The 54,548-nt window shown below is 65.3% G+C and carries 57 protein-coding genes, 1 tRNA gene and 1 riboswitch (2 of these 59 only partly in view); of the genes, 31 read left to right on the plus strand and 27 right to left on the minus strand.

From position 1 onward, the window contains the following. The 9 genes in view from OOZ63_RS20495 to OOZ63_RS20535 are tightly spaced (at most 27 nt apart) and all read left to right on the plus strand, a layout consistent with a single transcriptional unit that may run on beyond the window. A protein-coding gene (locus OOZ63_RS20495; protein WP_266007464.1) for a heavy metal translocating P-type ATPase crosses the window boundary here: on the plus strand, nt 1-2,119 show its 3' portion. 149 nt of this gene lie to the left of the window's left edge; the window shows 2,119 of its 2,268 coding nt (coding positions 150-2,268); the start codon falls outside the window, past its left edge; the stop codon is at nt 2,117-2,119. A gap of 16 nt (nt 2,120-2,135) precedes the next feature. Then, on the plus strand, nt 2,136-2,369 hold the full coding sequence (gene ccoS, locus OOZ63_RS20500) for a cbb3-type cytochrome oxidase assembly protein CcoS (RefSeq protein WP_266007465.1): 234 nt from the start codon (nt 2,136-2,138) through the stop codon (nt 2,367-2,369). Beyond that, the gene (ccoN, locus tag OOZ63_RS20505) at nt 2,362-3,828 is read left to right on the plus strand and encodes a cytochrome-c oxidase, cbb3-type subunit I (protein ID WP_266007466.1); all 1,467 of its coding nucleotides are present in this window, start codon (nt 2,362-2,364) and stop codon (nt 3,826-3,828) included. Before ccoS ends, ccoN begins: the two co-directional genes overlap by 8 nt. 13 nt (nt 3,829-3,841) lie before the next feature. Further along, entirely contained in the window at nt 3,842-4,465 is a 624-nt protein-coding gene (gene ccoO / locus OOZ63_RS20510; RefSeq protein ID WP_266007467.1) for a cytochrome-c oxidase, cbb3-type subunit II, read from the plus strand. 12 nt (nt 4,466-4,477) lie between these two features. Then, entirely contained in the window at nt 4,478-4,639 is a 162-nt protein-coding gene (locus tag OOZ63_RS20515; RefSeq protein ID WP_266007468.1) for a cbb3-type cytochrome oxidase subunit 3, read from the plus strand. After that, a complete protein-coding gene (ccoP, locus tag OOZ63_RS20520; protein WP_266007469.1) occupies nt 4,629-5,549 on the plus strand; it encodes a cytochrome-c oxidase, cbb3-type subunit III in 921 nt (306 codons plus the stop codon). Before OOZ63_RS20515 ends, ccoP begins: the two co-directional genes overlap by 11 nt. 15 nt (nt 5,550-5,564) lie before the next feature. Continuing rightward, the gene (gene ccoG, locus OOZ63_RS20525) at nt 5,565-7,019 is read left to right on the plus strand and encodes a cytochrome c oxidase accessory protein CcoG (protein ID WP_266007470.1); all 1,455 of its coding nucleotides are present in this window, start codon (nt 5,565-5,567) and stop codon (nt 7,017-7,019) included. 27 nt (nt 7,020-7,046) lie between these two features. Further along, complete coding sequence (locus OOZ63_RS20530; RefSeq protein WP_266007471.1) at nt 7,047-7,298, plus strand: hypothetical protein; 252 nt, start codon at nt 7,047-7,049, stop codon at nt 7,296-7,298. After that, nucleotides 7,298-7,546, plus strand: a complete 249-nt coding sequence (locus OOZ63_RS20535; protein ID WP_266007472.1) for a hypothetical protein — start codon at nt 7,298-7,300, stop codon at nt 7,544-7,546. The genes OOZ63_RS20530 and OOZ63_RS20535 overlap by 1 nt, the downstream gene beginning before the upstream one ends. Nucleotide 7,547: 1 nt before the next feature. Here the strand turns inward: OOZ63_RS20535 and fnr are convergent, their stop codons facing one another. After that, nucleotides 7,548-8,282 (minus strand): fumarate/nitrate reduction transcriptional regulator Fnr, encoded by a 735-nt coding sequence (fnr, locus tag OOZ63_RS20540; RefSeq protein WP_266007473.1) that lies wholly within the window; start codon nt 8,280-8,282, stop codon nt 7,548-7,550. 179 nt (nt 8,283-8,461) lie between these two features. Between fnr and hemN the strand changes: the two genes are divergently transcribed. The 3 genes from hemN to icd all read left to right on the plus strand — a co-directional run bounded on the left by hemN (nt 8,462) and on the right by icd (nt 11,935). Continuing rightward, complete coding sequence (gene hemN, locus OOZ63_RS20545) at nt 8,462-9,871, plus strand: oxygen-independent coproporphyrinogen III oxidase (RefSeq protein ID WP_266007474.1); 1,410 nt, start codon at nt 8,462-8,464, stop codon at nt 9,869-9,871. 2 nt (nt 9,872-9,873) lie between these two features. Continuing rightward, complete coding sequence (locus OOZ63_RS20550) at nt 9,874-10,578, plus strand: sulfite exporter TauE/SafE family protein (protein WP_266007475.1); 705 nt, start codon at nt 9,874-9,876, stop codon at nt 10,576-10,578. A gap of 103 nt (nt 10,579-10,681) precedes the next feature. Continuing rightward, nucleotides 10,682-11,935 (plus strand): NADP-dependent isocitrate dehydrogenase, encoded by a 1,254-nt coding sequence (gene icd / locus OOZ63_RS20555; protein ID WP_266007476.1) that lies wholly within the window; start codon nt 10,682-10,684, stop codon nt 11,933-11,935. Between the two features lie 75 nt (nt 11,936-12,010). On the opposite strand, the gene OOZ63_RS20560 is transcribed toward icd, so the two are convergent. Continuing rightward, nucleotides 12,011-12,259 (minus strand): cold-shock protein, encoded by a 249-nt coding sequence (locus tag OOZ63_RS20560; protein ID WP_266007477.1) that lies wholly within the window; start codon nt 12,257-12,259, stop codon nt 12,011-12,013. 222 nt (nt 12,260-12,481) lie between these two features. Here OOZ63_RS20560 and clpS point away from each other — a divergent pair, with 222 nt between their 5' ends. Beyond that, nucleotides 12,482-12,850 carry an ATP-dependent Clp protease adapter ClpS gene (gene clpS, locus OOZ63_RS20565; protein WP_266007478.1) on the plus strand — a complete coding sequence of 123 codons (369 nt, stop codon included), beginning with the start codon at nt 12,482-12,484 and terminating at the stop codon, nt 12,848-12,850. Further along, nucleotides 12,847-15,171, plus strand: coding sequence for an ATP-dependent Clp protease ATP-binding subunit ClpA (gene clpA, locus OOZ63_RS20570; RefSeq protein WP_266007479.1), 2,325 nt, complete (start codon nt 12,847-12,849; stop codon nt 15,169-15,171). Before clpS ends, clpA begins: the two co-directional genes overlap by 4 nt. A 26-nt stretch (nt 15,172-15,197) precedes the next feature. Here clpA and OOZ63_RS20575 read toward each other — a convergent pair whose 3' ends face one another. The 5 genes from OOZ63_RS20575 to OOZ63_RS20595 are packed head-to-tail and all read right to left on the minus strand — an operon-like array spanning nt 15,198 to nt 18,400. Then, nucleotides 15,198-15,983 carry a zinc-dependent peptidase gene (locus tag OOZ63_RS20575; protein ID WP_266007480.1) on the minus strand — a complete coding sequence of 262 codons (786 nt, stop codon included), beginning with the start codon at nt 15,981-15,983 and terminating at the stop codon, nt 15,198-15,200. After that, on the minus strand, nt 15,983-16,756 hold the full coding sequence (locus tag OOZ63_RS20580; RefSeq protein ID WP_266007481.1) for a UDP-2,3-diacylglucosamine diphosphatase: 774 nt from the start codon (nt 16,754-16,756) through the stop codon (nt 15,983-15,985). Before OOZ63_RS20580 ends, OOZ63_RS20575 begins: the two co-directional genes overlap by 1 nt. Continuing rightward, on the minus strand, nt 16,743-17,237 hold the full coding sequence (locus OOZ63_RS20585) for a peptidylprolyl isomerase (protein ID WP_137942447.1): 495 nt from the start codon (nt 17,235-17,237) through the stop codon (nt 16,743-16,745). Before OOZ63_RS20585 ends, OOZ63_RS20580 begins: the two co-directional genes overlap by 14 nt. 5 nt (nt 17,238-17,242) lie before the next feature. Beyond that, the gene (locus OOZ63_RS20590) at nt 17,243-17,818 is read right to left on the minus strand and encodes a peptidylprolyl isomerase (RefSeq protein WP_266007482.1); all 576 of its coding nucleotides are present in this window, start codon (nt 17,816-17,818) and stop codon (nt 17,243-17,245) included. 45 nt (nt 17,819-17,863) lie between these two features. After that, nucleotides 17,864-18,400 (minus strand): tetratricopeptide repeat protein, encoded by a 537-nt coding sequence (locus tag OOZ63_RS20595; RefSeq protein ID WP_266007483.1) that lies wholly within the window; start codon nt 18,398-18,400, stop codon nt 17,864-17,866. 222 nt (nt 18,401-18,622) lie between these two features. On the opposite strand from OOZ63_RS20595, the gene cysS reads away from it, so the two are divergent. The 9 genes from cysS to OOZ63_RS20640 all read left to right on the plus strand — a co-directional run bounded on the left by cysS (nt 18,623) and on the right by OOZ63_RS20640 (nt 27,264). Then, nucleotides 18,623-19,999, plus strand: coding sequence for a cysteine--tRNA ligase (cysS, locus tag OOZ63_RS20600; protein ID WP_266007484.1), 1,377 nt, complete (start codon nt 18,623-18,625; stop codon nt 19,997-19,999). A 1-nt stretch (nt 20,000) separates the two neighbouring features. Then, complete coding sequence (locus OOZ63_RS20605) at nt 20,001-20,654, plus strand: DNA-3-methyladenine glycosylase family protein (protein WP_266007485.1); 654 nt, start codon at nt 20,001-20,003, stop codon at nt 20,652-20,654. 62 nt (nt 20,655-20,716) lie between these two features. Next, the gene (locus tag OOZ63_RS20610) at nt 20,717-21,688 is read left to right on the plus strand and encodes an acetyl-CoA carboxylase carboxyltransferase subunit alpha (protein WP_266007486.1); all 972 of its coding nucleotides are present in this window, start codon (nt 20,717-20,719) and stop codon (nt 21,686-21,688) included. Then, nucleotides 21,639-22,982, plus strand: coding sequence for a tRNA lysidine(34) synthetase TilS (gene tilS, locus OOZ63_RS20615; protein ID WP_266007487.1), 1,344 nt, complete (start codon nt 21,639-21,641; stop codon nt 22,980-22,982). The genes OOZ63_RS20610 and tilS overlap by 50 nt, the downstream gene beginning before the upstream one ends. A 106-nt stretch (nt 22,983-23,088) precedes the next feature. Continuing rightward, nucleotides 23,089-24,360 (plus strand): aspartate kinase, encoded by a 1,272-nt coding sequence (locus OOZ63_RS20620; protein ID WP_266007488.1) that lies wholly within the window; start codon nt 23,089-23,091, stop codon nt 24,358-24,360. 47 nt (nt 24,361-24,407) lie between these two features. After that, nucleotides 24,408-24,500, plus strand: a tRNA-Ser gene (locus OOZ63_RS20625). A gap of 461 nt (nt 24,501-24,961) precedes the next feature. Continuing rightward, nucleotides 24,962-25,525: a phage integrase central domain-containing protein gene (locus OOZ63_RS20630; protein ID WP_266007489.1), complete on the plus strand. Its 564-nt coding sequence runs from the start codon at nt 24,962-24,964 to the stop codon at nt 25,523-25,525. A gap of 396 nt (nt 25,526-25,921) precedes the next feature. Then, complete coding sequence (locus OOZ63_RS20635) at nt 25,922-26,956, plus strand: Fic family protein (protein ID WP_266007490.1); 1,035 nt, start codon at nt 25,922-25,924, stop codon at nt 26,954-26,956. A gap of 65 nt (nt 26,957-27,021) precedes the next feature. Continuing rightward, nucleotides 27,022-27,264: a hypothetical protein gene (locus tag OOZ63_RS20640; RefSeq protein WP_266007491.1), complete on the plus strand. Its 243-nt coding sequence runs from the start codon at nt 27,022-27,024 to the stop codon at nt 27,262-27,264. 191 nt (nt 27,265-27,455) lie between these two features. Then, nucleotides 27,456-27,552, plus strand: a riboswitch (cyclic di-GMP riboswitch). A gap of 14 nt (nt 27,553-27,566) precedes the next feature. Here OOZ63_RS20640 and OOZ63_RS20645 read toward each other — a convergent pair. Then, a complete protein-coding gene (locus OOZ63_RS20645; RefSeq protein WP_266007492.1) occupies nt 27,567-27,827 on the minus strand; it encodes a hypothetical protein in 261 nt (86 codons plus the stop codon). On the opposite strand from OOZ63_RS20645, the gene OOZ63_RS20650 reads away from it, so the two are divergent. Next, on the plus strand, nt 27,814-28,026 hold the full coding sequence (locus tag OOZ63_RS20650) for a hypothetical protein (RefSeq protein WP_266007493.1): 213 nt from the start codon (nt 27,814-27,816) through the stop codon (nt 28,024-28,026). The two genes, OOZ63_RS20645 and OOZ63_RS20650, sit on opposite strands and share 14 nt — an antisense overlap. A 32-nt stretch (nt 28,027-28,058) precedes the next feature. Here the strand turns inward: OOZ63_RS20650 and OOZ63_RS20655 are convergent, their stop codons facing one another. Beyond that, nucleotides 28,059-28,838, minus strand: a complete 780-nt coding sequence (locus OOZ63_RS20655; protein WP_266007494.1) for a PEP-CTERM sorting domain-containing protein — start codon at nt 28,836-28,838, stop codon at nt 28,059-28,061. A 47-nt stretch (nt 28,839-28,885) separates the two neighbouring features. Continuing rightward, nucleotides 28,886-30,949: a LamG-like jellyroll fold domain-containing protein gene (locus OOZ63_RS20660; protein WP_266007495.1), complete on the minus strand. Its 2,064-nt coding sequence runs from the start codon at nt 30,947-30,949 to the stop codon at nt 28,886-28,888. A gap of 302 nt (nt 30,950-31,251) precedes the next feature. Here OOZ63_RS20660 and OOZ63_RS20665 point away from each other — a divergent pair, with 302 nt between their 5' ends. Continuing rightward, complete coding sequence (locus OOZ63_RS20665; protein WP_266007496.1) at nt 31,252-31,533, plus strand: hypothetical protein; 282 nt, start codon at nt 31,252-31,254, stop codon at nt 31,531-31,533. A gap of 263 nt (nt 31,534-31,796) precedes the next feature. Here the strand turns inward: OOZ63_RS20665 and OOZ63_RS20670 are convergent, their stop codons facing one another. After that, nucleotides 31,797-31,991, minus strand: coding sequence for a hypothetical protein (locus tag OOZ63_RS20670; protein WP_266007497.1), 195 nt, complete (start codon nt 31,989-31,991; stop codon nt 31,797-31,799). 1,169 nt (nt 31,992-33,160) lie between these two features. On the opposite strand from OOZ63_RS20670, the gene OOZ63_RS20675 reads away from it, so the two are divergent. Genes OOZ63_RS20675 through OOZ63_RS20690 form a run of 4 tightly spaced genes read left to right on the plus strand, consistent with a single transcriptional unit; the run spans nt 33,161 to nt 37,602 of the window. Then, on the plus strand, nt 33,161-35,293 hold the full coding sequence (locus tag OOZ63_RS20675; protein ID WP_266007498.1) for a TonB-dependent siderophore receptor: 2,133 nt from the start codon (nt 33,161-33,163) through the stop codon (nt 35,291-35,293). Between the two features lie 22 nt (nt 35,294-35,315). Beyond that, entirely contained in the window at nt 35,316-36,458 is a 1,143-nt protein-coding gene (locus OOZ63_RS20680) for a PepSY-associated TM helix domain-containing protein (RefSeq protein WP_266007499.1), read from the plus strand. Continuing rightward, the gene (locus tag OOZ63_RS20685; RefSeq protein WP_266007500.1) at nt 36,455-37,246 is read left to right on the plus strand and encodes a hypothetical protein; all 792 of its coding nucleotides are present in this window, start codon (nt 36,455-36,457) and stop codon (nt 37,244-37,246) included. The genes OOZ63_RS20680 and OOZ63_RS20685 overlap by 4 nt, the downstream gene beginning before the upstream one ends. Further along, nucleotides 37,243-37,602 (plus strand): hypothetical protein, encoded by a 360-nt coding sequence (locus OOZ63_RS20690; protein ID WP_266007501.1) that lies wholly within the window; start codon nt 37,243-37,245, stop codon nt 37,600-37,602. The genes OOZ63_RS20685 and OOZ63_RS20690 overlap by 4 nt, the downstream gene beginning before the upstream one ends. Nucleotides 37,603-38,161: 559 nt before the next feature. Here OOZ63_RS20690 and OOZ63_RS20695 read toward each other — a convergent pair. The 7 genes from OOZ63_RS20695 to OOZ63_RS20725 all read right to left on the minus strand — a co-directional run bounded on the left by OOZ63_RS20695 (nt 38,162) and on the right by OOZ63_RS20725 (nt 44,736). Next, a complete protein-coding gene (locus tag OOZ63_RS20695) occupies nt 38,162-38,968 on the minus strand; it encodes a hypothetical protein (RefSeq protein ID WP_266007502.1) in 807 nt (268 codons plus the stop codon). A gap of 225 nt (nt 38,969-39,193) precedes the next feature. Continuing rightward, nucleotides 39,194-40,036, minus strand: a complete 843-nt coding sequence (locus OOZ63_RS20700; protein ID WP_266007503.1) for a phosphodiesterase — start codon at nt 40,034-40,036, stop codon at nt 39,194-39,196. After that, entirely contained in the window at nt 40,033-41,082 is a 1,050-nt protein-coding gene (locus OOZ63_RS20705; RefSeq protein WP_266007504.1) for an ABC transporter ATP-binding protein, read from the minus strand. Before OOZ63_RS20705 ends, OOZ63_RS20700 begins: the two co-directional genes overlap by 4 nt. Nucleotides 41,083-41,086: 4 nt before the next feature. Next, entirely contained in the window at nt 41,087-41,884 is a 798-nt protein-coding gene (locus OOZ63_RS20710; RefSeq protein WP_266007505.1) for an ABC transporter permease, read from the minus strand. Beyond that, entirely contained in the window at nt 41,881-42,678 is a 798-nt protein-coding gene (locus OOZ63_RS20715; protein ID WP_266007506.1) for an ABC transporter permease subunit, read from the minus strand. The genes OOZ63_RS20710 and OOZ63_RS20715 overlap by 4 nt, the downstream gene beginning before the upstream one ends. Continuing rightward, nucleotides 42,678-43,694: an ABC transporter substrate-binding protein gene (locus OOZ63_RS20720; RefSeq protein WP_266007507.1), complete on the minus strand. Its 1,017-nt coding sequence runs from the start codon at nt 43,692-43,694 to the stop codon at nt 42,678-42,680. Before OOZ63_RS20720 ends, OOZ63_RS20715 begins: the two co-directional genes overlap by 1 nt. 28 nt (nt 43,695-43,722) lie before the next feature. Further along, entirely contained in the window at nt 43,723-44,736 is a 1,014-nt protein-coding gene (locus OOZ63_RS20725) for a substrate-binding domain-containing protein (RefSeq protein WP_266007509.1), read from the minus strand. Nucleotides 44,737-45,407: 671 nt separating this feature from the next. Between OOZ63_RS20725 and OOZ63_RS20730 the strand changes: the two genes are divergently transcribed. Then, on the plus strand, nt 45,408-45,548 hold the full coding sequence (locus tag OOZ63_RS20730) for a hypothetical protein (RefSeq protein ID WP_266007539.1): 141 nt from the start codon (nt 45,408-45,410) through the stop codon (nt 45,546-45,548). A gap of 138 nt (nt 45,549-45,686) precedes the next feature. Here OOZ63_RS20730 and OOZ63_RS29280 read toward each other — a convergent pair whose 3' ends face one another. Beyond that, the gene (locus OOZ63_RS29280) at nt 45,687-45,881 is read right to left on the minus strand and encodes a Mu transposase domain-containing protein (protein ID WP_416234766.1); all 195 of its coding nucleotides are present in this window, start codon (nt 45,879-45,881) and stop codon (nt 45,687-45,689) included. A 242-nt stretch (nt 45,882-46,123) separates the two neighbouring features. On the opposite strand from OOZ63_RS29280, the gene OOZ63_RS29285 reads away from it, so the two are divergent. Continuing rightward, the gene (locus tag OOZ63_RS29285; protein WP_416234767.1) at nt 46,124-46,390 is read left to right on the plus strand and encodes a group II intron maturase-specific domain-containing protein; all 267 of its coding nucleotides are present in this window, start codon (nt 46,124-46,126) and stop codon (nt 46,388-46,390) included. A gap of 219 nt (nt 46,391-46,609) precedes the next feature. Here the strand turns inward: OOZ63_RS29285 and OOZ63_RS20735 are convergent, their stop codons facing one another. The 8 genes from OOZ63_RS20735 to OOZ63_RS20770 all read right to left on the minus strand — a co-directional run. Beyond that, a complete protein-coding gene (locus OOZ63_RS20735; protein ID WP_266007510.1) occupies nt 46,610-47,974 on the minus strand; it encodes an ABC transporter permease in 1,365 nt (454 codons plus the stop codon). Further along, entirely contained in the window at nt 47,971-49,398 is a 1,428-nt protein-coding gene (locus tag OOZ63_RS20740) for an ABC transporter permease (protein ID WP_266007511.1), read from the minus strand. The genes OOZ63_RS20735 and OOZ63_RS20740 overlap by 4 nt, the downstream gene beginning before the upstream one ends. Then, nucleotides 49,395-50,153, minus strand: coding sequence for an ABC transporter ATP-binding protein (locus OOZ63_RS20745; RefSeq protein WP_266007512.1), 759 nt, complete (start codon nt 50,151-50,153; stop codon nt 49,395-49,397). Before OOZ63_RS20745 ends, OOZ63_RS20740 begins: the two co-directional genes overlap by 4 nt. 25 nt (nt 50,154-50,178) lie before the next feature. Further along, a complete protein-coding gene (locus OOZ63_RS20750) occupies nt 50,179-52,344 on the minus strand; it encodes a TonB-dependent siderophore receptor (protein WP_266007513.1) in 2,166 nt (721 codons plus the stop codon). A 99-nt stretch (nt 52,345-52,443) separates the two neighbouring features. Then, nucleotides 52,444-52,815 carry a hypothetical protein gene (locus OOZ63_RS20755; RefSeq protein WP_266007514.1) on the minus strand — a complete coding sequence of 124 codons (372 nt, stop codon included), beginning with the start codon at nt 52,813-52,815 and terminating at the stop codon, nt 52,444-52,446. A gap of 11 nt (nt 52,816-52,826) precedes the next feature. Next, entirely contained in the window at nt 52,827-53,246 is a 420-nt protein-coding gene (locus OOZ63_RS20760) for a Fur family transcriptional regulator (protein WP_266007515.1), read from the minus strand. Between the two features lie 421 nt (nt 53,247-53,667). Further along, on the minus strand, nt 53,668-54,024 hold the full coding sequence (locus OOZ63_RS20765; RefSeq protein ID WP_266007517.1) for an Arm DNA-binding domain-containing protein: 357 nt from the start codon (nt 54,022-54,024) through the stop codon (nt 53,668-53,670). Nucleotides 54,025-54,221: 197 nt separating this feature from the next. After that, nucleotides 54,222-54,548: the 3' portion of a YicC/YloC family endoribonuclease gene (locus OOZ63_RS20770; protein ID WP_266007518.1), read on the minus strand. It continues 585 nt past the right edge of the window; 327 of the gene's 912 nt are visible here — the last part of the coding sequence; its start codon lies beyond the right edge, outside the window; its stop codon occupies nt 54,222-54,224.

Raw genomic sequence — 54,548 nt, forward strand, 5'->3', positions numbered from 1 at the left:
GCGGCTGGCCGGCATGCACTGCGCCGCCTGTGCCGGCATCATCGAGCGCACCTTGCTGGCCGAGCCCGGGGTGCTGGGTGCCGAGGTCCACGCGGCGGCTGAGCGGCTGCAGCTGCGCTGGAATCCGCAGCAGGTGCGGTTGAGCCAGTTGCTCGGTGCTGTGGCGCGGGCCGGCTACGAGGCCCAGCCTGATGTTGCCGCGCCGGCGCGTCAGTTGCGCCAGCGCGAGAAGCGCCGTGCGCTGTGGCGCCTGTTCGTCGCCGGCTTTCTAATGATGCAGGTGATGATGCTGGCCTGGCCCATCTACGTGGCCGCGCCCGGCGAGATGAGCGCCGATCTGCAGCATCTCTTGAACTGGGGTGCCTGGGTGCTGAGCCTGCCGGTGCTGCTGTTCTCGGCCGGCCCTTTCTTTGCCAGCGCATGGCATCAGCTGCGTCAGCGCCGCCTGGGCATGGATGTGCCGGTGAGCCTGGGCATTGCCGTGACCTTTGTGGCCAGCAGCGGTGCCACCTTTGATCCGGGCGGGCCGTTCGGCCATGAGGTCTATTTTGACTCGCTGACGATGTTCGTCTGCTTTTTGCTGGCCGGTCGCTGGCTGGAGCTGTGCGCGCGCCATCGCGTCGCCGAGGAACTGGAACGCGCCACGGCCGGCCTGCCGGACTGGGTGGAGCGCATTGAGCCCGATGGCAGCAGCAGCCGGGTCAGCCCGGCCCTACTGCGCGTCGGCGATCTGCTGCGTATCGCGGCCGGCCAGGCCTTTGCCGCCGACGGCCGCATTGAGCAGGGCCGCAGCGAGGCCGACGAGGCGCTGCTCAGCGGCGAGTCGCGGCCGGTGCCCAAGACGGTGGGTGACGAGGTCGTGGCCGGCAGCATCAATCTGAGCGGTTCGCTGCTGGTGCGGGTCTTGCGCGTCGGCGCCGATACCCGCTTTGACGCCATCGTGCGCCTGATGCGCAAGGCCTTGACCCAGCGCCCGGCCGAACTGCGGCTGGCCGATCGGGTAGCCGGCCCGTTTTTGTGGACGGTCCTGGCGCTGGCAGCCGGCGCGGCCCTGGTCTGGAGCCAGATCGATCCGCAGCGCGCCGTCTGGGTCGCGGTCTCGGTGCTGATCGTCACCTGCCCCTGCGCGCTGTCGCTGGCCGCGCCTTCGGCCTGGCTGGCCGCTGCGGCCGCGCTGGCGCGGCGCGGCATGTTGCTCGCGCGGCTGGACATGCTGGAGCGGCTGGCCCTCGTCGACACCATCGTGCTTGACAAGACCGGCACCTTGACCGAGGAGGGCATGGTCTTGCTGCAGAGCTGGCCGGCCGAGCCTGGTGCGCTGATCGCCGAGGCCGCCGCGCTGGCCCAGCACTCCCAGCATGTGTTCGCGCGCGCGCTGGCGGCTGCGACTGCCGCGGCGCCGACTGACTGGCGCGATGTGCAGGAGCTGCCGGGGCGCGGGCTGCAGGCTTTGGACGCCGGGGGGCAGGTCTGGCGGCTGGGAGCGCCGGCCTGGGTGGCTGAGGGTCAGGTCTTGCCGAAAGACTCACCCCTGCCCGAGGCCCAGCTGTGCTTTGGCCGGCCCGGCGAGTCGATGCTGCTGCTGCAGTTCGGTGAGGTCTTGCGGGCCGATGCCCGCGAGGCGGTCGCGCGGCTGCACGAGCAGGGCCTGCGTACCTTGCTGCTGTCGGGCGATGCGCCCGAGCGCGCCGCGGCGATGGCGGCGCGGGCCGGCATCACGGCGGTACAGGGCGGCGCCAGCCCTGAGGACAAGTTGGCGACAGTGACACAGCTGCAGGCCGAGGGCCGGCGCGTTCTGATGCTGGGCGACGGCATCAACGATGCGCCGGTACTGGCGCGTGCCGATGTCAGTCTGGCGATGGGGCAGGGCGCGCTGATCGCACGCGCGCAGGCCGATGGTGTGCTGCTCTCTGGCCGGCTGGTCGATGTGGCGCTGGCCCGCGCGCTTGCGCTTCGCACCCGCCGCGTGATCCGGCAGAACCTGGGCTGGGCGGCGCTCTACAACGCCACTTGCATTCCGCTGGCGCTCGCCGGGCTGCTACCGCCCTGGGCTGCCGGCCTGGGCATGGCGGCCAGCTCGCTGCTGGTGGTGATGAACGCTTACCGCCTCAGGCGCTGACGAGGCAGCTCACACGATGGACATTCTTTATCTCTTGATCCCGATGTCGGTGCTGCTGGTGCTGGGCATCGTGGGCCTGTTCGGCTGGGCGATCAATAGTGGTCAATTGGACGATCTGGAACGCGAAGGCGAACGGATCTTCGAGGGGGAAGCGGCCGGGGTTGATGGCGATCAAGCCTCCCGAGCGCTGGCGGGCAGACAATTTTCTGCATCTGAGGAAGACAGGAGCGAGAAGCATGTCAATGGCTAGTGTTTCGCAGCCGGCCGCGCCGGCGAGGGCTGCCGGGATTTCGGGGCCCCATTACGAAGACGGTGTGGTGCGGGCGTTCGCGCTGGCCGCCGTGCTGTGGGGTGTGGTGGGCATGCTGGTGGGCGTCATCATCGCCGCCCAGTTGGCCTGGCCGGAGCTGAACTTCGGCATCCCATGGCTGAGCTATGGCCGCTTGCGGCCGCTGCATACCAATGCGGTGATCTTTGCCTTCGGCGGCTGCGCACTGTTCGCGACCGCCTATCACGTGGTGCAGCGCACCGGCCAGACGCGGCTGTTCGCGCCGGGTCTTGCCTGGCTGACCTTCTGGGGCTGGCAGCTGGTGATTGTCGCGGCGGCGGTGACGCTGCCGCTGGGCCTGACCAGCGGCAAGGAATACGCCGAGCTGGAGTGGCCGATCGACATCCTGATCACCGTGGTCTGGGTCAGCTACGCCGTCGTGTTCTTCGGCACTGTGGGCACGCGCAAGGTTCGCCACATTTATGTGGCGAACTGGTTCTTCGGCGCCTTCATCATCGCGGTGGCCCTGCTGCACTTGGTCAACAGCGCGGCGATTCCCGTCAGCTGGACCAAGAGCTATTCGGCCTACGCAGGCGTGCAGGACGCGATGGTGCAGTGGTGGTACGGCCACAACGCTGTGGGCTTCTTCCTGACCGCCGGCTTCCTCGGAATGATGTACTACTACATCCCCAAGCAGGCCGGCCGGCCGGTCTACAGCTACCGCCTGTCCATCGTCCACTTCTGGGCGTTGATCTTCACCTATATGTGGGCGGGCCCGCACCATCTGCACTACACGGCGCTGCCGGACTGGGCGCAGAGCGTGGGCATGGTGTTCTCGCTGGTGCTGCTGGCGCCCAGCTGGGGCGGCATGATCAACGGCATCATGACTCTCAGCGGTGCTTGGCACAAGCTGCGCGATGACCCGATCTTGAAGTTCCTGATCGTCTCGCTGAGCTTTTACGGCATGTCGACCTTTGAGGGGCCGATGATGTCGATCAAGACGGTCAATGCGCTGTCCCACTACACCGACTGGACCGTCGGCCATGTGCACAGCGGTGCCTTGGGCTGGGTGGGCCTGATCTCGATGGGCTCGCTTTACCACCTCATCCCGCGCATGTATGGCCGCACTGAGATGTTCAGCAAACGCGCGATCGAGCTGCACTTCTGGGTCGCGACCTTGGGCATCGTGCTCTATATCGCCGCGATGTGGATCGCCGGCGTGATGCAGGGCTTGATGTGGCGCGCGGTCAATCCGGACGGCACCCTGGTCTACACCTTTGTCGAGAGCGTCAAGGCCACCTATCCCTTCTATGTGATCCGTCTGCTGGGCGGCTTGCTGTACCTGGGCGGCATGCTGATCATGGCCTGGAACGTGGTGATGACGATGCGTGCCGGGCGACCCGAACCGGTTCGCATCCCCGCCGTGGTGGCGCATGCCTGAGGGAGCAAACACAATGGCTGACAACAACAAACCCGTCGCTGGTCACGAGAAGATCGAGACCAACAACTTTCTGATGATCGTGCTGGTGCTGCTGACCGTGCTGGTCGGTGGCGTCGTCGAGATCGTGCCGCTGTTCTTCCAGCGCTCGACCACCGAGGCCGCGCCCGGGCTCAAGCCCTATACCGCGCTGCAATTGGCCGGCCGCGACATCTATGTGCGCGAAGGCTGCTACAACTGCCACTCGCAGATGATCCGCCCCTTCCGCGCCGAGACGCTGCGCTACGGCCATTATTCGACCGCCGGCGAATTCGTCTACGACAGGCCGTTCCAGTGGGGTAGTAAGCGCACCGGACCGGATCTGCACCGCGTCGGCGGCAAGTACAACGACGAGTGGCACCGCATCCATCTGATCAATCCGCGCGACCTGGTGCCCGAGTCGAACATGCCGGCGTACCCCTGGCTGGCCACCGCGACGGTCGATCCGGCCGAGATGCCGACCAAGCTGAAGGCGCTGCGCCTACTGGGTGCACCGTACAGCGACGCCGAGATCGCCGGTGCGGCCGAGGCCGTCAAGGGCAAGACCGAGATGGACGCCGTGATCGCCTATTTGCAGGTGCTGGGCACCGCTGTCAAGTAAAGGAGAAGGCGCATGGATATCAACACCCTGAGAAGCGCGGTGACTCTGCTGCTGCTGCTGATGTTCCTGGCCATCGTGGTCTGGGTATACAGCCGAAAGCGCGACCAGCGCACCTTTGACGAGATCGCCGAGCTGCCGCTGCAAGGCGAGATGGGAGAGCCCAATGACAAGTGATTTTTTCTCTAACGGCTGGTCCATTTTTGTCGCTGCGAGCACGATCGCGGGCCTGCTGCTGTGTCTGTTCCTGCTCATTATTGCCAGCCGCCGCAAGGTGATGGCCAATGACAACAGCACCGGCCATGTCTGGGACGAGGACCTCAAGGAGCTCAACAACCCCTTGCCGCGCTGGTGGATGGGCTTGTTCGTGCTGACGGTTCTGTTCTCCGGCATCTATCTGGCCCTCTACCCGGGCCTGGGGAGTGCGGCCGGCACGCTGAAGTGGAGCAGCACTGGCCAGTACGAGGCCGAGCAGGCCAAGGCACGCACGGCGCTGGCGGCTGTCTACGCGCCTTTCAGCGCAATGCCGGTCGAGGAACTGGCCAAGAACGGCCAGGCCATGGGCATCGGCGAGCGTCTGTTTGCCAACAACTGCGCTGGCTGCCATGGCTCCGACGCCAAGGGCAGCAAGGGCTTTCCGAATCTGGCCGATAGCGACTGGCTGTATGGGGACAAGCACGAGACCATCATCGAGACCATCAGCAAGGGCCGCAACGGCGTGATGCCACCGATGGCTGCGGCGCTGGGCAAGCCCGAGGACGTGCGCAACGTGGCCAACTATGTGCTGAGCCTGTCGGGCAGCGCGCACAACTCGATTGCGGCACAGCTCGGTCGCAGCAAGTTCGGTGTCTGCGCGGCCTGCCATGGCATGGACGGCAAAGGCAACCAGGCTCTCGGTGCCCCCAATCTGACCGACAAGATCTGGCTGCACGGTTGGGGTGAAGACGCCATTGTGGCCATCATCAACAACGGCAAGAACAATATGATGCCGGCCCATGGCGAGCGGCTCAGCCCCGAGCAGGTCCGCGTGCTGGCCGCCTATGTCTGGGGCCTGTCGCGGTCCTCGACGGCCGTTGCTGTCAAGTAATCGTCTGCAGCCCCGATGGACAGCCCCCCGCGCAAGGTCATCCCTCTGGTGGCGGCCGACGATGCCGCCACCGAGATGGTGTCGCTCTACCAGGCCCAGCAGAAAATCTACTCCCGGGCCGTCAGCGGCTGGTTCGCCACCTGGCGCTGGGTACTGGTGTGGGCGACGCAGCTGCTGTTCTATGGCCTGCCCTGGCTGGACTGGGGTAGTCGCCAGGCGGTGTTGTTCGACCTCGAATCGAGGCGTTTCTACATCCTAGGCCTGGTCCTGTATCCGCAGGACTTCATCTACCTGACCGGGCTGCTGCTCATCTCGGCCTATGCGCTGTTCCTGTTCACCGCTGTAGCGGGGCGGCTGTGGTGCGGTTTCGCCTGTCCGCAGACGGTCTATACCGAAATCTTCATGTGGGTGGAGCACAAGTTCGAGGGTGACCGCGCCAAACGCATGAAGCTCGACGCCGCACCCTGGGGCCCCGAGAAACTGCTGCGCAAGGGTGGCAAGCAGACGGCCTGGATCGCCATCGGGCTGTGGACCGGCTTCACCTTTGTCGGCTACTTCACGCCGATCAAGGTGCTCAGCCAGGAGGTCATGACCCTGGGCCTGGGTCCCTGGGAATGGTTTTGGATCCTCTTCTACGGTTTTGCGACCTATGGCAATGCGGGCTATATGCGCGAGCAGGTCTGCAAATACATGTGTCCTTATGCGCGCTTCCAGAGCGCGATGTTCGACAAGGACACGCTGATCATCAGCTACGACGCCGAACGCGGCGAGCCGCGCGGCTCGCGCAGCAAGAAGGCCGATCCGGCCGCGCTGGGCCTGGGTTCGTGCATCGACTGCACCCTGTGCGTGCAGGTCTGCCCGACCGGCATCGACATCCGCAAGGGTCTGCAGTACGAGTGCATAGGCTGTGCCGCCTGCATCGACGTCTGCGACAGCGTGATGGACAAGATGAGCTATCCGCGCGGCCTGATCCGTTACGACACCGAGAACGGCCTGTCTCAGCATCTGAGCCGCAGCGAAAGGCTGCTGCGCATCTTCCGACCTCGGGTATTGATCTACGGCGCTGTGCTGCTGCTGATTACTGCCGGCCTGTTCACCAGTCTGGCGCTGCGCGCGCCTTTCAAGGTCGATGTGGTGCGCGATCGCGGCGCGCTGGCGCGCCTGGTCGACGACGGCTTCATCGAGAACGTCTACCGGCTGCAGATCATGAATACCACCGAGGCCGTGCAGCACTACCGCATCGCGGCCGCGGGCCTGCCCGGGCTTGCCACCGCACAGCCGGTGCTGCTGGAGGTCGGGCCTGCCGAGGCGCGGTGGGTCTCTGTGGCTCTGCGGTTGCCGCCGCAGAGCGCGGCTCAGGCCGGCAGCGGCGCCCATGAGATCCGTTTCGCCATCGAGCGCGAGGCCGGGACAGACGAGCATCCCGCCTATACCTTGAGCGAGAAGTCAACCTTTGTCGTGCCGCGCTGAGCGTGGCGGCATCCTGCAGGAGCAAACATGAGTCAACCGCAAGCAAGCAACACGCCGAGCCGACCCTGGTGGCGCGAATCGATGATGTGGCTGGTGATCGGCGGCCCCAGCGTGGTGGTGGTTGCGTCCTTTGTGACGCTCGCGCTGGCCATCACCTACCCTGACCCGGTGATCGAGGTGGTGCCGGCTCAGGCCAGTGCCGGCAGTGAAGCGGCAATGAGTTCGGCACAGACACCGGCCATGAAGGCCCGCAACCATGCCGCCACCGGGGGGCGCTGATGGACGAGCCATCACGGCGCTCGCGCCTGGTCATGGCCATCCTGTGGCCTTCGTTCTTGATGGCTGGGGTGCTGGAAGTTCTGGTCTTCAGCCTGCTTGATCCGGCCGCATTGGTCGAGGCCAGTTCACTGTCCGGCACCAGCATCTACACGCTGGGCTTTCTGGGCTTCTGGATCGTGACCGGGCTGAGTTCGGCGCTGAGCCTGTGGCTGGCCGGCTTGCCGCTCGCCACAAAGGACGAGCGCTGAATCAGCAGTTGCTGCTGTTCACCAGGCGCTGCAGACCGGCCTGGTCGAGGATCTGAATCTGACGCTGCTTGACGTCCAGCAGGCCCTCCTCCTGGAACTTCGAGAAGGTGCGTGACACGGTCTCGAGCTTCAGGCCCAGGTAGCTGCCGATCTCCTCGCGCGTCATGCGCAGCACCAGGCTAGAGGCCGAGAAGCCGCGCGCCTGCAGGCGCTGGGTCAGGTTCAGCAAAAAGGCCGCGAGGCGCTCTTCCGCACGCATGCTGCCCAGCAACAGCATCACGCCATGATCGCGCACGATCTCACGGCTCATGATCTTGTGGAACTGGTGCTGCAGATCGGTGAACTCGCGCGACAACTCCTCTAGCTGCTCGTAGGGGATCACGCAGACCTGGGAGTCCTCCAGCGCCACCGCATCGCAGCTGTGTCGGTCATTGCTGATGCCGTCCAGCCCCAGCAACTCGCCGGCCATCTGGAAGCCGGTCACCTGGTCGCGGCCGTCCTCAGAGGACACGCAGGTCTTGAAGAAGCCGGTGCGCACCGCATAGAGTGACTGGAAGGCGTCGCCGGTGCGGAACAAGGTGTCGCCGCGCGCCACCTGGCGGCGCGTGGCCACCAGGCTGTCGAGCTGCTCCAGATCGGGCTTGGACAGGCCCACCGGCAGACACAGCTCGCGCAGATTGCAGCTGGAGCAGGCGACCTTGAAGGGCTCGATCTTGATGGCGGGTGCGGTACTCATGCCACGCATTATGGTCTGCCCGGGGCAGCCGGAGTCCTTGCCGGTGTCCGGGGTGGGCGCAGAGTGGAGGGGAGTCAGCATGATGTTCCTCAAGGTTGCCGTGATTGTTGTCGGGGCCATGCGCAGCAAGCTTGATGCAGGTCAATCGCCCGCCAGCTAGGCTTGGCACAGTGGCGGACATGCCAAACAGCACCACCGCCACAACACTCGGAATCAGCGAAGAACTGCTGCGTCGCTACGACGTGGCCGGCCCTCGCTACACCTCCTACCCGACCGCCGACCGCTTCGTCGAGGCTTTCACGGTCACGCAGTACGAACAGGCGCTGGCCCAGCGCGCCGGCGGCTCGCTGGTCGGCGGCGGCACGCCGCTGTCGGTCTATGTTCATGTGCCGTTTTGCGAATCGGTCTGCTACTACTGCGCCTGTAACAAGGTCATCACCCGCCATCATGAGCGGGCCGGCGAGTATCTGCAGGCCCTGAACACCGAGATGGACCTGACGCTGGCCCATCTGGGTCGTGCACAGACCGTGTCGCAGCTGCATCTGGGTGGTGGCTCGCCGACCTTTCTGAGCGATGCCGAGCTGAGTCAGTTGATGCTGGATCTGCACAGCCGCTTCAAGTTGGCGGCGGGCGCCGAGATCTCGATCGAGGTGGATCCGCGCACCGTCACCGAGCAGCGCCTGACGCATCTGCGCAGCCTGGGCTTCAATCGGCTGAGCTTCGGAGTACAGGACTTCGATCCCGAGGTGCAGAAGGCGGTGCACCGCATTCAGAGCTTTGACAGCGTGGCCAGTCTGATGAGCCAGGCCCGCGCGCTGGGCTTCGAGTCGACCAATGTCGACCTGATCTACGGCCTGCCGCTGCAGACCCCTGAATCGTTTGCCCGCACCGTTGCCCAGGTCGCGGCGCTGCGGCCTGACCGCATCGCGCTCTATGGCTATGCCCATCTGCCGCAGCGCTTCAAGCCGCAGCGTCGGATCGACATCACCCAGCTGCCACCGGCCGCTGACAAGCTGCACATGCTTTCGGGAGCGATCGGCGGTTTCATTGCCAAGGGCTACAGCTATATCGGCATGGACCATTTCGCCTTGCCGACCGACTCACTGGCGGTGGCCAAGCGCCAGGGGCGCTTGCACCGCAACTTCCAGGGCTACAGCACCCAGGCCGACTGCGATCTGATCGGCCTGGGCGTCTCGGCCATTGGCCGGGTCGGTGCCACCTACAGCCAGAACGCCAAAACTCTGCCCGAGTATTACGACTCACTGCGCCAGGGCCAGTTGCCGGTAGTGCGCGGCCTGGCGCTGACGCGCGACGACCTGCTGCGCCGCGCGATGATCATGGCACTGATGTGCCAGGGCCGGGTCGAGTTCGAGTCGATCGAGCTGGCCCATTTGATCAAGGTGCGCGAGTACTTCCGGCCCGAGCTGGAACAGCTGGCCCCGCTGCAACAGGCTGGTATGGTCACGATCACGCCGGATGCGATCGAGGTCACGGCGCTGGGCTGGTATTTTGTGCGGGCCGTCGCCATGGTGTTCGATCGTTATCTGCAGGCCGATCGCACAAGAGAGCGCTTTTCTAAGATCATCTGAGCATGGATGCAGCTCTTGCCGGCTCGGCCCTGCTGATGGGCCTGGCCGGTTCCCCCCATTGCCTGGCGATGTGCGGCGCGGCCTGCGCCGGCCTGAGCGGCGGCGCGCCGCGCGCTATGGTCTCGTTTCAGCTCGGGCGCTGGCTCAGCTATGCGGCCGGCGGTGCGCTGGCGGCCGCCAGCGTCGGCTGGGCCGCGCAGCTGGGCCAGGCCACGGCGGTGCTGCGACCGCTGTGGGTGATGGTGCATATGGCGGCGCTGGGTCTGGGTCTTTATCTGTTGTGGCGCGGGCGCCAGCCGGCCTGGCTGGAGAACCTCGGCCAGCGGGCTTCGCGCGAGGCCAGCGTCTCGCTGGTGGGTCTGCGGCACGGCCAGGCCGTCTTGGGAGGGGCCCGACCCACCCGCGCGCTGCTGGGCGGCCTTGCCTGGTTGGCCTGGCCCTGCGGCCTGCTGCAGTCGGCCCTGGTGGTGGCGGCGCTGGCCTCGGGGCCGGCGCAGGGGGCGCTGGTGATGACGGCATTCGCCGCCGGCTCCGGCCTGGGCCTCGTGCTGGGGCCGGCGCTGCTGCGCCGCCTGTTCGGGGGCGGGGAGGGCGGTCTGGTCTGGGCCATCCGGCTGGCCGGGCTGGGTCTGGCGATGGCCTCGGTTTTCGCGCTGAGCCATGGGGTCTGGGTGCAGATAGCCGACTGGTGCGGACGCACTTTTTGAGTCCAACACTTATATAAGACTTGAGCCCCTACCCGGGCTTGACGGCATAGAATCGGCGCCTCAGTCGTTTCACCCCTTGCGCTTTGCGCGGAGCAGACCACACATGTATCAACACATCAAGGTGCCCGAGGGCGGGCAGAAGATCACCGTCAACGCCGACTTCTCCCTGAATGTGCCCGATCAGCCGATCATTCCCTTCATCGAGGGCGATGGCACCGGTTTTGACATCACGCCGGTGATGGTCAAGGTGGTCGATGCCGCGGTGGCCAAGGCCTATGCCGGCAAGAAAAAGATCCACTGGATGGAGATCTATGCCGGCGAGAAGGCTACCAAGGTCTACGGCCCCGACGTCTGGCTGCCGGCCGAAACGCTGGAGGTGTTGCGCGAGTATGTGGTCTCGATCAAGGGCCCGCTGACCACGCCGGTCGGCGGCGGCATTCGTTCGCTGAACGTCGCGCTGCGCCAGGAGCTGGACCTGTATGTCTGCCTGCGCCCGGTCCAGTATTTCAAGGGTGTGCCTTCGCCGCTGAAGGAGCCCGAGAAGACCCATATGGTGATCTTCCGCGAGAACTCGGAAGACATTTATGCCGGCATCGAGTACGAAGCCGAGAGCGACAAGGCCAAGAAGCTGATCAAGTTCCTGCAAGAGGAGATGGGCGTCAAGAAGATACGCTTTCCCAATACCTCGGGCATCGGCATCAAGCCGGTCTCGCGCGAGGGCACCGAGCGCCTGGTGCGCAAGGCCATTCAGTACGCGATCGATAACGACAAGCCCAGCGTCACCATCGTGCACAAGGGAAATATCATGAAGTACACCGAGGGTGGCTTCCGTGACTGGGCCTACAGCCTGGCGCAAAAAGAATTCGGCGCGGAACTGATCGACGGCGGCCCCTGGTGCAGGTTCAAGAGCCCGAAGAGCGGCAAGGACATCACGATCAAGGATTCGATCGCGGACGCCTTCTTGCAGCAGATCCTGCTGCGTCCGGCCGAGTATTCGGTGGTCGCGACGCTGAACCTCAACGGCGACTACATCTCCGACGCGCTGGCCGCCCAGGTCGGCGGCATTGGCATCGCGCCCGGCGCCAATATGTCGGACTCGGTGGCGTGCTTCGAAGCCACCCATGGCACCGCGCCGAAGTATGCGGGCAAGGACTATGTGAACCCGGGCAGCGAAATCCTGTCGGCCGAGATGATGCTGCGCCATATGGGCTGGACGGCGGCGGCCGACCTGATCATCAGCTCGCTGGAGAAGGCCATCGCCAGCAAAAAAGTCACCTACGACTTCGCCCGCCTGATGGACGGCGCGACCCAGGTGTCCTGCTCGGGCTTCGGCCAGGTCATGATCGACCAGATGTGATTCCCTTCATCCGGCACCTCCCGGTGCCGGATGAGCGTGGCCGAGGCCGCAGCCAACGCCGCAGTCAGTGCCGCATCAGGCGGCGCGAAGCGCTTGGCTTTCCTGCATCAGCTCGGCCTCGTCCAGCGGGCGGATGTTCTGTGCCAGCTGCCCCTTGGGACCTTGCACCAGATCAAAGCTGACCCGGCCACCCTGACGCAGCGTGCGAAAGCCCTCCATCTGGATGGCCGAGAAATGCGCGAATACATCTTCGCCGCCCGCCTCCGGTTCAAGAAAGCCGAAGCCCTTGGCGTCGTTGAACCATTTCACCGTTCCTACTGCCATAACCGTCTCCACCCCACTGGTTTTTGTACCGGCAGGATTCTCAAAGCGGGGTCCATCGGCTGTCAATTCGGGGCCTGCCCGGGGGGTAGTTGTACGGAGAGGGTGCGCTGGGGCGTTGAAAAGGCGCGTAGCTCGCCCCCATATTCCAGGCTGCTTGTGGAATGCTTGACGGAAGATCCCCTTGCAGCGGCGCGCTCCGGCCCCACTCTATAGAATCAGCCCATGCCCGATCTACCCAACAAGCCCCCCGAACCGCCGGTGAATACCCCGGGCGTCGGGCCCGGCCGCGACGATGCGGACGGCACCACCACGCTGGAGCGGGTGACGCAGAAAACCGAGCCGCCGCGCCTGTACCAGGTGCTGCTGCTCAATGATGATTTCACGCCCATGGAGTTTGTCGTCATGGTGCTACAAGAGTTTTTTCGCCATGACTTGGATACTGCAACCCAAATCATGCTGAAAATTCACCATGAGGGCCGGGGCGTTTGCGGTGTTTTCACCAAGGACGTGGCGGCCACCAAGGTTGAGTTGGTGCTGGCCGCCGCAAGGCGAGCCGGCCATCCCCTGCAGTGCATTATGGAGGCCGCATGATTGCGCAAGAGCTTGAAGTCAGCCTGCACATGGCGTTTGTCGAAGCGCGTCAGCAGCGTCACGAATTCATCACCGTCGAACACCTGCTGATGGCCCTGCTGGACAACCCGTCCGCAGCCGAGGTGCTGCGGGCCTGTTCGGCCAATATCGATGATTTGCGCAAGAGCCTGGCGCAGTTCATCAAGGAAAACACGCCCACAGTGGGCGGCAGCGAGGAAGTGGATACGCAGCCGACGCTGGGCTTTCAGCGCGTCATCCAGCGCGCCATCATGCATGTGCAGTCCACCGGCAGCGGCAAGAAGGAAGTCACCGGTGCGAATGTGCTGGTCGCGATCTTCGGCGAAAAGGACTCGCATGCCGTCTACTACCTGCACCAGCAAGGCGTGACCCGGCTGGACGTCGTCAACTACATCGCCCACGGCATCAAGAAGAGCGAGCCGCCCGAGCCTGCGAAGGGCCAGGAAGGCAGCGGGGGCGGTGAGAGCGAGCGCGAAGAGGCCGATGCGCAGGGCGGCGGCAAGGGCTCGCCCTTGGAGCAGTTCACGCAAAACCTCAACCAGCTGGCCAAGGACGGCAAGATTGATCCGCTGATCGGCCGCGAGCACGAGGTCGAGCGCGTCGTGCAGATCCTGTGCCGCCGGCGCAAGAACAATCCGCTGCTGGTCGGCGAGGCCGGTGTCGGCAAGACCGCTATTGCCGAGGGCCTGGCCTGGCGCATCACCGAAGGCGATGTGCCCGAGGTGCTGTCCGACAGCGTGGTCTATTCGCTGGACATGGGCGCGCTGCTGGCTGGCACCAAGTACCGCGGCGACTTCGAGCAGCGCCTGAAGGCGGTGCTCAAGCAGCTCAAGGACCAGCCCAATGCGGTGCTCTTCATCGACGAAATCCACACCCTGATCGGTGCCGGTGCGGCCTCTGGCGGCACGCTTGACGCGAGCAATCTGCTCAAGCCTGCTTTGTCCTCCGGCGCGATGAAGTGCATAGGTGCGACCACCTTCAGCGAGTACCGCGGCATCTTCGAGAAGGACGCGGCGCTTTCAAGGCGCTTCCAAAAGGTCGACGTGGTCGAACCCTCGGTCGAGCAAACCGTCGAGATCCTGAAGGGTCTGAAGTCGCGCTTTGAGGAGCATCACAGCGTCAAGTACGCACTGGGTGCGCTGCAGGCGGCGGCCGAACTGTCGGCCAAGTACATCAATGACCGACATCTGCCGGACAAGGCCATCGATGTGATCGACGAGGCTGGAGCCGCGCAGCGCATCCTGCCCAAGAGCAAGCAAAAGAAGACCATCACCCGCAACGAGGTCGAGGACATCGTCGCCAAGATCGCGCGTATCCCGCCGGCCTCGGTGTCCAGCGATGACCGCGGCAAGCTCAAGAGCCTGGACCGCGACCTCAACAGCGTGGTGTTCGGCCAGGAGCCGGCTATCGATGCGCTGGCGGCCGCGATCAAGATGGCGCGTTCGGGCCTGGGCAAGCCGGACAAGCCCATCGGCAGCTTCCTTTTCAGCGGCCCCACTGGCGTCGGCAAGACCGAGGTTGCCAAGCAACTGGCGTATATCCTGGGCATCGAGCTGATCCGCTTCGATATGTCCGAATACATGGAGCGCCATGCGGTCAGTCGCCTGATCGGCGCGCCTCCGGGCTATGTCGGTTTTGATCAGGGCGGTCTGCTGACCGAGGCGATCACGAAGAAGCCGCATGCGGTGCTGCTGCTCGACGAGATCGAGAAGGCGCATCCGGATGTCTTCAATGTGCTGCTGCAGGTGATGGACCATGGCTCGCTGACCGACAACAACGGACGCAAGGCCGACTTCCGCAACATCATCATCATCATGACGACCAATGCGGGCGCCGAGACGATGAACAAGTCGACGATAGGCTTCACCAATTCGCGTGAGCAGGGCGACGAGATGGCCGATATCAAGCGCCTGTTCACGCCCGAGTTCCGCAACCGTTTGGATGCCATCGTGTCCTTCCGCGCGCTGGACGAGGAGATCATCCTGCGCGTGGTCGACAAGTTCTTGCTGCAGCTGGAAAGCCAGTTGCAGGAGAAGAAGGTCGAGGTCACCTTCAGCGATGCGCTGCGCAAGCACCTGGGGAAGAAGGGCTTCGATCCGCTGATGGGTGCGCGGCCGATGCAGCGCCTGATCCAGGACACGATTCGCCGCGCCTTGGCCGACGAGTTGCTGTTCGGCCGTCTTGTCGACGGCGGACGTCTGGGCGTCGACGTGGACGAGGCGGGCGCGGTGCAGCTGGATATCCAGCCGCTCAAGCGTGCCAGCGATAACAAGCCCAAGGCCGAGCCGGCGACGGCCAGCTGAGCACAAGAGGCCCCTCGGGGCCTTTTTTACGGGGCTGGGTCTTGCCTGAAGTAGGTGGCCAGTAGGTCATACAGCGCCGGCTGCTCCCACTTCAGCTCGGCCGGTGCGACAAAGAAGGCTTCGGCCGCGACGGCGAAGAACTCTTCCGGACTCTCTGCGCCGTAGGGATCGATCAGGGTCTGCGCTCCAGCATCGACCTGATCGCAGAACCATTGCCACTCGGCCTCGATCACCTCAAGCCAGCGTTCGCGCTCGGCCACTGAGTCCAGCGGCGGCACACCATCTGCGAGGCCGTCACCCATGTCCAGGACATGAGCGAACTCATGGATGACGACGTTGTAGATGCTGTCTGGCTCTGCGGAGGCGGGGTCACCACTGTCGACCTCGCTCCATGCCAGCATCAAGGGCCCGCCCTCCATTGCCTCGCCGGCCAGCACCTCCTCGTAGTGGTGGACCACACCGTCCTCGTCGACGAATTCGCGCTGCGCAACCACCTCGCCGGCATGCATCACGATGCCGACAAAGCCGTCGTAGGCCGCCAGTCCCAGGCGCAGCACCGGCAGGCAGGCCTGGGCCGCGACGGCCAGCGCGACCTCGTCCGTAACCTGGAAGCCGTCGACGCCATGGAATTCCTTGGTGGACAGAAACAGCGAACACAGGCGCCGCAGCTCAGTCAGTTCCTCGCTTGAGCGGGTGGCGATGAAGGGGTAGCGCAGCAGCGTCAAGCGCCACAGGGGCTCGGGGATGGCGTAGTCGCGCAGCGTCTGCGCCTCCCGCCTGGCCTGCCAGGCCGACCACAGGCGACCCAGCATCAGAGCGAAGCGATGCGCCGCAAGCCCTGGGCGTCCAGGCGCAGGACATCGGCGCGCGGGAGTTGGGCCTCCATGTCCCAATCGGACAGCACCCAGCGCCTCAGGTCTTCGCCCAGGTCATGAACGGCGGGACGGTGCGTGTGACCATGCAGCAAGACCTGGCACTGGGCCTGCCGCAGCCAGTCACGGCAGGCGGCTGCATCGAGGTCGGACCAGACTTGCGGGCTTTGCTGGCGTTTGTTCAGCTCGCTGGCTTCGCGCATTTGGCGCGCGATCGCGCGTCGCTGCAGCAGCGGTTGGGACAGGAATTCACGCTGCCAGTCCGCTCCGCGGACCTGGGCGCGAAAGCGTTGGTAGTTGTGGTCGTCCAGACACAGCGCGTCGCCATGGCTGAGCAGGATGCGCTGGCCGAAAGCCTCGAGTGCGACCGGGTCGGGCAGCAACTGCAGACCTGCGTCCTGCGCCATCGCCTCGCCGAGCAGGAAGTCGCGGTTGCCGGCCATGAAGAAGAGCCGACGTTTCCGGCCGGCGCGTTGCAGCAAGGCCGTGCACTCGGCTTCGAAACCTTCGAAGCGGGCATCGTCGCCGATCCAGACCTCGAAGATATCGCCGAGCAAGAACACCGCCTGTGCCGGCGTGTGCTCCAGGTGCTGCTCAAGCGCCGCCAGCGTCAGCGGCGTGGCGGGCGCTAGATGCAGGTCCGACAGAAAGTCGATCACGCCCCACTCGGCAGGCGCGATCAGGGTCGGGGCGTCGATATCAGGCGATTTCAACCGCGCGCTCGATCACCACATCTTCCAGCGGCACATCGTCATGAAAACCGCTGCGGCCGGTCTTGACCTTCTCGATGGCATCGACGACTTCCTTGCCTTCGATCACCTTGCCGAACACGGCATAGCCCCAGCCCGATGGTGTCTCGGACTTGAAGTTCAAGAACCCGTTGTTGGTCGTGTTGATGAAGAATTGGCTGGAAGCCGAGTGCGGGGCATTGGTACGGGCCATGGCCAGCGTGTAATGCTCGTTGGTCAGGCCGTTGTTGGCCTCGTTCTGGATCGTTGCGTCGGTGGGCTTTTGTTTCATGCCGGGCTCCATGCCGCCGCCCTGGATCATGAAGCCCTTGATGACGCGGTGAAACACCGTGCCGTCGTAATGGCCCTTGCGCACGTAGCTCAGGAAGTTTTCGACGCTCAGCGGTGCCTTGGCATCGTCGAGTTCGACCTTGATCAGGCCGTGATTGGTATGCAGTTCAACGATCTTGCTCATTTCTTGGGCTCCACAATGGCCTTGGTGATGATCACGGGTGCAACAGGCAGGTTTTGGTGCATGCCTTGGTTGCCCGTGGGTTTGATACGAATCTTGTCGACGATGTCCATGCCCTCGACAACACGGCCGAACACCGCGTAGCCCTTGCCGTCGCGTGCGTTGGCGGCGTCCAGGAAGGGGTTGTCAACGACATTGATGAAGAACTGGGCGGTGGCGGAGTTGGGGTCGCCGGTGCGGGCCATGGCCAGCGTGCCTCGCACATTATTCAGGCCGTTGCCGGCTTCCAGAGGGATCGGCGGACGTGTCGGCTTTTGCTCCATCTTCGGTGTGAAGCCGCCGCCCTGGATCATGAAGCCCTCGATCACGCGATGGAAGATCGTGCCGTTGTAATGCCCGGCTTTCACATACTTGACGAAGTTGTCGACGGACTTGGGCGCCTTCTGGGCATCCAGCTCGATGCGGATATCGCCCTCGGTCGTGCTCAGCTTGACTGTCTGAGCCGAGGCCGGAGCGGCGGCCAGCAGCGTCAGTAGGCCCAGCACAGGGAGGAAGGAGTGTTTTTGCATGAACATGTTTGCGAGCTGAAAAACGCGAGAGCGCTATTGTTACCCAGGCCGTCAGCGCGTCGCCGCTGCCGGGGCCAGGCTCTGCAAGCGGCTGCGCTTTAGTTGCAGGGCACTGGTGTCGCCGCTGCCATGCTTGAGCGCCAGCCCGTAAGCCCGGGCCGCCATGCGCAGCAGCACGTCGCCGAGGTTCTCCTGGGCCTGGGCGTGCTCGGGCTGCAGCCGCACCGCCTGTTCCAGCGCGGCATGAGCCATATCCAGCTCACCCCGGGCGGCATAGAGCACGGCCAGGTTGTTGAACGGGTCGGCCAGGTCGGGGTAGTCCTGTGTCAGGGCCAGCAGACCGGCCTCGGCCTGGCTGGCTTGTCCCAGTTCCATCTGCATCACCGCCTGGGCAAAGCGCAGCTTGGCGTCATTGGGGTTGAGCAGCAGCGCGGCCTGCACGGTCTGCAGTGCCTGGGTTTTCTGACCTTGCAGCCACAGGGCCTGCGCCGCGTCGAAATCCTGCGCCCCAGCAGGCAGCGCGCACAGCCACGCGGCCGTCAGCAGGGCTGCAAGGCGCAGCCTGTGGGGACGGGAAAAGAGACGCAAGCTGGCAGCAGGACTGTGCATAAGTTCTTGGGCGCTGAGCCCGGGGCCTGGGCGCCGCCGAATAGCGAGCCGCTATACTGGCCGATTCTACGGGGCCCACCGCTGCGCGCTTGATGCGATCTCGAAGTGCCTGATTTCGAAGTCCCAATCGCTACAGTGCGTCCGCAGCCCAACCCTGAGCTCGCCGCCGATTCACGACCGACGCTGGCAAATCAAGATCCCATGTCCCTGCGCATCTACAACTCGCTGACCCGCAAGGTCGAGCCCTTCAGCCCTATCGATCCTGGCCATGTGCGCATGTATGTGTGCGGCATGACGATTTACGACCTCTGTCATGTCGGCCATGCCCGCATGATGATGGCTTTCGATGTGGTGCAGCGCTGGCTCAAGGCCTCGGGTTTCAAGGTGACCTATGTGCGCAACATCACCGACATTGAGGACAAAATCATCAGGCGTGCGGTTGAGCGGGGCATCAGCATCCGCGAGCTGACCGACGAGATGATTGCCGCGATGCGCCGGGATATCGGCGCTCTGGGCGTCGAGACGCCCACGCATGAGCCGCGTGCCACCGACTACGTGGGCCAGATGCTGGACCTGATCGGCACCTTGGAAAACAAGGGCCTGGCCTACCGCGCGAGCAATGGCGATGTGAACTACGCGGTGCGAAAGTTTCCCGGCTACGGCAAGCTGTCCGGCAAGTCGCTGGATGATTTGCGTGCCGGCGAGCGCGTCGCCGTCGATGACGGCAAGCTCGACCCGCTTGACTTCGTGCTCTGGAAGGCCTCCAAGGACAGCGAGCCCGAGGATGCCAAGTACTCGGGCCCTTACGGCCCCGGCCGCCCCGGCTGGCATATCGAATGCTCGGCCATGGCTTGCGCGCTGCTGGGCGAGCATTTCGACATCCACGGCGGCGGGCAGGATCTGCAGTTCCCCCACCATGAGAACGAGATCGCGCAGAGCGAAGGCGCCAGCGGTGGTAAGCCTTTCGTCAATGTCTGGATGCACAACGGCTTCCTGAATGTCGACAACGAGAAGATGTCCAAGAGCCTGGGCAACTTCTTCACAATCCAGGATGTGCTCAAGCGCTACGATGGCGAGACGCTGCGCTACTTCATGCTGCGCACCCATTACCGCAGTCCGTTCAATTTTAGCGATGCCAATCTGGACGATGCGCGCAGTGCGCTGCGCCGGCTCTATACGGCGCTGGATGGCCTCGAGGTTGAGGCCGGCGAGATTGACTGGACACAGCCGCAGGCGGCCGCTTTCCGGGTCGCGATGGATGACGACTTCAATGCCCCGGGCGCGGTGGCCCAGCTCTTCGAGTTGGCCGCCAGCCTGAACCGCAGCCGTTCGCTGGATGAAGCTCGTTTGCTGAAGAGCCTGGGGGCCGTGCTCGGGATTTTGCAGCAGCCGCCGCGCCAGTATCTGCAGGCCGGCAGCGGCTTGGACGAGGCCGCGATCCAGGCACAAATCGAAGCCCGTGCGGCCGCGAAGGCGGCACGCAACTTCGCCGAGGCCGACCGCATCCGCCAAGAACTGCTGGCCGCCGGCATTGTCTTGCAGGACTCGCCCCAGGGCACCACGTGGATGAAGGCCTGAGGTGGGACGTACTGCAGCGGGGGTGACCCCGGACTACTGGGACGAGGCTTGTCGCCATCTGGCCAAGCGCGACCGCGTGATGAAGAAACTCATCCCGCAGTTCGGCGAGGCGCGGCTGCAGGTGCGTGGCGATGCGTTCACGACCCTGGCGCGCTCCATCGTCGGCCAGCAGATCTCGGTCAAGTCCGCGCAGGCGGCCTGGGAAAAATTCGCCGCGCTGATCAGCATGCCGACCGCTCGCGTGATCCAGCCCGCCGCTGTGCTGGCGCTGCCGGTAGTTGATCTGCGAGCGGCCGGCCTCTCGGCCCGCAAGGTCGAGTACCTCAGCGATCTGGCCCAGCATTTTGAGGCGGGTCGCGTGCATGTGCGTCAATGGACGCAGATGGACGACGAAGCCATCATCGAGGAACTGGTGGCTATCCGTGGCATCAGCCGTTGGACGGCCGAGATGTTTCTGATCTTCCACCTGATGCGGCCCAATGTGATGCCGCTGGACGACCCCGGTCTGCTCAAGGGCATCAGCCAGAACTACTTCAGCGGCGAGCCGGTATCGCGCGCGGAGGGACGTGAGGTCGGGGAGGCCTGGGCCCCTTACCGCTCGGTAGCCACATGGTACATTTGGCGCAGCCTTGATCCGCTCCCGGTGGAGCCCTGACCCTGGTATCTCGGCCCGCATCTACCGATCGCGGGCCGTCATCTCTGAAAGACCTAAGCAGGATGAGCAAGAAACATTTTCTCGAATTCGAGCAGCCGATCGCCGAGCTCGACACCAAGATTGAAGAGCTGCGCTACGTGCAAAGCGAGTCCGCCGTCGATATATCCGAAGAGATCGACCGCCTCAGCAAGAAGAGTCAGCAGCTCACCAAGGACATCTACGCCAATGTGGCGCCCTGGCAGGTTTACCAGATCGCCCGGCACCCGCAGCGCCCGCAGACCCTGGACTATTGCGCCGACGTGTTCACCGAGTTCCAGGAACTCCACGGTGATCGCCATTACGCCGATGACGCGGCCATCGTCGGTGGTCTAGCCCGCTTCAACGGCCAGGCCTGCATGGTCATCGGCCACCAGCGCGGCGCCGATTCGAAGGAGCGCACCAAGCGCAATTTCGGCATGCCGCGCCCTGAGGGCTACCGCAAGGCCTTGCGCCTGCTGAAGCTGGCCGAGAAATTCGGTCTACCGGTCTTCACCTTTATCGACACCATGGGCGCCTATCCCGGCATCGGTGCCGAGGAGCGTGGCCAGTCGGAAGCGATCGGTCGCAACATATTCGAGATGGCGCAGCTGGAAGTTCCCATCATTGCCACCGTGATCGGCGAGGGCGGTTCAGGCGGCGCGCTGGCTATCGGCGTGGCCGACCAGGTGCTGATGCTGCAGTTCGCCGCCTATTCGGTGATTTCGCCGGAGGGTTGTGCATCGATTCTGTGGAAGAGCGCCGAACGCGCCTCCGAAGCGGCAGACGCTCTGGGTATCACCGCCCACCGTCTGAAGGCCATGGGCCTGATCGACAAGATCGTCAACGAGCCAGTCGGTGGCGCTCATCGAGACACCAAGGCCATGGCCTCCTATTTGAAGCGTGCGCTGTCCGATGCGCTGCGCCAGGTCAGCGATCTGAAGCCCAAGGAATTGCTGGAGCGCCGTTATGAGCGCCTGCAAGCCTATGGTCGCTTCACCGACACCAAGAGCCGCTGAGCCCCAGCCTCGCCGCTGCGTAGCGGTCGCCTACAGCGGCGGCCGCGATTCCACCGCCTTGCTGCACGCGACGGCCCATCAGGCCGGCGAACTCGGTCTCGAGGTCGCAGCCTTGCATGTGCATCATGGGCTCAGTGCCCATGCTGACGATTGGTTGGCTCACTGCGAGCGGCAGTGCGAGCGCTGGGCAGCCTCGGGATTGCCCGTGCGCCTGCTGTCGCAACGTCTGGATGGCGCACCGGCGGTGACGCAAAGCGTCGAGGCCTGGGCCCGCGAGGGTCGTTATGCGGCGCTGAGCGCGATGGCCCAGGTGGCCGGCGCCGATCTGCTATTGCTTGCCCAGCATCGCCGCGATCAGGCCGAAACCCTGCTGCTGCAGGCTCTGCGCGGCGCCGGCGTGGCTGGCCTGGCGGCTATGCCGGCGCAGCAATGGCGCGATGGCCTGCTCTGGGCCCGCCCCTGGCTGGCGCAGCCGCGCGAGGCCATCGAGGCCTATTTGCAGGCCCATTGCCTGGACTACATTGATGATGACAGCAATGGCGACCCTCGCTATGCGCGCAATCGCCTGCGCTTGCAAGTGTGGCCGGCGCTGAGCCAGGCTTTTCCGGCCGCCGAATCCAGCCTGGCGCAGGCGGCCGAGTGGGCGCAACAGGCTTTGGCCTTGCAGCAGGAGATGGCCGCTGCGGATCTGGCGCAACTCGCAGGCCTCGAGGACCTGGATATGGAGCGTCTGCTGACTCTGTCGCCGGCACGCGCCAGCAATGCCTTGCGGGCCTGGTTGCGCGTCCGGCTCGGCCGACCGGCGCCGGCCAGCCTGGTGCAGCGCCTGTTGCGCGAGTCGAGTGCGGGGCAGGGTGCCTGGCCTTGCGCCAGCGGTTCGCTGAGGCTGTATCGGTGGCGCTTGCTGCATGTCCCCGCCCAGGCTGCGACCGCGGCGCCTACGGTTGAGGTGAATTTGGAGCGACCAGGCGTCCATCCCGTGCCGGCTTGGCAGGGCGAGTGGATTGTTGAAGCCGTCGAGCAAGGCGGCGTAGCCGCTGCACGCCTGGCAGCGCTCGTGATGCGCGCGAGAGAGGGCGGTGAGCAGTTCCAGCGTCATGCGGCCGGCCCGCCGCGTAGCCTGAAGAAGGCGTTCCAGGGAGCGGCCTTGCCTGCCTGGCAGCGCGGCGCACCGCTGCTCTATGCCGGTTCCCAGCTGCTGTTCGTGCCAGGCCTGGGCCTGGATGCACGCTGCCTGGCCCGGCCAGGCGAGCCGCAGCTGCGCCTGGACTGGCGTCCTGTGCCTCGCATGTAACGCCCAGGCGTCGCTTGTTGCAGTGCGGCAGCTAGAATCGAGGGCTGCGACCGCGGCGCACCCCTTGCCCGATTCAGGGCCTCGACCCCCGCGTTGAAGAATCCCCATGGCACTGATAGTTCACAAGTACGGCGGAACCTCGATGGGTTCCACCGAGCGCATCCGCAATGTGGCCAAGCGCGTCGCCAAATGGGCGCGTGCCGGGCATCAGATGGTGGTTGTGCCTTCGGCAATGAGCGGTGAGACCAACCGCCTGCTGGGCCTGGCCAAGGAGCTGTCACCGGCTTCATCGAGCCCCGAGCTCAACCGCGAATTGGACATGATTGCCGCCACCGGGGAGCAGGTCTCGGTCGGCCTCTTGGCGATAGCGCTGCAAGCCGAGGGCCTGGAAGCCGTCAGCTATACAGGCTGGCAAGTGCCGGTGCAGACCGACTCCTCGCACACCAAGGCCCGCATCGAGAGCATCGATGACGCGCGGGTGCGCGCCGATCTTGCCGCCGGCAAGGTCGTCGTCATCGCCGGTTTTCAGGGCGTAGACGAAGATCAGAACATCACGACCCTGGGTCGTGGCGGCTCCGACACATCGGCCGTGGCGATCGCAGCCGCGATGAAGGCCGACGAGTGCCTGATCTACACCGATGTCGACGGCGTCTACACAACCGACCCGCGCATCGTGCCCGAGGCGCGCCGCCTGCACACCATCAGCTTCGAAGAGATGCTGGAGATGGCCTCACTGGGCTCCAAGATCCTGCAGATCCGCTCGGTCGAGTTCGCCGGCAAGTACCGCGTGCCGCTGCGCGTGCTGTCGAGCTTCACGCCCTGGGACATCGATATCAATGAGGAAGCCAAGTCCGGCACCCTGATCAGTTTTGAAGAGGATGAAAAAATGGAACAAGCCGTCGTGTCGGGCATTGCCTTCAACCGTGACGAAGCCAAGGTGACCTTGTTGGGCGTGCCGGACAAGCCCGGCATCGCCTTCCAGATCCTTGGCCCGGTGGCGGAGGCCAATATCGATATCGACGTCATCATCCAGAACGTCTCGCAGGACGGCAAGACCGACTTCAGCTTCACCGTGCATCGCAACGACTATGCGCGCACGATGGAGTTGCTGGAAAGCACCGTCGGCCCGGCTACCCAGGCTGCCAAAGTGCTTGGCGATCCGAAGATCTGCAAGGTCTCTATCGTGGGCATCGGCATGCGCTCGCATGTGGGCGTGGCATCGAAAATGTTCCGTGCGCTGAGCGAAGAGGGCATCAATATCCAGATGATCAGCACCAGCGAAATCAAGACCTCTGTCGTGATCGACGAGAAGTACATGGAGCTGGCGGTCCGTGCGCTGCACAAGGCCTTCGACCTGGATCAGGAAATTTCTGCCTGATATTCCTTGAAGCCTTGAATTCTTCGTATAGAATGCGAGGCTCAGCTGGAGTCGTGACCGAGTGGCCGAAGGTGCTCCCCTGCTAAGGGAGTATGTGGGCAAAACCTGCATCGAGAGTTCGAATCTCTCCGACTCCGCCAAGTGACTGTTTCGTACAGTCCCAAGGCATACCAAGAAACCCCGTAAATCGTTGATTTACGGGGTTTTTTCATTCTAGGACGGTTTCACGAGATCCCTTGGCATATCCCCCTGCATCTCAGGCAAATGGTGGGAAGGGGGGGGGAAGTAAAAGTCTGGTGGGAAGAGATTTGGCCTGGTGGGAAATGCTGCCGATCATGCGCAACACCCTGTCACCAGCAGCCTTGCAGTCGCAGTACAAGGCGGCTATCACCCTCGCGAAGACCAGCGCAAATCCGTCCAGATCTCCGACGGTGATGGGCTCATGCTTGTCGTTCGAGCAAGCGGTGCATCTTGGGTGCTGAGGGCCCGGATCCATGGATAGCGAAAAGACATCACCCTCGGACGGTGGCCGACGTTTGGGTTAAACGATGTCCGTCAGACAGCCGATCTGGCTCGCAAGAGCGCCGCGCTTGGCGTCGATGTGACGGCGAAGAAGCGCGCTGAACGGCATGAAGCGATGACTGTTACTGCCGCCAAGGCGGACAGCGTTCGTCAGCTCTACGAAGACTGGCTGAGCCTTCGTGGCGACACGATCAGCGACGTCTATCGTGGGAACATCGAGGCCGGCTTCCTGAAAGATGTATTGCCGGCAATCGGCTCTGAGGCGCCTCACGAAGTCACTCGTGCGGATTGCGTGGCTTTGTTGCGGAAGGTCGAGGTGCGCGGTGCTACGGTCATGCTTCGTCGCTTGCGCATGTGGCTGCGGCAAATGTTTGAATTTCGCATTGACGACGAGCGGCGTCCCCTGTTGGCATCGTTGGTGGTGCCGACCGGGCACCTGACCAGCTTCAAGCGCGACAAGAAGGGAAGCTTCCCTGCGATCACCGACCCGGCGGGAGCGCTCAAGCTGGTCAAGGAGATCCGCCGGCTCGACAAGTACATCAATCGAGCGGCAACCGTGGCTTGTGGTGGGAAAGATGAGAGCCTCTGTCATGCAGGGCGTAATCTTGTCAATATTCCTATCAATCCGGCCATGGTGAGATAAGATTACGATCTATTCTTGTCATGTGGCGAGAATGATGAGATTGACAAGATTCGTTGCACCATGACGCCTCCCACGCTGTCGCCCCGCCATGAGGCGCTGCTGCGCCAAGTCCTTGACGCCTGGGAGCCTGTCGCGCCAAGTGCGCTGGAGCACGCGCTCCAGGTCTCCCGGCCCACCATCAACCGGGACTTGCGAGACCTTCTTTCCGCCGGCTTTCTGGAGAAGCGGGGGGATGGCCGCTCGACCCGCTACCTGGCCACCGCAGCTGCCGAGGCAGTGCTGCGCGCTTTGCCCTCTGGCGCCCAACCGCCGGTCCGGACTGGCGCCCTTCAATGGTCAGCGGCTGCACAGCCTATCGTCGAGGCGCTTCGCGCACCGTTGGGCACCCGCACCCCTGTGGGCTACGACAACGGGTTTGTGAACAGCTACATCCCGAACCAGTCGAGCTTGCTACCGCCCCAGCTGGCCACGGAGCTGTACAACGCTGGACGCAGCCGGGACCAGCAACCGGCAGGAACTTACGCGCGCGAAGTACTCGAGCAGTTGCTCATCGACCTGTCCTGGTCGTCATCGCGTCTTGAGGGCAACAACAAGAGCTTGCTGGACACCAAGGAACTCTTCGAGCTCGGCCAACAAGGCGGCCCGCTCGATGAGGACACGCTGATGCTGCTCAACCACAAGAGCGCCATCGAGTTCATGGTCGATGCGGTTCCGACCGAGGGGATTATCGTGCCCGTCATCGTCGACTTGCAGGCCAAGCTGATGCGGGACCTTCTTCGCGACTCACGCGACATCGGCAGCATCCGCCGGCGCGTGGTGAACATCGATGGCTCGGTCTACACCCCCAGCAGCATTCCCTCACTCCTTGAGGAGACGCTGAACGCCATCGTCGACAAGGTGCGGAACATCCGCAATCCGGTTGAGGCCGCCTTCTTCCTGTGGGTCAACCTGGCCTATCTGCAGCCCTTTGCGGACGGCAACAAGCGCACGAGTCGTCTGAGCGCCAACATGCCGCTCATGCTCTATAACTGCGCGCCGCTGTCCTTTCTTGACGTGGAGCGCTCAGACTACGCGACCGCCATGCTCGGTCTCTACGAGCAGCGCAACGTGGCTGCGGCGGTGGACTTGTTCGAGTTCATCTACCGCCGCTCGATTCAGAAGTACAGCGTGCTGCGCGCCTCGTTGTCGGCGCCCGACCCGATTCGGATCAAGTACCGGCAGGCCATGAACGAGCTGATGCAGTTCGTGGTCTTGCATGGCCGAACGCTGGAGGCCGCCTTCGCAGATGTGCATGTCGATGCCGCTGACAGCGCGGCGCTGCGCCTGATCGCAAACACCGAGCTCGACCAGCTGGAGCAATACAACTGTGCCCGGTACAACCTTGCACGAGGCTTGACACAGCGGTGGATAGACGCGGGGCGGCGCAGATGAGGCCGCGCCTGGCGGCAAGGGGAGGCGGTCTTTGCAGACCTCTCACTGCTGGGGCGGTGACCGAAATGAACCGCTACAGCGCGACGCTGAGTGTGCTGGCCGCAGGCCTGTCGGATCTGCGTGTCAGCGGGCAGTACAAGACCGGCGATAGCGAGGGCTTTGCGCAGGCGGTGGCCGCCTTGCACGGCCTGGCGGTCCAGGCGCATGCCGGGCGGATTGAGCCGGGGTCGGAAGTAGAAGGGTGGATTCGGTCTGAGGGATGTCCATGCCAGCCAGTTCGGGGCTCCGGCATCACATTGACTCGTTAAGAAGGATCGCATCGCAGCATGTGCTGCCGACAGTCGCTGGTGGGCTCGCCCATGTTGCTGGGTGACGAGTAGTCGGTGGGGCTGGCGAAGAGCCCTGGCTGCCCAGCCAATTGATTCCTGTCTGTCAATCACCCCCAGGGCCGATCCTTCATTTGCTTACGAATTGCTACGATCCGTGTCATGTGGCCTCTGGTCACTAAAGGCAAAACCGGTGTGAGCCGGTGACGCAAAGCCTCCGGTCTCGTGCCTGCCCAGTGGGTGGTGCGACAAGATAGCGGGGTTGCCGTCCGAGTGATCGGTCGTCAAACGCTGCGTGCACTGCCCTTGTGACGACCCAGCAAACTGTGCTGGACCGCGTCGCTAGTCTGAGCGCCGGTGGCGTGATGGTGATGCTGGCCGGGCGAGATGTTGCGCTGCAGGCGACGCAGATCACGCTGGGCGGCGCGGGCGGCAAGGACGCCGGTGCGCAGGGCGGCGTGTTGATCCAGGCCGGGCGAGACCTGACCCTCAGCACGGTGCAGACCGCCAGCGCGAGCGAGCAGAACTGGAATGCGAACAACCACAAGAAGGAGAGCCGCACGCCGGCAGGACGTCGGCGGCGAGATCCTGGCCGAAGGGGTCATTGTCCTGAAAGCCGGACAGGACCTGAAGGCCACGGCCGCCACCAACAGCGGCGAAGCCGGCGGCATCACGCTGGCGGCGGGCCGCGATGTGCAACTGCTGGCCGGCGAGGCCAACGGGGTCTTCTCAAGAAGGGCTTGAGTTGGGGCGATACCGCTTCGGGTCAACGTAACTCAAGCGCGCGAGCGGCGCAGAGCCAGCAAGCCCAGGCCCATTGCCAGCATGGCCCAGGTCGTCGGTTCAGGCACCGGCGTCGTGAAGTTGGCAATGGATGCGACCTGCTCCGTGCTCAGGCCATCCAGGCGCGGAGCACTCAGCAGCGCTGCGCCGGTGGATTGGGCGAGCCACAGGTCGGACACGGTCGGGCCGTTCACATCGCTGGCGAGGAAGGCGAAGTTGAGCAAGCTCAGACTCTCCCCAGGCTTCACTGTGACGGAGAAACTCACGTTGTAGCGGTCGGGTGTGATCGTTGCCTGGCCCAAGCCGTTGTTGCCGGAGACCAGCGCCAGCACTGGATCGCTGCCACAACTGCCGCTGCCGTCGTCCTCGCAACTGACAAGCAGGCCGGGCTCGGCGGCGCTCACCAACTCGTCGCCATCCGAGCCCAGGTTGCCGAAGAAGTTGAGCGTAGTCGTGATGCTGCTCGCACCGTGGTTGGTGAAGGTGTCGAAAAAGCGGAAGACGTTCCCGCTGAGCAGCTCGACCTGGCGCGTCTGGCTCAGGGCGCCGACACCGCTGTTGTAGAAGCCAAAGGCGTCAAAGGCGCCATTGCCGCCATCAACCACCTGGCCCAGCGCCTGGTTGTAGAGGGGGGTCGTGCCGCCAGCGCCGAGGTAGCTCTGGCCATAGCCGTTGCCGTTGAAGACGTGGGCCGAGGCCTCGAACTGTTCGGCCGCACCGGCCGGAGCGAGGGCGGTGGCGAGCGCCACAGCCATAAGAAGGCGTTGAAACATGGGAAAGTACTCCAAGGAATAGGTGGCCGCAGTGGCGGCTGGCAGCATCAGTTACGGCGCGCGGTGAGCCACTGTTCGGGCGGGATGGGCTTGCCGACCAGACGCATCTCGCCGATCCAGCCGTAAAAGCCGTCGTCGAGGACTCCGTCCCACCAGCCTGCACCGATGATCCAAGGCAGGGGTGAGTTCTGCGAGCGCGTGCCTGTTGCTGCGTTGCTCACATTGCGCAGAACCGGCGCGCCTTCGACGTACAGCGTCGTGGTGGCCGTCGCCGGATCGTTGACGATGGCAACGTGGTACCAGGTGTTGCGGATCAGCTCTCCCGACCAGTTGGTCTGGGCGTAGCGTGAGTTGGATGCCGGCACCACCTCCCACTGCACTTCGCGCAGGCTGGAGATCGCGAACAGCACGCTCGAGGCCTCCGGGTCGCCGCCCTGGTAGCCGCCGGGCACCGCGCCTCGATTGCCTTGGCGGCCCAGCAGATTGCCCCAGCGATGCTTGCTCGCGTCCCAGTCGGCGGGGATCTTGACGAATGCTTCGATCGTGTAGCCGGTCCAGAAGCTGCGGCCGTTGACGGGGGCGCCCATCGCGGTCAGGAAGGCGCTGAGGCGGCCCACCGTCTTGTCGCTGTTGAGAAAGCGCACGCTGCCCGGTGCCGACGACAAGCGGTGTTTGTCGGTCGACCAGGTCACGTCGCCCACCATGGCGGGCCCGATCAGGCCCGCGCGCCGCATGTCGTGACCCGCGAAAACATCGGGCAGTGTGTCGCCAACCTTGACGATCTGGCCCTCCGAGATGGTGGTCGGCGCGCGCCAGTGCGCGTAGGTGTCGGCCACATAGGGGAAGTCGTTCGAGTCGACCGGCGGGCGGCTGAGCTTTGGCGGCGGCTCGACATAGTTGGCCAGGAGCTCGGTGCGCACGCGCGGCAAGATGGCCGCACCGTTGCTGGACATCGTCGGGCGCCAGCGCAGGAAGCCTGCAAAGCGCTTCTTAAAGTTGATTGGGATCGTGAAGCGATGGTTGGCCTGTGTCAGCTCCGCGAAGTCGAACTGGTTGAGCGTATGCTTGGGCTTGCTGACCACCCAGGGCGAGAACGACATCACATCGATCTTGTTGTTGCTGAAGTCCAGCTCATAGAGCCGCATCATGGCGTTGCCACCCTGATAGTCCATCTGGTAGTCGACCACCATCTGGTGCACCTCGTTGCCAAAGGCATTGAACTTGCGCAGATGGGCGGCGCCATGGTGGTGACCGTTCAAGGTCATGAAGATCTGGTCGTTGTCGTTGATCAGCCTGGCCCACAGCATCTTGCCGTAGGCCGTTTCCAGCGGGCTGATGCCGTCGCTGTCGATGTTCAGCAGTTGGTGGTTCGACAGGATCACCGGCAGTGTCGGGTTGCGCGCGATGACGCTGCGTGCCCAGGCGATGCCGGCATCGGAGATGCGCCATGACAGCGACAGCACCATGAATTTGATGCCGTGGGATTCGAAGACGTGGTATTCGTGGAAACCGGAGCTGTCACGCTCGCGGAAGGTTGCCTGTCGGGCCGCCCGGCTGCGCGGGAACCACTGCAGATAGGGCTCGGCCGCCAACTGGCGCTGGGCGTCCGTGCCAAAGCCCTGGTCGGAGGGCTGGTGGTAGTCGTAGTCGTTGATGACGTCGTGATTGCCAGCCAGGATCGAATAGGGCACGCCGGCGCCCTCCAACTGCTGCATCGCGGCATCGGCCACGCGCCACTGGTTGGGCTTGCCCTGCTGGTCGACCACATCGCCCAGATGGATGACGAAGGGGATGTTGTAGCTGCGGGCGTTGCTGGCGATCCAGCCGGTCTGTGCCGCATAGGGCGTCGAGCCGTAGCGGCTTTGGAACTGCTGGCCCTCGTCGGTGGTGGCATAGCGGGCGTAGAACTGTGTATCGGGCAGCACCGCAAGGGCAAAGCTGGTGACGGCGCTGCCCGCGGCCTCGGCCGGCTCCGCGCCGCCCAACAGGCTGCCGCCCATCGCGTATGCCGAAAGCCCGGCTGCGCCGCGCAGCAATTGGCGACGGTCAGGGGTAGGCGCGTCTTCGCCGCTCAAATTGTGGTCGGCGTTGCCGGTGTAGTCGCTGTTCATGCGGGGGCCTAGGGGAGTCAGTGCTGCGTCCAGTGTCCCCACGGGCTGCGACCCGCCAATGACGCCTGCATTAGCCCGTTTGCGCTGTCGCTGTGCGGTGGCCGTGCAAGGCGCACCGAAGCGAGGCGTGGCGGGAGGGCGGTTGACCGCGCAGACATTGGACCCACAAGCGTTGATCGAACAAACTGTTACGCGGTCGCTTGAGCTGCGCCGATGTGCTTCATCACGGTGTCACCTGATCCGACCACACTGACGCCTAGCGAAGCAGCTTTTTGCAAACTTCTCATTGACCCGAGATTCCGATGACCTCGCCCAACGAAACGCACCCGAAGCATCTATGGTCCACGCTGGCATCGACCTTGGAGCTAGCGGGTTTCGAACCCAGCGATTTCGAGATGTCGGAGGGACGACCGGATGAACTCCGTCATGTCGGTCTACCCGACCGGCTGCTGACAGTGCGTCGTCGCTCCACCGGCCATCGTCAGCTTTATGCCGTGGCACCGGGCTGCCCCTGGCTGTTCACTGCGTTTGCCGATCTGACTGCCGGACGTTTTGGGCGGCCGTCCCGTAAGGCCTTGAGCTGAATCGACGCGGCGGTCTCGCTGCGTCAGCCAGTGGACTCGCCTCCAACAAGCGGGGACGACTCGAAGGGGCCAGTCATTGACGCATCCCACGAGTGCAAAGGGCAGGAAGCGCAGAGTGTGTTCAAGAATACGCATCTTCCGAAGCCCCGCTTTCCCGGAATGGAGCCCGGGGCCGAGGTTTTCGCAGCGGTGACCTTCATTGAGGCATTCATGCCCCAGGTTTCCTAGCATGGCTTGTGCGAGTTCGGCGCCCCGAGCTTGCTTCAACCACCGTCTTGCCAGGCGCATCCTATGACCGCACACATCATCCGGCGCTCGCGCACCGGCGCTGCCATCGCCGCCATGCTCTCGGTGTAGACCTCGGCGCAGGCCGCCATCTTCGATGTGATGGTCACGGTCCGCAATCTTGCACCCGTCAACAGCGTCAGCTTCGCCCCTTTCACGTCGGCTTCAATCACGGCGGCTTTGACACGTGGCGCCTTGGCGGCGTGGCCACTGCCCCGAACTCCACGGTGGCCGAGGCGGCGCTGGCCGCGCCTGGCACTCGGCATTCGCGGCCGCCGATACGTGCGCAACGCGCGCCACGCGAGGCACCATCGGCGGCTTGTTGCTGCCAGGTGTCATGACCGCCGCTGGCTGAGGTCGATGGCGGGCTGATGTCCCAGGTCCTTTTCGGGCGTTCGTCAGAGCGCAACTGATGTCATCGCGGGACTGCAGGCCTAGGGCATAGGCCGGTACTGCGTTGTTATCGTGGGTTGCCACACCGCACGTCACACAGCGTCTACCAACCTATGAACCGGAATGTAGGAAGCAGTCCCGATCTCGCCCAGCCTTTGGTCGCATCGCGACGCACCGGAACACTACCGCCCGGCGCGGTGCCTCCATTGCGGATAGGCCCCTGTGTGGCGACACAGCTGCTACTCCCGCAAGGCTGACCCCCTCAACCCTGCGCAGGTGTTGCGCCTGCTGTGTGGGTCCTGCCCGCAGAGCTGCTCGCCGCTGCCGGCGCTCACCTCGCCCAGGCGCTGGTACGACTGGGCGGTTCGGCAGGCGGATGCTCCTCGGGGAGTCCCTTCACGGCTGCGCCAGGTGCGCCGCAGTGGGGCGACGCACCGCGCGGCGGTGGCGGGACTGGCTGCACGAACGAGACGCTCGGTTCTGCTTCGCGCTTCGCAGTCGCTCGCAGGAGCTGGGTTGCGTGGCTGACTTCGGCCAGACGGGCAGGGCGAGGCGACGCTGAACAGCAGGCGGGGCGCTTCGAAGGGGCGCGTCCGGTCTATGCAGGCTCGATGAAGCTTCGGTGCCAGGAGCGAGGCGAGCGCTTAGATACGTTTATTTGCAAATGAGAATGATTGCGGTTACTATTTATACTCCGAATCCATTCAATTTGCCGTGCTGTTGGCGGTACTCGACCTGATTAAACGTATGGTCCCGATGTTCTGAGGCTGAACGCCAATCCTCCTTGCCGCGCTTGTTCGCACGCCTGCTGAGCGTGTGTGCGACTCCGCCGCCACCCCCTCCAACCCACGTCCGCCGTCGGCCCTGTAACGGCTCGCGGTGTCGTGCTTCCTGCGCTCAGTTTCCCATGTCCTTGCTCCTGCCTGACGACGATTCAGTCCCCCTTCCCATGCACCCCAAGGTCTCGCTGCTGCGCCTGCTGCCAGCGGCCTGTCTGTTGGGTCTGCCCGGCGCGGGGGCCTGGGCCCAGCAGGGGGCGTCGGCCGACGCCGCAACGCAGGGCCAACCCGCGGCGCCCGTTCAGGTGGAGGCGGTGGTGATCTACGGCAGCGTGCAGCGCGACACCGGTTTCTCGCCGACCCAGGGGCTGAGCGCCGGCAAGGCCCCGATGCGGCTGCTGGAGACGCCACGCTCGTTGAGCATCGTCACGCGCGAAGTGATGGACTCGCGCCAGATCACCAGCCTGCAGCAGGCCCTGCAGACGGTGCCGGGCGTCAGCCCGGTGAACTTCGGCCGCCGCGGCTTCGATGACATCAATATCCGCGGCTTCCGCTCCACCGAATCCATCCTGGTCGACGGGCTTGTGCAAAGCCCGGGCATGTGGACCAAGCTCACGAGCTATGCCTACGAGCGCTTTGAGGTACTCAAGGGTGCCTCGTCCATCCTCTATGGCCAGGTGCAGCCCGGCGGCCTGGTCAACGCGATCAGCAAGCGCCCCGAGAGGGTCCGCCGTCTCGACACGGGCCTGGAAGTCGGCAGCTTCGGCCAGCGCACGCTGTCGGCCGACATCAACCAGCCACTGTCTGCCAATGGCCGCACGGCGCTGCGGTTGACGGCCCAGGCCAGCAATGGCGACGACCCGACGGACTTCGTCTATCGCAAGGACCGCTGGCTGTCTCCCTCGCTGTCGATTGACTTCGGGCGCGACACCGATTTCGTGCTTTTCAGCAGCTACAGCAAGAGCCAGTGGCTGCGCCAGCAAGGCGTGTCGCCGTACGGTACCTTGCTGCCTAACGTCAATGGCAGGGTGCCGCTCACGCGCTTTACCGGCGATCCATCGTTCGGCGGTTACGACGTTGAGCAAAAGACCCTGGGCTACAGCCTCGAACATCGCTTCAGCCCGCAATTGACGTTGCGCCAGGGCCTTCGCTATGAAGAGGAGTCAGGCACCGGCAACTTCGTCGCAAACGGCGTGTTGCAGCCGAACCATCGGCTGCAGAACCGCACGGCCAACCGCCAGTACATGGACTATGACATCCTCGTCAGCGACACCTCGCTGCTGGCGCAACTGCAGACCGGGCCGGTGCGGCATCAACTGGTGGTCGGCATCGATGCCCGCAAGGGCCACAGCCTGCTGGGTGCGCGGGCCTGCCGCATCGCGCCGCTGGATCTGTTCAACCCGGTCTATGGCGTGGCGGCTACTTGTCCGGATAAACTGACCTCGGATGCCCCCTCGACGCTCAGCGTTGCCGGACTGTATCTGCAGGATCAACTGAAGTTCGGCGACGGCTGGACCGCGCTGCTGGGCCTGCGCCACGACCGCTCAAAGGAGCGCACCGAGGACCGCATCCGCAGCACGCGCCTGGACCAAAACAGCGAGGCTACCGTGGGCAGCGCGGGGCTGGTCAAGGAGTTCGCACCGGGTTGGTCGGCCTACGCCAGCTGGGCCGAGTCCTTTCTGCCGGTCAGCGGGCTGACCTTCGGCGGTCGCCCCTTCGACCCCGAGACCGGCGAGCAATGGGAGCTGGGCCTCAAGCACGAGGCGCTGGACGGGCGTATCACGTCCTCGTTGGCGCTATTTGAGCTGACCCGCCAGAACGTCACGACGGCCGATCAGATCAACACCGGCTTCAGCGTGCAGACCGGCGAGCAGCGCTCGCGCGGGCTGGAGCTGGAGCTCGGCGCGAGGTTCAAGAACGGCCTGAACCTGACGGCCGGCTACGCCTACACTGACGCCAAGGTCACGCGCGACAACAACGGCGCTATCGTCGGCCTGCCGATCAATTTGCAGCCGCGCCACACTGCCTCGCTGTGGGCGCTCTACAAGCTGCCCGCCGTGCCGGCGCTGACGTTGGGCTTAGGTGGGCGCGCCGTCAGCGAACAGCGCGGGAGCCTGCCGTTCACGCTGCCCGGCTACGCCGTGCTCGACGCCAGCCTGAGCTACGGCGCCCCGACTTGGCGCCTCACTGCAGGCGTCAAGAACCTACTGGACCGCACCTACTACGACGGCGCCATCAATGCCAACGTGGTGTCGCCGGCGATGCCGCGCAACTGGTCGCTGGGCCTGCAGCTGATGTACTGATGCGCCTGCCGACGATCCAGCCATGACCAGCCGTCGCACGCTCAATATGCTGTTCATCCTGCACTCCTGGGCCGGGGTGGTGACGGGGCTGTTGCTGTTCGCGGTCTGCTTCTCGGGCGCCGTGCTGGTGTTCAAGCACGAGATCGACTTTTGGGCCAACCCGGTGCTGAGGGCCGTGCCGCGCGCCAGTGAGCCGGTCAGCCTGGACACGGTGATGACGACGCTGCAGCGCGCCTATCCGCAAGCCGCTGTCGAAACCCTCGCGCCGCCTGATGCGGTGAACCCGGCCTATATGGCTTTCTTGCGCCTTGACCCGGGCGATAACGCCAGCCGCACCAAGCTGGCGCTGCGGGCCGACACTGGCGCGCTGATCGGGCCGGTGGACAGCCAACTGGGCCAGTTCATCCGCAGCCTGCATGTGTTTTTGTTCTTCGGGCCGCGCTGGATCGTCGGCTTTCTCGGTGTGGCTCTGCTGGTGCTGATCGGCACCGGCATCGTGATCCATCGCAAGATCATTGCCGAGCTGTTCACTCAGCGCTGGGACCGCAGCCTGCGCGTCGTGATGTCCGACCTGCACAAGTCCGCTGGCGTGTGGGGCCTGGCCTTTCATTTGCTGATCGCCTTTACCGGGGCCTGGCTGGGCCTGGCCCCGGTGTTCGAGCGGGGCTTCGAATACATAGCCCAGGCTGGCGCACAGCGCCCGGCCAAGACCCCGAAACCCAAACTGACCGGCCCCGCGCCGGCCATGGCCTCGCTGGCGCAGATGGCGCGGCAGGCGAGTAGCGCCGTTCCCGGCTTCGAGACCCGCTATGTCTCGCTGCAGCGCTGGGGACAGCCCGGCGCCAGTGCGCGTTTTACAGGCAATCTCTCGACTCATCTCTACAGCACTGCGCAGTTGCAGTTCGATGGCGCCAGCGGCCGGCTCACCCAGGCCCATGATCCCCGCCAGCAGGGTTTCTGGAGCCAGGTCAACGGCCTGATGGAGCCGCTGCACTTCGGTGACTTCGGCGGGCTTGGGCTGAAGTGGCTGTATTTCCTGCTCGGGCTTACGCCAGCCTTTCTGTCCCTGAGCGGCACGCTGATCTGGCTGGACGGACGGCGCCAGCGCCGGGTTACGCGCAGCGCCCGCAGCGCCGGCAAGGGCCAACCAGGACTGGCAGGATGAGTGATGAAGTCATCTCCGTCGGCGAACGTTGGTTGCTGGGCCTATTCGCCGCGCTGCCCGCCGCGCTGGTGGCGGCCAGCCTGCTGCAACTGGCACCGCCCCCTGGGCTGTCGCCGCTGTCGCAACGGCCGCTATGGTTAGCCTGGGCCCTGATCGTAGGCTGGCTGTTGATGGCTGGCGGCTTGGCCTGGGCCGGGCGGCGCCCAGTGCGGCTGTGGCGCCTGAGCCTGAGTGCCTTGGCGGCCTTGCTCTTGCTGGCCGCGCTGCTCAGCCTGGGGGCTGATTTGCCGCAGGGCCGGGCGATGGCCTTGTCGCTGGCGCTGCTGGCGGCGGGCGCGCTTGGACTGACTCGGATTGTGAAGGACGGCCCGGAGCGGCCGGGCCGTCTGACTGGGCCAGTCGTCCTGGGCGCGGCGCGGCGCACATGGTGGCGACAGGTCGTACCCCATCTGCGTCGGTATGCCGGATTTTGGCTGAGCGGCGCGTTGATGGTGGAGTGTTTTCGCATGGCCTATGTCGTGGCGGTCGATCCGCAGCGCGGGGTCGGGATGCTGGGCATGCTGCTGGTGTTCTTCCTGGTGCTGCCGGCCGTATCGCTGGCGGCCTGGCTGCCGCGCAGTGCGGCCATCTTGCTGGCGCTGGCATCGGCTGGGTTCGCGTTGCTGGCCTGGCTGTCCGCACTGCAGCTGCCGCTGCTGGCGACCGGCCTGCTGATGGTTCTGGCCTGGCGTTCGCTGCAGCCGCCTCGAGCATCCCCGGCGCCGCTGGCTCAGGGCGCTTCGATATGACGGGCGGCATCGCGCTGAGCGCTGTGCTCGCGATCTCCGCAGCCACGCCGCTTGGGCTGGCGTGGTGGGTCTGCGGTGTGGGCGCGCGCAGCATCTCTGCCGACCCGGCTGCGCAGTCGCTTTGCGCGTTGGCGGTCCGGCTGCTGCCGCTGGTCGCGCTGCAATGCGCCTGCGGCGGGTTCGTGCTCGGCCTCGTGGCCGGGTTGGCCAGCGTAGCGGCGGCCTGGATGCTGATGGGCTGGGCCTTTGTGCTCGCACTCAATGCCACGCCCGGCCTGGCCCTGCGCGTCAGTCGCTGGGTGGGCGGCACTGGTGCGGTGGCCTGTGCGCTGGTGCCGCTGCTGGGGCGTACCTGATCCGATGCAGCTCAACAGCGTGGGCTGGTAGCGGGGAGCGCGCCGCCGGTACAACCCTGCCAAGGCAGCGATGCCAGCCTGTTCAGGATGGTGAAGACGAGGGGCTTGCCAGAAAAGAAGCCGTGATTGAAGTACAGGCCTGAGCATGAACTTGCCGCCTGAGTCGCTTGCCCGCTTCACGATGGCACCCTACGCGTTTGCGCTTGCTGCACTGGCACTCGGCCTGCGCGCAGTCCTGTTCCCGCAGGAGAGTTACATCGCCTATGCGACGGCTCTATCGGGCCGTGCAGCGACTCAAGACCCTGTCAGCCAATGTGACCGGGACCAATCAGAGCGTCGGCTGGCGCCATCAGCAGCTGCGAGCAGTCATCGACGAGTAGACCGAGATGCATTTTCGCTTCGATGCTCGTAGTCACATGATCTTTGCCAACCCTGCGGCCCGTGCCGCCTTCGGCCCTGGCCAAGGGAGCGCTGCAGACGACCTGGCATGGTCTGTTTGATCCGCAGGAGCACTGCGCTGTCGCATTGGCCATGCAGCAGCTCTCGCCGGCCTGTCCAGTCATGAAGGCGGTGCTGCGCTTGCATGACCGTGAGAAGTCGCTACGTTGGGGGAGTCCGTCCATTGCGCGATGCTCGACCCGGCCGGCTGCAGGTGATCCAAACTGTCGGGCGGGATGCGGCTGAGCGGAGCGAGCTGCAGCCTGCAGTCCAGGAACTCGCCCGCCGGCTGCAGGACCTTCATGACCACGCGCCCTGTGGCGACTGCTCGCTGTATGCGTCGGGCCTGTTTTGTCACCCCAACGCGGCGACCCAGGACTGGCTGGGCTGCAGCGCCTGCGAGGTGATCGGCAAGCTCGGCCCGCGCGACTTTTCCACCCGCGAGAGCGCGGTGCGTGCCGGCGAGAGTTTGTCCTCGCTGCCGCAGGCGGGCTCGGTGGGGCCGGTGGAGTTCGATCTCGTCAGTCGGCAAGGCAAGCTGCGGCGCGTTGCCGTCACGGCAACGGCAACGGCAACGGCAACGGCCACGGCAACGGCGATCTGCGACGGCGACGGCGAGGACCGTTTCGTCCGCAGCCGTTTCGTGATGTATGACGTGACGGAGCTGGATCTTGCTCGCAAGGCGCTGCAGGTGCTGAATCGGCAGCAGGCGGCGATGCTGGGCAACGAGCTGGTGGGCATCCAGAAGCTCAGGGACCTGCGCATCATCTGGAGCGCCTGTGCCAGCGAGCGCCTGTTCGGCTATCAGGCCGGCACGCTGATCTGCATGCCAGCGCGCCTCACGCTCTCTCGCGTGGGCGGCGACGAGTTCGTACTGATCCTGCCTCATCTGCGCGACAGGCAGGGGTACGCCCTTGTCATCGCCCACATCGAGCAGGCGGTGGTCACGTCGGTGCCGCTGGTGACAGGCTTGATCGTGCAGGTCGTAGTGAGCATCGGCGAAGCCCGCTTTCCAGACGACGGAGCCACCGGGACGAACTACAGCGCGCCTCCGACCGGGCTATGTACACGGCCGAGTCCGAGCGGCGTGAGCGCGGTCTACCGCCCGGGCGCTGAACACTGGGCCCAAGGTGCTGCCGATCACCGGTACGCCTCAGTCGATCAGCGCGCCGTCCTCGTCGTAGAAGGGATGCGGGCCGTCGAACTCGCCGATGGCGGCTTGGTGCGTGACCAACTGGCCGGCTTCGGACCAAGCATGGACCAGGAAGCCTGGAGGTTCCAGCGCGAAGCGGGAAGCCGCATCGGGCGCCAAGTCCAGGCAGACCTGGTGGGCGGTGGACGGGGCGGTCATTGCCAGCGTGCCGCCCCAAAGGGCCTGGATGGGCCGGTGCAGATGGCCGCAGATGACCCGCTGCACCTGCGGCTGTCGGCCCAGCAACGCAGCCAGCTCGGGCCCGCCGTGACGCAAGCCGATCACATCCATATGGCCGATGTAGGTGGCAAAGGGCGGGTGGTGCATGGCCAGCACGGTGGGTGTATGCGGGTCGGCGCTCAGCAGTGCGTCGAGCCGTTGCAGGCGCTCGGTGCACAGCTCGCCGTGCGAGGCACGTGGGGTCACCGTGTCCAGTGTCACCAAGCGCAGGCCGCCGAGGTCGACCGCATATTGCACGAAGTCATCAGCAGCCTCGGCGGATTGCATATAGGCATGCTCGGCGAAGGCCTGGCGCAGGCCGGCGCGGTCGTCGTGGTTGCCCGGCATTAGATAGCAGGGGCAGGCCAGAGGCTGCAGCAGCGCGCGCAAATGGGCGTATTCCTCGGGCGTGCCGAAGTCGGTCAGATCACCGGTGATGATGACAGCGCGAGGCGCCTGCGGCAGCGCGTTGACGGCGGCGATAGCGCGCCGCAGATACGCGGCGGTGTCCACGCGGCGGTAGGTCAGCCGGCCAGGCGCGCGGATGTGCGGGTCGCTGAGCTGGACGAGAAGTTGGGGTTTCATGCAGGCATCAGATGTTCGGCGCGCACCTGGGGCTGGACGCGGTCGCCGGTCTTGAAGGGGCTGTCCTTGGGCGCATCGCAGACCAGCGGCGCGGCCTGGCCGGGCAGGGCCAGATGCAGTTGTACCCGTTCGCCGAGAAAGACGCGCCGCGTCACGCTCAGACCCTGGCCGGTGCTGTCCGCACCGAGCTGGATGTCCTCGGGGCGCAGCAGCACGGTGGCGCAGCCGGTCAGCGCCGGGCAGGGCAGGCGCAGCGCGCCGAGCTGCAGCGTGCCCTCGCGCATGTCATCGGCCGAGCGGGCCAGCCGGTTGACGCGGCCCAGAAACTCGGCGACGAAGGGCTGGGCCGGCTGCCGGTACAGCTCCTCGGCCGTGCCCAGCTGCACGATGCGCCCGGCCTGCATCACGGCCAGGCGGTCGGCAATGGCCATCGCCTCCTGCTGGTCGTGGGTGACGTGGATCGCGGTGATGTGCAGGCGGCGCAGCAGCTCGGCCAGTTCGTCGCGCAGCGATTCCTTCAGCTTGGCATCCAGCGCTGTCAGCGGCTCGTCCAGCAGCAGCACGCGCGGGCGCACCGCCACCGCACGCGCCAGCGCCACGCGCTGGCGCTGGCCGCCGGAGAGCTCGGCCGGACGGCGCTGCTCCAGACCGTTCAAGCGCACCAAATCGATCAGCTCGCCGATGCGCTGGCGCTGCTGGGCTTCGGGCACACCGCGGATGCGCAGGCCGTAGCCGATATTGGCCTGCACCGACATCTGCGGGAACAGCGCGTAGTGCTGGAACACCATGCCGATGCCGCGCTGCTCGATGGCGCGGCGCGTCACGTCCTCGCCGTTGAACTTCAGCGTGCCGCCGGCATCGGGTGCCGCCAGGCCTGCGATCAAGCGCAACAAGCTGGTCTTGCCGCAGCCCGAGGGGCCCAACAGAGCCAGCACCTCGCCAGGCTCGACGCGCAGGTTGGTGGGCTGCAGCGCCCGCGTGCCGTCGGCGTAGGTCTTGCTGCAGTTCAGCACCTCGACGAGGGTGCGTTCGGAAGCGGTAGGCAAGGACTCATCCATAGCGTTTTTCCAGACTTTTGGCCAGGGCCTGCATGCCCCAGAGCACGGGCAGGATGACGATGAAGAACAGCAGGGTGTAGGCGGAGCCGATCTCGATGCGCATCGAGGCATAGCTGTCGGCTAGGCCCACCGGCAGGGTGCGGGTCAGCGGGGTGTGCAGCATCCAGGTCAGGTTGAACTCGCCGACCGAGAGCGTGAACACCATCAGGCAGCCGGCCACGATGGATGGCGCCACCGCCGGCAACAGCACGCCGACAAAGCGCTGCGCAAAGCTTGCGCCCAGCGAGCGCGCCGCCTCCTCCAGCGCCACCAGCTCCTCGCGGGACAGCGCGGCGGCCACCGTTCGCACCATGAAGGGCAGGGTGAACAGCAGATGGCCCACCAGCACGAAGGCAAAGCTCTGGCGGAAGCCGCGCAGCTGGCCGTAGGCCAGGATCAGGGCCAGCGCGCTGGCAAGACCCGGCACCGCGACCGGCAAAGTCAGCAGCTCCTCGAACAGGCGTGCCCAGCGAGAGCGGCTGCGCGCCAGCGCATAGGCGCAGGGCAGGCCCAGCAGCAGGCAACCGATCACGCAGGCAAGCGCCAGCAGCAGCGAATGGCCGGCCGTGCCGCCGTACTGCTGCCAGACCTGGATCAGCCAGCGCGTCGTCAATCCGCTGGACAGGCCCTGGCTGTAGTTGTTGACCAGGCCGGCGCTCAGCGAGACCAGCATCGGCAGCACCGTGAACAGCGTCACCAGCAGGGTCAGTGCCGCCAGCAGCGGCGTTGCGTTGCGGGTATCCGTTCTCATGCGGCGGTCCCGGTCGGTGCGCCGCCCAGGCGGCGCGCGATGAAGAGCACACCCCAGGTCATCAGGCCCAGGGCCAGCGACAGCGCGGCGGCCAACGGGAAGTTGGCGTAGTTGGTGAACTCGTTGTAGATCGTGATCGGCAGCACCTCGAAGCGGCTGGCCAAGGTGAAGGCGGTACCGAAGGCACCCATCGCGGTGGCGAACAGCATCGCGCCGCAGGCCAGCGCGGTCGGCGCCAGCGCCGGCAGCCAGACATCGCGCGCCAGCTGCCAGGGCCGCGCGCCGAGCGAGCGCGCCGCCTCCTCGATCTGTGGCTCCAGCGTCTCGGCTGCCGCGGTAAAGGCCGAGATGGCGCGCGGCAGCGAGAAGTACAGATAGGCCAGGAACAGGCCGCTCAGACCATAGGCGAATGTGATGCTGCTGCCCAGCAGGGCCTCGCTGAGTTGCGCGAAGAGGCCTTGCCGGCCGCCCAGCAGGATGACGAAGAAGCCGACGATGACGCCGGGGAAGGACAGCGGCAGGGTCAGCAGCGCCAGCAGTAGCGAGCGGCCGCTAAAGCGCTGCCGCCCCAGGTACAGGCCTACCCCAGCGGCCAGCACAAGGGTCACCGCGGTGACCGTCAGCGACAGCGCGGTGGTCTGCACCAGGCTGGTCAGATATCGCGGCTCGGTCAGAACGGCGGTGTAGGTGGCCCAGCCGGCGCTGGCCGGCAGGGCCGCCAGCCGCGCCATCGGCAGCAGCCAGAACGCGAAGAACAGCGCCGCCGCCGGCGCCGCGCAGGCCAGACCCAGCATCACTGGGCCTCGCGCAGATAGCGCTCGGAGAAGGCCTTCTGCACCTCTGCCATCTTGGCGTAGTCCAGCGCCTTGGCGCGGGCGTACTCGCTGGCCGGCAGGAAGCGCGTCTGGGCTTCTTTGGAGATCGCCGAGGCGCGCACCGGGCGCAGGAAGGCATTAGCCCAGATCGCCTGGCCCTCGTCGGAGAGCACGAAGTCCAGCGCCTTCTTGCCATCGGCCGCATGCGGGGCCTGAGCCGTCAGGCTCATCACATAGGGCACGACTACCGTGCCCTCGGTCGGGATCACGAACTCGACGCGCGCCTTGTCCTTGTGCTTGGCGCGGTAGGCATTGAAGTCATAGTCCAGCAAGATGGCGATCTCGCCGGACAGCACGCGCGCATAGGCGGTCTGCTTGGGCACGATGGGCTCGTTCTTCTGCAGCGCCTTGAAGTACTCGATGGCCGGCGTCAGATTGTCCAGCGTGCCGCCGCGGGCGCTGTTGACCGCCACCGCGCCGACATAGCCGACGAAGGCCGAGGCTGGGTCCAGATAGCCGACCAGACCCTTGTATTCGGGCTTGAGCAGATCGGCCCAGGACCTGGGCACCGGCTTGCCCTTGAGCGCATCGACATTGACCATGAAGCCCAGCGTGCCGGAGTGGATCGCGAACCAGTGGCCATCGGCGTCCTTCAGCCCCTCGGGGATCTCGTTCCAATGGGCAGGCTTATAGCCGGCAGTGACACCGGCCTTCTTGGCCTGGATACCGAAGGTGACGCCGTAGTAGGCCATATCGGCCACCGGGCTGGCCTTCTCGGCCACCAACTGCGACAGGCTCTGGCCGGAGTTCTTGTTGTCCGGCGGCACGGTCACGCCGGTCTTTGCCTTGATGGCCTGCAGCTGCGTGCCCCAGTCGGCCCATTCGGGAGGGCAGTTGTAGCAGATGGCAGTCTGTGCAATGGCTTGGCTGCTAAAGCCCGCCAGGGCGATCAGGGCCGCAGCGATGCCGTGTGTCAGGGGGCGGAAGATTTTCATCATGAATTCCTCGTGTGAGTAGGTTGGGTTAAAGAGTGGAGCAAGAAGGGGCGCGCATCGACTCGAGCTCGCGCAACTGGTGGGGCAGGGTCAGACTGTCGGCGGCGCGCGGCGCTTTGCCTCTGTCCAGACAGTCCAGCAGCCAGGCCACGCTTCGCCGGCCGATGCCTTCATTGGGCTGGGAGATGCTGGCCAGCGAGGGTCGCAACTCGGTGCCCAGCGCCATGCCGTCGAAGCCGATCACGCTGAGGTCCTCGGGCACCCGCAGCCCGGCCAGCGCGGCGGCTCGCATGCAGCGCAGCGCCAGCAGATCGTTGGAGCAGACCAGGGCCGTCGGCCGGTGCTGGCGGTCCGCGCCGCCCAGGCGCTGCAATAGCTGCTCGGGCGCGTTGTCTATGAAGGGCAACTCCAGCAGTTCGGCCGCGCTGTGGGCGGCTTGCATCGCCGCGGCATAGCCGCGATAGCGCTGCTGGGCACGGTCCGACGCGCTCAGATGGCCGCTGACCATCAGGATGCGGCGGTGGCCGAGCTGCTGCAGCCGTGCCACCAGTTCGGCCATCGCGGTCTCTCCATCGACGCTGACGCAGGGATGCCGGGGGTGACGGTTATAGGCCAACACATAGGGCCGACGCGCCCGCTTGAGCGCGGCCAGCGTGGCCGAACGCTCGGCATCGGCCACTGTCAGGATCAGTCCGTCCACGCTGCGCCCGCTCAACAGGCGAAGCGCCTGCAACTCCTGCGCCTCCCGGTAGTCGGTGGTCAGCGGGATGATCGAGTAGCCGGCATCGGCCGCCGCGCCGGCAATGCCGGCCAGGGTCTCGGCAAACACAGGGTTGAGCAGCGTTGGCAGCACCACGCCCAGCGTGCGGCTGCGCTGCGTGCGTAGCGTGCGAGCACTGAGGTTCGGTTCATAGCCCAGCTCCGCAGCCGCAGCCGTGACGGCAGTACGGGTGGCCGGGGCGACGGATTCGGGAGCGTTGAAGGCTCGCGAGACGGTGGCGATGGACACACCGGCTTGGCGGGCGACGTTGATGATGGACATACGGTGTGTTGGATGTAAACGTTTTCATTACAGCCGTGTTGCGTGAAATCCTCGTGACAATGCGCAGTTCCTCTATTCGGGCTGGCTTGCCGCCGCCACTTGCGAGACCTTGAGCACTTGGCACCGGCAGGCTTGGGCTGGCGGCCCTGCCGCGCAGAGTGCGAGCCTAGGCTGAAGTTGCGGACTTCGACCGAGCTCTGACCGCCTGTTCTCCCCTATCGGGCAGGCTGTTCTCTACGAGGCTTCGACTCTTGACATGTGGTCGGACCTGGGAAGTCCGTTTCGGCAAATGGAGTGACAGCGTCGGACTGCCAGTAAAGCACTGGTGATCGGTACGTCACGCGGCCGGTAGCCGACGCATCGTGTTTGGTTTTGCCAAGGCACCCATCCTGCCCATGCCGCCCAAGAGCGAGCCCGCACATTGCGCGATCAAGGCGAACAGAACGTACCTCAGGCCGCTGGCCAGCAGTTGGCGCCACAGCGCCCGCATCAGTCATCGGAGGTTGAGCCCGGCCGCGCACAGTTCGGCATGCAGCGCGTCGCGCTCGCAGCCCTTGAGCCAGCGCTGTCGATCCAGAGATCGTGCTACATATGCCTGATGGTGGGATCGGTCGCCTGACGCAGCTAGAGTCAGCGCTTGTGATCTTGGCTTGAGGACTTGTACGTGCCCCATGAATCACCTCGACCGGTGCGACGTCTTTGTCCACGCCGCGATAGTCCAGATCGACGACCGAGATCTTCAGCGCTACGCTGATGTCTTGCAGCAGGGCGTCGGTATGCAGCAGCTGACCCGCCAGCGCTTGCCCGTCTAACGATTGCCAGGGAAACTGCGGGCGCCCATGATCAGCCCGCCCTTGTGCGCCACCGCCAGGCTGACCCTGACGCCGAACTCGTAGGGCTTGCGGGCCTTGCCGTTGGGCAAGGACACGCCGTCACCAGCATCCCTCCCCTCACAACCGTGCACGCGGGTTGCTCACCAACGTGTGGGGAGCGGAGTAGTAGTTGCGGTTGAACCACACGTGATAGTCCCGGTGCAAGGTGACGCGATGCCGCGCCCCCAAGTCCGGTGCCACCGCCGGCAACCGCGCATGCCCAGCCGAGCAACTCAATGACACCTTGGGTGTCGTTTGTGAAGGCACGTGCACGCTTGATGCGCTGGCCCTGATCGTCGATCACTGCGCAATCCAGCTAGTTGCGGGATACGTCAATTCCAAAGTGAAGCATGTCGTGCCTCCTGGTTGTAGCGCGCCATGCCCTTTTGGGCCGATCTGCCTTGGCAATGCAGGCTCATCGCACACGGCTGGGCCTTTGCCACCGTCCGATCTCTGGTTGGCGCAAAGGTTAGGCGTGGCGCTAAATCTACATCCCAGGCTCGGGGCCTTGCGTCATGTCCGTGCTGTTCCCTGCTCGTTTGGCAACTACTTTTCGCCACATCTCCAAGATACAAGGTCTGGAGCGGACCATCGAGCAGCTCCGGCCGTTTCTGCGTGGCTGGATGAACGACTTTCAGTACATCCAAGGTCCAAGGGTGCTCGAACATATGGAAATCTTGGTGCGGCGTCGGATGCGAGTCACCGAGTTGCGACAGCGGAGACGGCCAGCTACGTGCGCCTCGCGCATGCGATCACTCGGCCTGGACGCGCACCGCGCGTAGAAGTCGAGTGTCAACGGGCGAGAGCGGTGGCGCAATGCCTGGGCCAAACACATGGTGTCCGCAATGCCATCGAGACACCTTGCCAACATCGGGCTGGTCTCGCTGGTGGATGTCCACCATACCGGGACCAGAGATTCTCTTGAACTGCCGGCTGCTCACCCATATGTCCGGGGGTGTGGGAGGGCAGAGGGAGCGACTCCTTACCCTGCTCGGTGCCCGTCAGCCTCGCATGGCGCGCAGGCGGCCGGCTGCGGTAACGCCAAGCGCCAAAGCGGCAGCACCCATCAGCGCCAGAGCCAGCAACTGACTTGTCGGCGATTGGGGCGATCGGGCTGGCGGGCTGAACACCGGCTGTGCAGCGAAGTCACGACTGCCGAAACGCAGATCATTGAACAAGTACGGGTAATAGAAGCCCCGCAGGCCTGCATGGAACTCGGCGATGCGATCCTGGTAGGCCAGCTGCGCCTGCAGATCGGTGTCGGCCTGGCGGTGCAGCGCGGCCTGCACGCCGACGCCGGGCAGCAGCCAGCCCAGCAGTGAGGTCAAGTGCTGGCGTGCCAGCAAACCGTCCCGATACGCCGCCACCTGCGGCGCCACGCTTTCGTCGCCGAGCTGCTGGAAGGCGTAGTACCACTTCCAGTGGAAGCCCGCCGGCAGCGGCGCGGTGTGTCGCCATTCGGGGTGGTTGCGGAAGAATTTCTCCATCGTGGCCTCGGGCGGCACATCCCAGGCCCCGTGCACGGCCTGGCGCTGCGCCAGCATCAGTTCCACCCCCTGGTGCACCGGCACGGCGCGCGTCAGCGCTGCGTTGGCAAAGGTGGGAAGGATGAGGGTCAGGACGGCCCAGCAGCCCATCAGCGTCATCGCATGGGCGGCGGATCCGGCCTGGCGCGTTGCGACGATCAGCGTCAGCCCGGTCCAGAACGCGAGGTAGGCTGCGGCGCTCGCCAGCACACCGGCCACTGCGGTCATCGGCGTGCCGCTGCTCAATGCACCCACAAGCACGGGCAGCACGAGGCTGACAAAGACCAGCGCCGAGCGCAGGCCCGCGCGGCGCAGCCACAGGGCCCGGCCGGCACCGGGCATGGCCAGCAGCGTATCCAGACGGCCCGACCGGCGCTCGCCGGACACCAGGTCATACAACAGCGCGATCAGGAAGAGCGGCGCCAGATAGACCAGTACGAAGGCAAAGTCGAAACGCCCGGCCAATGCCAGCTCGGGATTGAAGCTTTCGCCTTCATGCAACTGCGCCTGCAGCGCCAGCGCCCGTACGCGCAGCACATAAGGCGCGGCGTCGCGCAAACCCAGTGCCAGGAAGGCGGTGGGAGAGGGCGCGTCCCAGGTGTTGTGAAAGGTGTAGTAGGCGGCCGAGCCGGCATCGCCGCCCTGCGTGTATTTGCCTGCCTGAGCGGCCAGGTCTTGCTGCTGCAGCCCGGCCAGGCGTGCGATGGTCTGCTGCTGGCGATCTACCTCGCGCAGCCCCGACAGCACGGCCAGGGCCGACAGCAACATCAGCAGCGCCAGCGCGATCAGCGCCAGTCTTGAGCGCCGCAGCAGGCGCCATTCGTGGGCAAGCCAGTTCATCGTTTGATCCTTCCCAGGCGGTGCGCGGCCAGCACCAACAAGGCAGTCAGGGCCGCCAGCCAGAGCAGCAGAACACCCGCAGCGGGCGCGGTGCGTTGCAGTGCCTCAATGGGCGGAGCGGCTTCGTAGTGGAAGTCGGCCATGCCGTGCCAGTGCTCGGCGCCGATGCGGTTGTCGCGACTGGAGCGGTCGCTGGCAAAGCTGAGTTTCTCGGCCTGCAGCCGGTTGAGCTCCTGCACCAGCCGGTAGCGATGGCGCTCGGCCTGCTCGACAAAGCGACGGTAGTTCTGCAGATCGGTACCGGCCGCCGCCATGGACAGGCGGCGCAGCGCGATCACCGGACTCAGCCAGGCAAAGTTGTCGACCAGACGCAGCTGTGCGGCCTGGCGCTCGAAGCCGTCATTGGCGTAGCGCACGAAAAGCGCGCTGGTCAGCCGCTCGCCCTCCATGCCCAGCAGCCCCTTGTAGTTGACCGGAAGATCCTCCACACGGCTGACGCCGTACTGCGCAAGCACCTTCTTTTTGAAGCCGGCGAAGTAGGGGTCGTTTGGGTTGTGGCTGTCACCCAGCGCGGCCAGATCGCGCGCCACCGCGATATCGGTCTCGAAGCGTGTCGGCAAGGCCATGGCCGAGGCGGCCAGTTCCGGGGCCAGGCGCGGCACGAGCACGACGCTGATGGCCCAGACCGCGAGCAGCGCCACGAGCGCATCGCGGGCACGACCAAACCATGCCGACAGACCGACAATGCCCAGCGCCCAGATCAGCAGCCACAGCCCGTAGCCGGCCACCAGCACGGCGGCCAGGCCCAAGGGCGCCGGCGTTGCGACGCCTATCCATAGCAGCGCCAGCAATGCGGGCAACAGGGCCGCTGCGGCCACGGCGCTCATGGCCAGCACCTTGCCCGCGACGATCTGCCCGGGCGCAACACCCTGCGCGAGCAGCACGCGCAAGGTGCCGGATTCGCGCTCTCGCGCCAGCGACGCATGGCCAACGAAGATCAGCAGCAGCGGTGCCAGCACCTGCAGCACGAAGGCCGGCGTCAGCTGGCCGAAGCGCAACAGCAGCGAGGACTGCCGCACATCGCCAAAGTTGGCGCTGTTCTGCCGGTGGCCTTCGAGGAAGAGGGTGTGGCCCGTGTAGGCGTCCACGCCCGCATCGAAGGCGGCCAGCGGGTTCAGAGGCCTGAACACGAAGTGCCCGTAATGCACCATCCGGTGCGGGTGCCGCTCAGGCTGGGCCTCGAATTCGTGATCCACCTGCGCCTGGTGGCGCGTGCGCTGTGCATCGGTGCTGCGGCGCTGCTCCCAGGCCGTGAAGGAGGCCACGGCCGTCAGCAAGAGCAGCAGGGTCAGGCCCAGCACGGCCACGCGGTCGCGGCTCAGCAGGCGCCACTCCTCGCGCGCAATCCGGAGCATGGCGCTCATCGCTGGGCCTCCTGTGCGGCGTAGCGCCGGTGCAAGGCGCGCACATCGAAGCGCTCTTCGCCATTGGCCGCGACCTCCTCGATCAGACGTCCGCCTTCGATGAAGCCGATGCGATCGGCCACATCGGCGGCGCCGAGCAGGTCGTGCGTCACCATCAGCACAGCCACACCCTGCGCGCGCAGCAGCCCGAGCAGGCGGCTGAACTCGGTGGTGGCCTGCGGATCCAGGCCGGACGTCGGCTCGTCCAGCAATAGCGCAGGCACCTTGCGTGCCAGCGCCAGCGCAATCGCCACCTTCTGGCGCATGCCCTTGGAGAAGCCCGAGATGCGCCGCCCATGCGCGGCGGCATCCAGGCCGGCCGCCGCCAGGGCTGCATTGATCGCCGGTGCATCGGTGGGCTGGCCCGCGAGGTGGAGCAGGTAGGCCACGTTCTCACGCGCGCTGAGGTGCTCGTAGAGCGCGACGTTTTCTGGGATGTAGGCGAGCTGGCGTCGGGCTGCAGTCGGATCCGCCACTGGGTCAATGCCGCTCACGCGCACCTGGCCGCTCGCCGGCCGCACGAAACCCAGGAACAAGCTCAGCGTGGTGGTCTTGCCGGCACCGTTGGCACCCAGCAAGGCGTAGATCTCACCGGCTCGGACCGTCAGGTCCAGGCCTTGCAGGATGGTGCTGGCGCCATAGCCGGCGATCACGCCGCAGGCTTGGAGGGCAGGAGGGTGTGGGGCCACGGCGGGCGGCACGGAAAGGTCGGTCATGGGCATCGTGTCCATCTACTCGGGTTCAGAACTTGGCCTGTAGGCCGACGGTGGCGCTGCGCGCGGTTCCAGGTGCCACCCACAGGCGGCTGTAGGAGCTGGTGTAGTAGCTGGTGTCGAACAGGTTGTCGACATCGAGGGTCAGGCGCAGCTTGGGGTTCACGCGCCAGTAGGCGACCAGCTTCGCCGTCGTGTAGGCCGGTAGATCGAAGGCTGGCGTGCCGGCATTGGCCTCGGCCTGGGTGCGCGCCTGGCCCAGTCGCTTGCCCATGTGCGTGACACCGCCGCCGATGCTGTAGCGCTGTCCGTTGGCAAGATCGCTCTCGTAGACCGCGAGCACGCTGCCGTTCACCTTGGGCACATTGAGCAGCCGTCCGCCGACCTCCAGGCTGTTGTCCTTGCTGATCTCCACATCGTTGAGCACCAGGCTGGCGTTCAGGCGCCACTGCTTGCTGAGCTGACCGGCCAGGTCGAACTCCAGGCCGCGACTGCGGATCTCGCCTGCGGCGATGGAGAAGCCGACGTTGACCGGGTCGGCGGTCAGCACATGGCGCTTGCGGATGTCAAAGAGTGCTGCGGTCGCGCCGATGCGCCGGTCCGCGCTTTCCCATTTGCTGCCGAGTTCGAGGGCGCGGCCGGTCTCCGGCTCGAAGCCCTGTGAGGCAGCGCCCGAGCCGACATTGGGGCGGAAGGAGCGGCCGGCGTTGGCATACACGGTCCATTGCGGTGTCGCCAGCCAGGAGAGGCCGACACGGGGCGCGCTCGACGAGGGCTGCTGGCGCGCGGTGTCGCCCTTGATGCGGTTCGCCAGCGACTGGCGGTAGTCGTCGAACCGCACGCCCGCCACCAGGCGCCACGCGGGCGCGAGCTTGATCGCGTCCTGCAGGTAGAGCGCGGTGTTGCGCTGGCGCTCCAGCGTGTCGGTGTTCGGCCCGGGCACTGGCTGAGCCTGGCCGTAGACCGGGGCGTGGATGTCGATCGCGTAGGGCTGGGTGCCCGTCGGATTGGCACGTCGCATCACCGAATCCATGCGAAAGCGAAAGCTCTCCAGCCCGATCAGCAGCTCATGCTCGATGGCGCCGGTCTTGAGATTGCCCTGCAGCTCAGCCTGTAGCGCGACGTCTTCCGAGCCGTAGTCGCGAAAGCGCCGCTGGCGCGTGAGCGTGCTGTTGTCGGGGCGCAGTGCCGTCGCCTCAGTAGAGAAGCCGTGCATTGCGGTCTCGCGGTAGGACAGACCGAAGCGGCTGCGCCAGTCGGCATTCCACTCATGCGACAGGATGAACTGATGGGTCTGGTTCTCAACCGTCACCTTGCCGTCCGCCGGCTCGCCCAAGAATCGATGGCGGGGGACGGCCCCCAGTTTGTTGTCAACTGCCACCACGCCGCGGTCCAGCGGCGTGGCGTGCCGCAGAAACTCACCCGCGTAGTCCAGCTGGGTGGCGCCGCCGAACTTCCAAGTGAAGGCCGGTGCGATCACCTCGCGCCGGGCGCTGATGTGCTCGCGAAAGCTGTCGCGGTCTTCCACCGCGACATTGAGCCGGTAGGCAAAGCTCTCGCCGACCGGGCCGGTGCTGTCGAAGGCGCCGCGCTTGAGGCCGTAGCTGCCCAGATAGGCCTCGACGGCGTGGGCGGTGTTCCACAGCGGACGCTTGGAGACGATGTTCAGCGTCCCGCCGGGCTCGCTGCTGCCATAGAGCGCGGCCGCCGTACCCTTGAGGAACTCGATGCGCTCAACGCCGGCCAGATCGCGCGGCGCGTTGAAGCCGCGGTTCGATGAGAAGCCGTTCAGCAGCGTGGCCATGCCGGTGTTCTCGTTGCCGGGCAGCCCGCGGATGGCGATGTTGTCCCACAGGCCGCCGAAGCTGTTCTGGCGCGAGACGCCGCCGACATAGTCGAGCACATCGTCGAGCTTGGTGGCGCCGAGGTCGTCAATGGCCTGGCGCGTGACGATGCGCACCGACTGCGGCAGCTCGCGTAGCGCGAGATCGGTTTTGGCGCCGGCCGCCTCGGCGGCGTGATAGGCGCCCGATTCGCTGCGGCCGACCACCTCGACCGCCGGTAGCTGGGCGGCGTCGGTGCTGGTGTCGGTCTTGGCAGGCTGGGCGATGGCGGGCCCCCCATACAGCGCTGCGAGCGCAACAAGCAAAGGAAGAAGGCGCGCGCCGGGCGCGAGGCATTGGGTGGACAGCATGGGAAGACTCGGGAAGACGAACGAGGACGCAGTGGCGCCGGCGTCACGCCGGGCCACGAAACTGTGTAAGGAGCGAACACACCGCCAGGATGGCGGTCTTTATGCAGCGGGCGGGTCGCGCGAGGCGAAGGGCCAGCGGCCGGGGCAGGGGACGAAGGTCAGCGCTTCCTGCGGGCGCCGCAGGGCGGCCTGCCAGGCCAGCGCGTGGACGGCGGGCGAGCCTGCGAGCGCGATGCCCAGATCGGCATAGGCCAGACACCAGGCGCAAGCGCCATCGGCCCCCTCGTCATGCTCCGCCGCGTGCTCATCGTCGTCGGCAGGCTGTGCCGCCGGCGCCGTGCTCTGCGCCAGATGCTTGGCTTCGTGGACAGGCATGCCCACCACCGCGTTGAAGAACACGGCCAGCAACAGCCATAGGATCAGCCGGTGGCGCAAGCGCGTACCAAGACCGCTGTGTTTGTTCGACGGCAAGGAGTTCCCCGTCAACGCGGCAGGTGGCGGTGAGCCTGGGTCTTGCTTTTGCCCGAGGCTGGCACGGGGCAGTCGTTGCAGCGACCGTATAGCGTCAACTCATGCCGCTCTACCGTGAAGCCCGCCGGAGCCAGTCCCGCGAGCTCGCCCGGGCATTTATGCACATCAAATACCCTCAGGCACTGCGTGCACTGGAAGTGGTGGTGGTGCTCATGTTGGGCCGACTCATATCGCGGGCTGTCGCCCGGCAATGACACGGCACTGACCTCGCCGGCATCCAGCAGCGCCTTGATACAGCGATAAACCGTGGCCAATGACAGGGCTGGCACCTTCTCCTGCGCCGCTTCCAGCACTTCCTGGGGCGACAGCGGTCGCCCGGCCGCATCGATGGCGGCACGGATGGCGGTGCGTTGGCGGGTGGATCGTTCCATCAGGTGAATGACTTGGTAGGCACGCTGTCTTGTATGCTGCATTATTGCAAATGCATTCGCATTTGCAAGGTGCCATGTCCATGCTGTGAGGTTTGCGTTCGAGTGGGGTGCGCCGCGCTCCTTCCACTACTTCGGATTGATTCCTACGCGCTGCTTGAGCAGCTCGCCCGGAGGCCGGGTCTGGTGAAGCACGTAGTGCGCACATGCGGAATGTGTGGCGATCGGCAGGCACCCATCTTGAACATCCTGCTCATGTAGTGCAGTGCGTCGCCCGCCACGGTCGGGGCAGCGTGGTTACGGTCCGGGTGAGCACGAGGTCGACATGTGTGGGTCGCACGTCCTTCGGTGATACCGAGCCGATGACCGGAAAGATGTGCTTTTGGAGGACTCGCACCACGACGTTGGGGGGCTTGTACTTTGGCTAGATATAGCGTGCATGCCATTGTTCTCCGAGACTGCGGACAGTCGCGGCCTCGGTCAGGCGTGCTTTGATTGCCTGCTTCATCGTCGCTATATCGACGCCTTGCTCGACTTGCGCGCGGTCCTTATGAGCTTGCTCTCGGGCGTCCTTCAGTGACAACTCCGGGTAGCGGCCAAGTACGTTTTCGCGGGCGCGGTTGTTCAAGCGAAACCGAAGGACCCAGGTCGCCTTGCCGTTGCGAGCCGCCGTCGCGCTGGCGACGAAGGTCAGGCTGTCGCCATTGCTTCGATCGGTGGCGCCATTGGCGAGGAGAGCTTTCAGCTCTCGGTCGGTGAGAGGTCGTCGTTGCTGGTCCATTCCCATCCGCTCCTTTGGAGTTTGTGGGGGTTTTTCGGGCAGTCGCCCGAAGAGGGGCGAATCCTGAAGAACCCCACAAAAACCCCGCAGGACGCGCGCGCTTAGCTGCGACGTTGCGGGATGGATTGGGACGAAAAATTCTTACAAATCAACAGGTTGTGAGGTGCTTCCGGGAGGTGCTAGAACCCCCAAAAACACTACTCAATGTTCTGGACCTGCTCGCGCATCTGCTCGATTGCCACCTTCATCTCGACCGAGACATTGGTCAGCTCCAGTGCGGCGGATTTCGAGCCCAGGGTGTTGGCTTCGCGATGTAACTCCTGTATCAAGAAGTCGAGTCGTTTGCCGATTTCGCCTCCTTTTTTCAGCAGCCGGGCGATCTCTTCCAGATGGGCGCGCAGTCGGGCCAATTCCTCCGCCACATCGATGCGGATCGCATAGGCGGCGGCTTCGTTGAGAGCGCGCTCGCGCAGCGCTTCTTCCGGGATGCTCTGCGCAGCCCCGGTCGAGACCAGGGCCTCCTG

This window comes from Paucibacter sp. PLA-PC-4 (genome assembly GCF_026241155.1).
Taxonomy (GTDB): Bacteria; Pseudomonadota; Gammaproteobacteria; order Burkholderiales; family Burkholderiaceae_C; genus Roseateles_E.

What these genes read in the sequence shown, in the direction of transcription:
- ccoS (WP_266007465.1), top strand. Translation starts at nt 2,136, where the DNA reads ATGGACATTCTTTATCTCTTGATCCCGATGTCGGTGCTGCTGGTGCTG.
- ccoN (WP_266007466.1), top strand. Translation starts at nt 2,362, where the DNA reads ATGGCTAGTGTTTCGCAGCCGGCCGCGCCGGCGAGGGCTGCCGGGATT.
- ccoO (WP_266007467.1), top strand. Translation starts at nt 3,842, where the DNA reads ATGGCTGACAACAACAAACCCGTCGCTGGTCACGAGAAGATCGAGACC.
- OOZ63_RS20515 (WP_266007468.1), top strand. Translation starts at nt 4,478, where the DNA reads ATGGATATCAACACCCTGAGAAGCGCGGTGACTCTGCTGCTGCTGCTG.
- ccoP (WP_266007469.1), top strand. Translation starts at nt 4,629, where the DNA reads ATGACAAGTGATTTTTTCTCTAACGGCTGGTCCATTTTTGTCGCTGCG.
- ccoG (WP_266007470.1), top strand. Translation starts at nt 5,565, where the DNA reads ATGGACAGCCCCCCGCGCAAGGTCATCCCTCTGGTGGCGGCCGACGAT.
- OOZ63_RS20530 (WP_266007471.1), top strand. Translation starts at nt 7,047, where the DNA reads ATGAGTCAACCGCAAGCAAGCAACACGCCGAGCCGACCCTGGTGGCGC.
- OOZ63_RS20535 (WP_266007472.1), top strand. Translation starts at nt 7,298, where the DNA reads ATGGACGAGCCATCACGGCGCTCGCGCCTGGTCATGGCCATCCTGTGG.
- fnr (WP_266007473.1), bottom strand. Translation starts at nt 8,282, where the DNA reads ATGAGTACCGCACCCGCCATCAAGATCGAGCCCTTCAAGGTCGCCTGC.
- hemN (WP_266007474.1), top strand. Translation starts at nt 8,462, where the DNA reads ATGCCAAACAGCACCACCGCCACAACACTCGGAATCAGCGAAGAACTG.
- OOZ63_RS20550 (WP_266007475.1), top strand. Translation starts at nt 9,874, where the DNA reads ATGGATGCAGCTCTTGCCGGCTCGGCCCTGCTGATGGGCCTGGCCGGT.
- icd (WP_266007476.1), top strand. Translation starts at nt 10,682, where the DNA reads ATGTATCAACACATCAAGGTGCCCGAGGGCGGGCAGAAGATCACCGTC.
- OOZ63_RS20560 (WP_266007477.1), bottom strand. Translation starts at nt 12,259, where the DNA reads ATGGCAGTAGGAACGGTGAAATGGTTCAACGACGCCAAGGGCTTCGGC.
- clpS (WP_266007478.1), top strand. Translation starts at nt 12,482, where the DNA reads ATGCCCGATCTACCCAACAAGCCCCCCGAACCGCCGGTGAATACCCCG.
- clpA (WP_266007479.1), top strand. Translation starts at nt 12,847, where the DNA reads ATGATTGCGCAAGAGCTTGAAGTCAGCCTGCACATGGCGTTTGTCGAA.
- OOZ63_RS20575 (WP_266007480.1), bottom strand. Translation starts at nt 15,983, where the DNA reads ATGCTGGGTCGCCTGTGGTCGGCCTGGCAGGCCAGGCGGGAGGCGCAG.
- OOZ63_RS20590 (WP_266007482.1), bottom strand. Translation starts at nt 17,818, where the DNA reads ATGTTCATGCAAAAACACTCCTTCCTCCCTGTGCTGGGCCTACTGACG.
- cysS (WP_266007484.1), top strand. Translation starts at nt 18,623, where the DNA reads ATGTCCCTGCGCATCTACAACTCGCTGACCCGCAAGGTCGAGCCCTTC.
- OOZ63_RS20610 (WP_266007486.1), top strand. Translation starts at nt 20,717, where the DNA reads ATGAGCAAGAAACATTTTCTCGAATTCGAGCAGCCGATCGCCGAGCTC.
- tilS (WP_266007487.1), top strand. Translation starts at nt 21,639, where the DNA reads ATGAGCGCCTGCAAGCCTATGGTCGCTTCACCGACACCAAGAGCCGCT.
- OOZ63_RS20620 (WP_266007488.1), top strand. Translation starts at nt 23,089, where the DNA reads ATGGCACTGATAGTTCACAAGTACGGCGGAACCTCGATGGGTTCCACC.
- OOZ63_RS20640 (WP_266007491.1), top strand. Translation starts at nt 27,022, where the DNA reads ATGAACCGCTACAGCGCGACGCTGAGTGTGCTGGCCGCAGGCCTGTCG.
- OOZ63_RS20650 (WP_266007493.1), top strand. Translation starts at nt 27,814, where the DNA reads ATGCGAACAACCACAAGAAGGAGAGCCGCACGCCGGCAGGACGTCGGC.
- OOZ63_RS20655 (WP_266007494.1), bottom strand. Translation starts at nt 28,838, where the DNA reads ATGTTTCAACGCCTTCTTATGGCTGTGGCGCTCGCCACCGCCCTCGCT.
- OOZ63_RS20660 (WP_266007495.1), bottom strand. Translation starts at nt 30,949, where the DNA reads ATGAACAGCGACTACACCGGCAACGCCGACCACAATTTGAGCGGCGAA.
- OOZ63_RS20665 (WP_266007496.1), top strand. Translation starts at nt 31,252, where the DNA reads ATGACCTCGCCCAACGAAACGCACCCGAAGCATCTATGGTCCACGCTG.
- OOZ63_RS20675 (WP_266007498.1), top strand. Translation starts at nt 33,161, where the DNA reads ATGCACCCCAAGGTCTCGCTGCTGCGCCTGCTGCCAGCGGCCTGTCTG.
- OOZ63_RS20680 (WP_266007499.1), top strand. Translation starts at nt 35,316, where the DNA reads ATGACCAGCCGTCGCACGCTCAATATGCTGTTCATCCTGCACTCCTGG.
- OOZ63_RS20685 (WP_266007500.1), top strand. Translation starts at nt 36,455, where the DNA reads ATGAGTGATGAAGTCATCTCCGTCGGCGAACGTTGGTTGCTGGGCCTA.
- OOZ63_RS20690 (WP_266007501.1), top strand. Translation starts at nt 37,243, where the DNA reads ATGACGGGCGGCATCGCGCTGAGCGCTGTGCTCGCGATCTCCGCAGCC.
- OOZ63_RS20700 (WP_266007503.1), bottom strand. Translation starts at nt 40,036, where the DNA reads ATGAAACCCCAACTTCTCGTCCAGCTCAGCGACCCGCACATCCGCGCG.
- OOZ63_RS20710 (WP_266007505.1), bottom strand. Translation starts at nt 41,884, where the DNA reads ATGAGAACGGATACCCGCAACGCAACGCCGCTGCTGGCGGCACTGACC.
- OOZ63_RS20715 (WP_266007506.1), bottom strand. Translation starts at nt 42,678, where the DNA reads ATGCTGGGTCTGGCCTGCGCGGCGCCGGCGGCGGCGCTGTTCTTCGCG.
- OOZ63_RS20720 (WP_266007507.1), bottom strand. Translation starts at nt 43,694, where the DNA reads ATGAAAATCTTCCGCCCCCTGACACACGGCATCGCTGCGGCCCTGATC.
- OOZ63_RS20725 (WP_266007509.1), bottom strand. Translation starts at nt 44,736, where the DNA reads ATGTCCATCATCAACGTCGCCCGCCAAGCCGGTGTGTCCATCGCCACC.
- OOZ63_RS20730 (WP_266007539.1), top strand. Translation starts at nt 45,408, where the DNA reads ATGAATCACCTCGACCGGTGCGACGTCTTTGTCCACGCCGCGATAGTC.
- OOZ63_RS29285 (WP_416234767.1), top strand. Translation starts at nt 46,124, where the DNA reads ATGTCCGTGCTGTTCCCTGCTCGTTTGGCAACTACTTTTCGCCACATC.
- OOZ63_RS20735 (WP_266007510.1), bottom strand. Translation starts at nt 47,974, where the DNA reads ATGAACTGGCTTGCCCACGAATGGCGCCTGCTGCGGCGCTCAAGACTG.
- OOZ63_RS20740 (WP_266007511.1), bottom strand. Translation starts at nt 49,398, where the DNA reads ATGAGCGCCATGCTCCGGATTGCGCGCGAGGAGTGGCGCCTGCTGAGC.
- OOZ63_RS20745 (WP_266007512.1), bottom strand. Translation starts at nt 50,153, where the DNA reads ATGACCGACCTTTCCGTGCCGCCCGCCGTGGCCCCACACCCTCCTGCC.
- OOZ63_RS20750 (WP_266007513.1), bottom strand. Translation starts at nt 52,344, where the DNA reads ATGCTGTCCACCCAATGCCTCGCGCCCGGCGCGCGCCTTCTTCCTTTG.
- OOZ63_RS20760 (WP_266007515.1), bottom strand. Translation starts at nt 53,246, where the DNA reads ATGGAACGATCCACCCGCCAACGCACCGCCATCCGTGCCGCCATCGAT.
- OOZ63_RS20765 (WP_266007517.1), bottom strand. Translation starts at nt 54,024, where the DNA reads ATGGACCAGCAACGACGACCTCTCACCGACCGAGAGCTGAAAGCTCTC.